At 69.9% G+C, this 54409-nt stretch carries 60 protein-coding genes and 1 tRNA gene (2 of these 61 cut by a window edge); 35 read left to right on the top strand and 26 right to left on the bottom strand.

All coding sequences use genetic code 11. The features are described from left to right. Positions 1 to 344 carry the end of an FAD:protein FMN transferase gene (locus HT134_RS38210; protein ID WP_312888739.1) on the top strand. It extends 475 nt beyond the left edge of the window, so 344 of the gene's 819 nt are visible here — the last part of the coding sequence; its start codon lies off the left edge, out of view; its stop codon occupies positions 342 to 344. Here HT134_RS38210 and HT134_RS38205 read toward each other — a convergent pair. The 5 genes from HT134_RS38205 to HT134_RS38185 all read right to left on the bottom strand — a co-directional run bounded on the left by HT134_RS38205 (position 310) and on the right by HT134_RS38185 (position 6142). After that, complete coding sequence (locus HT134_RS38205; protein WP_175605361.1) at positions 310 to 1080, bottom strand: alpha/beta fold hydrolase; 771 nt, start codon at positions 1078 to 1080, stop codon at positions 310 to 312. The two genes, HT134_RS38210 and HT134_RS38205, sit on opposite strands and share 35 nt — an antisense overlap. A gap of 67 nt (positions 1081 to 1147) precedes the next feature. Beyond that, the gene (locus HT134_RS38200) at positions 1148 to 1630 is read right to left on the bottom strand and encodes a hypothetical protein (RefSeq protein ID WP_175605360.1); all 483 of its coding nucleotides are present in this window, start codon (positions 1628 to 1630) and stop codon (positions 1148 to 1150) included. Then, a complete protein-coding gene (locus HT134_RS38195) occupies positions 1627 to 4110 on the bottom strand; it encodes a molybdopterin oxidoreductase family protein (protein WP_175605359.1) in 2484 nt (827 codons plus the stop codon). Before HT134_RS38195 ends, HT134_RS38200 begins: the two co-directional genes overlap by 4 nt. A gap of 35 nt (positions 4111 to 4145) precedes the next feature. Next, on the bottom strand, positions 4146 to 5750 hold the full coding sequence (locus HT134_RS46410; protein ID WP_175605358.1) for a serine/threonine-protein kinase: 1605 nt from the start codon (positions 5748 to 5750) through the stop codon (positions 4146 to 4148). Beyond that, entirely contained in the window at positions 5750 to 6142 is a 393-nt protein-coding gene (locus tag HT134_RS38185; protein WP_175605357.1) for a MerR family transcriptional regulator, read from the bottom strand. The genes HT134_RS46410 and HT134_RS38185 overlap by 1 nt, the downstream gene beginning before the upstream one ends. Before the next feature lie 65 nt (positions 6143 to 6207). Between HT134_RS38185 and HT134_RS38180 the strand changes: the two genes are divergently transcribed. Continuing rightward, positions 6208 to 7416, top strand: coding sequence for an MFS transporter (locus tag HT134_RS38180; protein ID WP_175605356.1), 1209 nt, complete (start codon positions 6208 to 6210; stop codon positions 7414 to 7416). A 7-nt stretch (positions 7417 to 7423) separates the two neighbouring features. On the opposite strand, the gene HT134_RS38175 is transcribed toward HT134_RS38180, so the two are convergent. Continuing rightward, positions 7424 to 8497 carry a MerR family transcriptional regulator gene (locus HT134_RS38175; protein WP_175605355.1) on the bottom strand — a complete coding sequence of 358 codons (1074 nt, stop codon included), beginning with the start codon at positions 8495 to 8497 and terminating at the stop codon, positions 7424 to 7426. Positions 8498 to 8531: 34 nt separating this feature from the next. Further along, positions 8532 to 8804: a hypothetical protein gene (locus HT134_RS38170; protein ID WP_175605354.1), complete on the bottom strand. Its 273-nt coding sequence runs from the start codon at positions 8802 to 8804 to the stop codon at positions 8532 to 8534. Positions 8805 to 8928: 124 nt separating this feature from the next. Between HT134_RS38170 and HT134_RS38165 the strand changes: the two genes are divergently transcribed. Then, complete coding sequence (locus tag HT134_RS38165) at positions 8929 to 9417, top strand: GNAT family N-acetyltransferase (RefSeq protein ID WP_175605353.1); 489 nt, start codon at positions 8929 to 8931, stop codon at positions 9415 to 9417. A gap of 3 nt (positions 9418 to 9420) precedes the next feature. Here HT134_RS38165 and HT134_RS38160 read toward each other — a convergent pair whose 3' ends face one another. From HT134_RS38160 to HT134_RS38150, 3 genes are all read right to left on the bottom strand, one after another. Continuing rightward, a complete protein-coding gene (locus tag HT134_RS38160; protein WP_175605352.1) occupies positions 9421 to 10059 on the bottom strand; it encodes a GOLPH3/VPS74 family protein in 639 nt (212 codons plus the stop codon). Further along, on the bottom strand, positions 10056 to 11438 hold the full coding sequence (locus tag HT134_RS38155; protein WP_312888737.1) for an APC family permease: 1383 nt from the start codon (positions 11436 to 11438) through the stop codon (positions 10056 to 10058). Before HT134_RS38155 ends, HT134_RS38160 begins: the two co-directional genes overlap by 4 nt. Before the next feature lie 231 nt (positions 11439 to 11669). Beyond that, a complete protein-coding gene (locus HT134_RS38150) occupies positions 11670 to 12191 on the bottom strand; it encodes a GNAT family N-acetyltransferase (protein WP_312888736.1) in 522 nt (173 codons plus the stop codon). Between the two features lie 186 nt (positions 12192 to 12377). Here HT134_RS38150 and HT134_RS38145 point away from each other — a divergent pair, with 186 nt between their 5' ends. After that, on the top strand, positions 12378 to 12917 hold the full coding sequence (locus tag HT134_RS38145) for a DinB family protein (protein ID WP_175605350.1): 540 nt from the start codon (positions 12378 to 12380) through the stop codon (positions 12915 to 12917). A 27-nt stretch (positions 12918 to 12944) separates the two neighbouring features. Further along, positions 12945 to 13496: a GNAT family N-acetyltransferase gene (locus HT134_RS38140; RefSeq protein ID WP_175605349.1), complete on the top strand. Its 552-nt coding sequence runs from the start codon at positions 12945 to 12947 to the stop codon at positions 13494 to 13496. A 253-nt stretch (positions 13497 to 13749) separates the two neighbouring features. Here the strand turns inward: HT134_RS38140 and HT134_RS38135 are convergent, their stop codons facing one another. Continuing rightward, positions 13750 to 14454 carry a hypothetical protein gene (locus HT134_RS38135; protein WP_175605348.1) on the bottom strand — a complete coding sequence of 235 codons (705 nt, stop codon included), beginning with the start codon at positions 14452 to 14454 and terminating at the stop codon, positions 13750 to 13752. A gap of 112 nt (positions 14455 to 14566) precedes the next feature. Between HT134_RS38135 and HT134_RS38130 the strand changes: the two genes are divergently transcribed. Continuing rightward, a complete protein-coding gene (locus HT134_RS38130) occupies positions 14567 to 15037 on the top strand; it encodes a GNAT family N-acetyltransferase (protein ID WP_175605347.1) in 471 nt (156 codons plus the stop codon). 2 nt (positions 15038 to 15039) lie between these two features. Beyond that, entirely contained in the window at positions 15040 to 15468 is a 429-nt protein-coding gene (locus HT134_RS38125) for a VOC family protein (protein WP_175605346.1), read from the top strand. Between the two features lie 136 nt (positions 15469 to 15604). Here HT134_RS38125 and HT134_RS38120 read toward each other — a convergent pair whose 3' ends face one another. From HT134_RS38120 to HT134_RS38110, 3 genes are all read right to left on the bottom strand, one after another. Further along, positions 15605 to 16003, bottom strand: coding sequence for a hypothetical protein (locus HT134_RS38120; protein WP_175605345.1), 399 nt, complete (start codon positions 16001 to 16003; stop codon positions 15605 to 15607). Between the two features lie 58 nt (positions 16004 to 16061). Then, positions 16062 to 16610 (bottom strand): hypothetical protein, encoded by a 549-nt coding sequence (locus HT134_RS38115; RefSeq protein ID WP_175605344.1) that lies wholly within the window; start codon positions 16608 to 16610, stop codon positions 16062 to 16064. A 146-nt stretch (positions 16611 to 16756) separates the two neighbouring features. Further along, the gene (locus tag HT134_RS38110; protein WP_175605343.1) at positions 16757 to 17434 is read right to left on the bottom strand and encodes a macro domain-containing protein; all 678 of its coding nucleotides are present in this window, start codon (positions 17432 to 17434) and stop codon (positions 16757 to 16759) included. A 340-nt stretch (positions 17435 to 17774) separates the two neighbouring features. Here HT134_RS38110 and HT134_RS38105 point away from each other — a divergent pair, with 340 nt between their 5' ends. Then, on the top strand, positions 17775 to 19391 hold the full coding sequence (locus HT134_RS38105; RefSeq protein ID WP_175605342.1) for an ADP-ribosyltransferase domain-containing protein: 1617 nt from the start codon (positions 17775 to 17777) through the stop codon (positions 19389 to 19391). Positions 19392 to 19814: 423 nt separating this feature from the next. Further along, a complete protein-coding gene (locus HT134_RS38100; RefSeq protein ID WP_175605341.1) occupies positions 19815 to 21032 on the top strand; it encodes an MOSC domain-containing protein in 1218 nt (405 codons plus the stop codon). A gap of 112 nt (positions 21033 to 21144) precedes the next feature. Here the strand turns inward: HT134_RS38100 and HT134_RS38095 are convergent, their stop codons facing one another. Next, positions 21145 to 22527, bottom strand: coding sequence for an alpha/beta fold hydrolase (locus tag HT134_RS38095; protein WP_175605340.1), 1383 nt, complete (start codon positions 22525 to 22527; stop codon positions 21145 to 21147). A gap of 194 nt (positions 22528 to 22721) precedes the next feature. On the opposite strand from HT134_RS38095, the gene HT134_RS38090 reads away from it, so the two are divergent. The 5 genes from HT134_RS38090 to nadE all read left to right on the top strand — a co-directional run bounded on the left by HT134_RS38090 (position 22722) and on the right by nadE (position 26118). Then, positions 22722 to 23492, top strand: a complete 771-nt coding sequence (locus HT134_RS38090; RefSeq protein ID WP_175605339.1) for an alpha/beta fold hydrolase — start codon at positions 22722 to 22724, stop codon at positions 23490 to 23492. 71 nt (positions 23493 to 23563) lie between these two features. Then, on the top strand, positions 23564 to 24265 hold the full coding sequence (locus tag HT134_RS38085) for a helix-turn-helix domain-containing protein (protein ID WP_175605338.1): 702 nt from the start codon (positions 23564 to 23566) through the stop codon (positions 24263 to 24265). A 55-nt stretch (positions 24266 to 24320) separates the two neighbouring features. Further along, a complete protein-coding gene (locus HT134_RS38080) occupies positions 24321 to 24866 on the top strand; it encodes a dihydrofolate reductase family protein (RefSeq protein WP_175605337.1) in 546 nt (181 codons plus the stop codon). A gap of 72 nt (positions 24867 to 24938) precedes the next feature. Further along, positions 24939 to 25187 (top strand): hypothetical protein, encoded by a 249-nt coding sequence (locus HT134_RS38075; protein WP_175605336.1) that lies wholly within the window; start codon positions 24939 to 24941, stop codon positions 25185 to 25187. A gap of 91 nt (positions 25188 to 25278) precedes the next feature. Further along, positions 25279 to 26118, top strand: coding sequence for an NAD(+) synthase (gene nadE, locus HT134_RS38070; RefSeq protein WP_175605335.1), 840 nt, complete (start codon positions 25279 to 25281; stop codon positions 26116 to 26118). A 56-nt stretch (positions 26119 to 26174) separates the two neighbouring features. Here nadE and HT134_RS38065 read toward each other — a convergent pair whose 3' ends face one another. Beyond that, positions 26175 to 26921 carry a TetR/AcrR family transcriptional regulator gene (locus HT134_RS38065; RefSeq protein ID WP_175605334.1) on the bottom strand — a complete coding sequence of 249 codons (747 nt, stop codon included), beginning with the start codon at positions 26919 to 26921 and terminating at the stop codon, positions 26175 to 26177. Between the two features lie 105 nt (positions 26922 to 27026). Here HT134_RS38065 and HT134_RS38060 point away from each other — a divergent pair, with 105 nt between their 5' ends. The 4 genes from HT134_RS38060 to HT134_RS38045 all read left to right on the top strand — a co-directional run bounded on the left by HT134_RS38060 (position 27027) and on the right by HT134_RS38045 (position 30358). Then, positions 27027 to 28025: a zinc-dependent alcohol dehydrogenase family protein gene (locus HT134_RS38060; protein ID WP_175605333.1), complete on the top strand. Its 999-nt coding sequence runs from the start codon at positions 27027 to 27029 to the stop codon at positions 28023 to 28025. Positions 28026 to 28038: 13 nt separating this feature from the next. Then, positions 28039 to 28398: a nuclear transport factor 2 family protein gene (locus HT134_RS38055; protein WP_175605332.1), complete on the top strand. Its 360-nt coding sequence runs from the start codon at positions 28039 to 28041 to the stop codon at positions 28396 to 28398. Between the two features lie 23 nt (positions 28399 to 28421). Further along, positions 28422 to 29747, top strand: coding sequence for an SGNH/GDSL hydrolase family protein (locus HT134_RS38050; RefSeq protein WP_175605331.1), 1326 nt, complete (start codon positions 28422 to 28424; stop codon positions 29745 to 29747). A 119-nt stretch (positions 29748 to 29866) separates the two neighbouring features. Further along, entirely contained in the window at positions 29867 to 30358 is a 492-nt protein-coding gene (locus HT134_RS38045; RefSeq protein WP_175605330.1) for a pyridoxamine 5'-phosphate oxidase family protein, read from the top strand. A gap of 33 nt (positions 30359 to 30391) precedes the next feature. On the opposite strand, the gene HT134_RS38040 is transcribed toward HT134_RS38045, so the two are convergent. Beyond that, positions 30392 to 30964, bottom strand: coding sequence for a hypothetical protein (locus HT134_RS38040; RefSeq protein WP_217708829.1), 573 nt, complete (start codon positions 30962 to 30964; stop codon positions 30392 to 30394). 124 nt (positions 30965 to 31088) lie between these two features. Here HT134_RS38040 and HT134_RS38035 point away from each other — a divergent pair, with 124 nt between their 5' ends. Both HT134_RS38035 and HT134_RS38030 read left to right on the top strand, forming a co-directional pair. Beyond that, entirely contained in the window at positions 31089 to 32174 is a 1086-nt protein-coding gene (locus HT134_RS38035; RefSeq protein ID WP_175605328.1) for a hypothetical protein, read from the top strand. Positions 32175 to 32217: 43 nt separating this feature from the next. Next, positions 32218 to 32766, top strand: a complete 549-nt coding sequence (locus tag HT134_RS38030) for a GNAT family N-acetyltransferase (protein ID WP_175605327.1) — start codon at positions 32218 to 32220, stop codon at positions 32764 to 32766. 44 nt (positions 32767 to 32810) lie between these two features. Here HT134_RS38030 and HT134_RS38025 read toward each other — a convergent pair whose 3' ends face one another. Beyond that, positions 32811 to 33749 (bottom strand): LysR family transcriptional regulator, encoded by a 939-nt coding sequence (locus HT134_RS38025; RefSeq protein WP_175605326.1) that lies wholly within the window; start codon positions 33747 to 33749, stop codon positions 32811 to 32813. 124 nt (positions 33750 to 33873) lie between these two features. Here HT134_RS38025 and HT134_RS38020 point away from each other — a divergent pair, with 124 nt between their 5' ends. Continuing rightward, complete coding sequence (locus HT134_RS38020; protein ID WP_175605325.1) at positions 33874 to 35121, top strand: MFS transporter; 1248 nt, start codon at positions 33874 to 33876, stop codon at positions 35119 to 35121. Positions 35122 to 35140: 19 nt separating this feature from the next. Here the strand turns inward: HT134_RS38020 and HT134_RS38015 are convergent, their stop codons facing one another. After that, complete coding sequence (locus HT134_RS38015) at positions 35141 to 35836, bottom strand: class I SAM-dependent methyltransferase (protein WP_175605324.1); 696 nt, start codon at positions 35834 to 35836, stop codon at positions 35141 to 35143. A 221-nt stretch (positions 35837 to 36057) separates the two neighbouring features. On the opposite strand from HT134_RS38015, the gene HT134_RS38010 reads away from it, so the two are divergent. From HT134_RS38010 to HT134_RS37990, 5 genes are all read left to right on the top strand, one after another. Continuing rightward, the gene (locus HT134_RS38010) at positions 36058 to 36834 is read left to right on the top strand and encodes an SDR family NAD(P)-dependent oxidoreductase (RefSeq protein WP_217708828.1); all 777 of its coding nucleotides are present in this window, start codon (positions 36058 to 36060) and stop codon (positions 36832 to 36834) included. 9 nt (positions 36835 to 36843) lie between these two features. After that, positions 36844 to 37257, top strand: a complete 414-nt coding sequence (locus HT134_RS38005) for a MerR family transcriptional regulator (protein ID WP_175605323.1) — start codon at positions 36844 to 36846, stop codon at positions 37255 to 37257. Positions 37258 to 37434: 177 nt separating this feature from the next. Further along, positions 37435 to 38556 (top strand): helix-turn-helix domain-containing protein, encoded by a 1122-nt coding sequence (locus HT134_RS38000; RefSeq protein WP_175605322.1) that lies wholly within the window; start codon positions 37435 to 37437, stop codon positions 38554 to 38556. Continuing rightward, on the top strand, positions 38553 to 39101 hold the full coding sequence (locus tag HT134_RS37995) for a PIN domain-containing protein (RefSeq protein ID WP_175605321.1): 549 nt from the start codon (positions 38553 to 38555) through the stop codon (positions 39099 to 39101). Before HT134_RS38000 ends, HT134_RS37995 begins: the two co-directional genes overlap by 4 nt. A 347-nt stretch (positions 39102 to 39448) precedes the next feature. Continuing rightward, positions 39449 to 39901: a hypothetical protein gene (locus HT134_RS37990; RefSeq protein WP_175605320.1), complete on the top strand. Its 453-nt coding sequence runs from the start codon at positions 39449 to 39451 to the stop codon at positions 39899 to 39901. A 256-nt stretch (positions 39902 to 40157) separates the two neighbouring features. On the opposite strand, the gene HT134_RS37985 is transcribed toward HT134_RS37990, so the two are convergent. Continuing rightward, complete coding sequence (locus HT134_RS37985) at positions 40158 to 40496, bottom strand: hypothetical protein (RefSeq protein ID WP_175605319.1); 339 nt, start codon at positions 40494 to 40496, stop codon at positions 40158 to 40160. Positions 40497 to 40946: 450 nt separating this feature from the next. On the opposite strand from HT134_RS37985, the gene HT134_RS37980 reads away from it, so the two are divergent. After that, positions 40947 to 41609: a tetratricopeptide repeat protein gene (locus tag HT134_RS37980; protein ID WP_175605318.1), complete on the top strand. Its 663-nt coding sequence runs from the start codon at positions 40947 to 40949 to the stop codon at positions 41607 to 41609. 433 nt (positions 41610 to 42042) lie between these two features. On the opposite strand, the gene HT134_RS37975 is transcribed toward HT134_RS37980, so the two are convergent. Next, entirely contained in the window at positions 42043 to 43212 is a 1170-nt protein-coding gene (locus HT134_RS37975; RefSeq protein WP_175605317.1) for a hypothetical protein, read from the bottom strand. Positions 43213 to 44520: 1308 nt separating this feature from the next. On the opposite strand from HT134_RS37975, the gene HT134_RS37970 reads away from it, so the two are divergent. Beyond that, positions 44521 to 44760, top strand: a complete 240-nt coding sequence (locus HT134_RS37970) for a site-specific integrase (protein ID WP_175605316.1) — start codon at positions 44521 to 44523, stop codon at positions 44758 to 44760. A gap of 435 nt (positions 44761 to 45195) precedes the next feature. On the opposite strand, the gene HT134_RS37965 is transcribed toward HT134_RS37970, so the two are convergent. Beyond that, entirely contained in the window at positions 45196 to 45471 is a 276-nt protein-coding gene (locus HT134_RS37965; RefSeq protein WP_175605315.1) for a hypothetical protein, read from the bottom strand. Positions 45472 to 45750: 279 nt separating this feature from the next. Beyond that, positions 45751 to 46269, bottom strand: coding sequence for an SLATT domain-containing protein (locus HT134_RS37960; RefSeq protein ID WP_175605314.1), 519 nt, complete (start codon positions 46267 to 46269; stop codon positions 45751 to 45753). A 496-nt stretch (positions 46270 to 46765) separates the two neighbouring features. On the opposite strand from HT134_RS37960, the gene HT134_RS44960 reads away from it, so the two are divergent. Further along, positions 46766 to 47197 (top strand): tyrosine-type recombinase/integrase, encoded by a 432-nt coding sequence (locus HT134_RS44960; RefSeq protein WP_217708827.1) that lies wholly within the window; start codon positions 46766 to 46768, stop codon positions 47195 to 47197. Positions 47198 to 47280: 83 nt separating this feature from the next. Here the strand turns inward: HT134_RS44960 and HT134_RS37950 are convergent. Beyond that, positions 47281 to 47351, bottom strand: a tRNA-Gly gene (locus HT134_RS37950). Between the two features lie 77 nt (positions 47352 to 47428). On the opposite strand from HT134_RS37950, the gene dcd reads away from it, so the two are divergent. From dcd to HT134_RS37935, 3 genes are all read left to right on the top strand, one after another. Beyond that, entirely contained in the window at positions 47429 to 48004 is a 576-nt protein-coding gene (gene dcd, locus HT134_RS37945) for a dCTP deaminase (protein ID WP_175605452.1), read from the top strand. Between the two features lie 606 nt (positions 48005 to 48610). Next, on the top strand, positions 48611 to 49228 hold the full coding sequence (locus tag HT134_RS37940; protein ID WP_175595614.1) for a DUF47 domain-containing protein: 618 nt from the start codon (positions 48611 to 48613) through the stop codon (positions 49226 to 49228). A gap of 5 nt (positions 49229 to 49233) precedes the next feature. After that, on the top strand, positions 49234 to 50238 hold the full coding sequence (locus HT134_RS37935; RefSeq protein WP_175605312.1) for an inorganic phosphate transporter: 1005 nt from the start codon (positions 49234 to 49236) through the stop codon (positions 50236 to 50238). A 4-nt stretch (positions 50239 to 50242) separates the two neighbouring features. Here the strand turns inward: HT134_RS37935 and mshD are convergent, their stop codons facing one another. Beyond that, the gene (gene mshD, locus HT134_RS37930; RefSeq protein ID WP_312888735.1) at positions 50243 to 51154 is read right to left on the bottom strand and encodes a mycothiol synthase; all 912 of its coding nucleotides are present in this window, start codon (positions 51152 to 51154) and stop codon (positions 50243 to 50245) included. A gap of 108 nt (positions 51155 to 51262) precedes the next feature. Here mshD and HT134_RS37925 point away from each other — a divergent pair, with 108 nt between their 5' ends. Continuing rightward, the gene (locus tag HT134_RS37925; protein WP_175605310.1) at positions 51263 to 53044 is read left to right on the top strand and encodes a bifunctional metallophosphatase/5'-nucleotidase; all 1782 of its coding nucleotides are present in this window, start codon (positions 51263 to 51265) and stop codon (positions 53042 to 53044) included. Positions 53045 to 53091: 47 nt separating this feature from the next. Here HT134_RS37925 and HT134_RS37920 read toward each other — a convergent pair whose 3' ends face one another. Further along, the gene (locus HT134_RS37920) at positions 53092 to 53784 is read right to left on the bottom strand and encodes a response regulator transcription factor (protein ID WP_175605309.1); all 693 of its coding nucleotides are present in this window, start codon (positions 53782 to 53784) and stop codon (positions 53092 to 53094) included. 175 nt (positions 53785 to 53959) lie between these two features. Here HT134_RS37920 and HT134_RS37915 point away from each other — a divergent pair, with 175 nt between their 5' ends. Both HT134_RS37915 and HT134_RS37910 read left to right on the top strand, forming a co-directional pair. Beyond that, the gene (locus HT134_RS37915; protein ID WP_175605308.1) at positions 53960 to 54211 is read left to right on the top strand and encodes a MoaD/ThiS family protein; all 252 of its coding nucleotides are present in this window, start codon (positions 53960 to 53962) and stop codon (positions 54209 to 54211) included. A gap of 86 nt (positions 54212 to 54297) precedes the next feature. Continuing rightward, positions 54298 to 54409, top strand: the beginning of a protein-coding gene (locus HT134_RS37910; RefSeq protein WP_175605307.1) for an LmeA family phospholipid-binding protein. 572 nt of this gene lie beyond the right edge of the window; only the first 112 of its 684 coding nucleotides appear in the window; it begins with the start codon at positions 54298 to 54300; its stop codon lies off the right edge, out of view.

Below are 54409 nucleotides of genomic sequence, written 5' to 3'. Positions count from 1 at the left end.
GTCCGGCGGCTGACGCGCTGGCGACCGTGGTCGCCGGATCCGACCTGGCGGTCGCCACCTCGGGCACGGCCGAGCGCGGTCACCACATCGTGGACCCGCACACCGGCCGCCCCGCCACCGCCCTCGCCTCCGTCACCCTCGTCGGCCCCCGCCTCACGACCGTGGACGCCTACGCGACCGCCGCCTTCGCCATGGGGCAGGCGGCCCGCGACTGGGTGGAGGACATGGACGACCTGGAGGCGCTGGCGGTCACGGCCACGGGGGAGACGTGGCGGACCAGCGGCTTCCACCGCCATGTGCCGCCGGAACTCAGAGGATTCCTGCCCGCTTGGCCGCCCCGCTGATGAGCGCGGCCGTCAGCCCGCCGTGCTGGTACGGGAAGGCGTGCGACCCCGGCACGGTCACCGACCGCCCGTCGGCGGCCGCCGCGGCCAGCCGGTCCGCCCACGGCTGGGGCGAGAACGCGTCGTGGACGCCCCGGGCGACGACCATCGGGCACGCCACGGCCGGCACCAGCTTCTCCGGCTCGTCCTCCTGCGCCGTGCGCACGAAACGGGCCAGCGCCTTCAGCCCCGCCCTCCGGTAGTACGGCATCGTCGCCTTGAGCAGGCCCGCCGGCTCGTGCCCGGTCGTGCGGACGTACGGCAGCAGCAGGCCGGAGCCGGTGCGCAGGCTGGGCGGGAACGTCGGCCCGAGCAGGACCAGCGCCCGCACCAGTTCAGGCCGCTCGGCGGCGATCCGGAGCGCGACCTGCGCCCCGGTCGAGTGCCCGGCCAGCACCACCGGCCCGGCCGGCACGCTCTCCAGCCACCGCGTGACCAGCTCCGTCACGGCGGGCAGCTCGGGCGGGCACGACCACGGCGGGCGCCGCCCGAACCCGGGCACGTCCAGCAGGAACGAGCGCGCCCACGGGCCGCACCCGGCCAGCGTGTCGAACAGGTAGCCGAGGGCTCCCAGCCCGGGGACGACGACCACGGTCCGGCGGTCGGGGTTCTCCCGTCCCGTCTCGAGACTGCGCACCCGCGACCCTCCGGCCCCGTCCCAGCGCTCGTCCACGTGCACCCGTCCCAAGTCCGTCACCCACTCGTCCGTGTCCCGCCTTTCCCCGTCCCAACGTCGCGGACGGCCCGCCCGTTCCGCGGCCGGCTCAGCTCACCAGGGCCTGGGTGGCCGACTCCTTCAGCCGGGCGTTGGCCCAGCGCACCTGGCGCAGCGTCTGCGGATGGCACCGCTCGGCCAGCTCCAGCAGCTCCTTCTGCCGCGCGCCCTGCGCCCCCTGGGCCAGCAGCTCCCAGTCCAGCGACACCCCCGACGCGACCCGGTACAGGTGGCGCAGGTCCGCCAGCAGGAGCAGCCCCGGCTCCTTGCGGCGGCCCAGCCACTCGGCGGCCTTCTCCCGGACCCGCTCGGCCACCGTGGACTCACCCGCCGGCTCCGCGTCCAGCTTCACGCCGTAGTCCGCGCCGATCCGCGCCAGCTCCCGCACGTGGTCGTGGCACCACCGGACGAGGTCGCGGGCCACGTGGTAGGTCTCGTGGTCGGCCTTGTGCCGCTCCGAGAGCCGCAGCAGGACGTGGGCCAGCTCGTTCTCGGAGCGGTGCAGCTCCTTGATCACCAGGTCCAGCTTCATCGCGCGCCTCCCGACGCCGCCACGGACTCCTCCGCCTCCGCCTCGGCCCCGCCGAGCGTGGCGGGCACCGCGTCCTCCGGCCCGGCCGGCCGGGACGCGGTGGTCGTCGGCGCCGGCGCGGGCATTCCCCGGCCGCGCTCGACCAGCGAGACGCGCGCCGCCGAGGTCTTGAACAGCGGCTGCTTGGAGACGGGGTCCCAGTCGGTGACGGTGGCCTCGTTCGCCGCCCGCCCCATGCCCTTGTCGGGGCCCTTCTCCGGGTCGTAGGCATCCGGCCGGTCCCAGTAGCCGTAGTGGAACGGCAGGAACAGCACGCCGTCGCGGATCCCGCCGACCCGCAGCCGCGCCTGGACGGCGCCCCGCCGCGTCGCCACCTCCAGCAGGTCGCCCTCGGCGAAGCCGAGCCGCTTGGCGTCGGCCGCCGACATCTCCACCCACACCTCGGGAGCCGCCCGCTGGAGCTGCGGGGCGCGCGCCGTCTTGGTGCGGGTGTGGAAGTGGTAGAGCGTGCGCCCCGTCGTCAGGGCGAACGGGAACTCCTCGTCCGGCGGCTCGTGCGGCGGGATGTACTCGGCCGCCTTGATGATCGCCTTGCCCTCCGGGTTGAGCGCCTTGTACTCCGTCGGGGACAGCGGCGCGCCCGTGACCAGGTCGCGGCCGTAGTCCTCGCAGACCTCCGGCGCGCTCCAGAACGCGCCGTCCGCGTAGAGCCGCTCGGTGCCGTCGGGGTGGGCGTCGTCGCACGGCCACGGCACGCCGCTGCCGTCGCGCAGCTTCTCGTACGACAGGCCGCTGTAGTCGCACGGCCGCCCGCGCGAGCACTCCTTCCACCCCTCGAACGCGCCCTCCGGGTCGCTCCACTTCACCAGCGGCGCCCCGTCCTTGTCGCGCAGGTCGAGGCGGCGCGCGAAGTCGAGGAAGATGTCCAGGTCGGGACGGGCCTCACCGGGCGGGTCCACGGCCTTCTCCGACAGGTGGACGGTGCGGTCGGCGTTGGTGAACGTGCCGGTCTTCTCGCCCCACGTCGCGGCCGGGAGCACCACGTCGGCCAGCTCGGCCGTCTCCGACAGGAAGATGTCCTGCACCACCAGGAACAGCCGCTCCTGGGCCAGGATCGAGCGGATCCGGTGCAGCTCCGGCAGCGACACGGCCGGGTTCGTGCCGGAGACGTACAGGAACCGGATCGACCCCTCCTCCATGTAGCGGAACATCTGCATGGCGTGGGTGGGCGGCGAGTAGTGCGGGATGGCGAGCTGGTCGACGTTCCAGATCCGCGCCAGCTCCGCCACGTGCGCGTCGTTGGACCAGTTGCGGAAGCCCGGCAGGTCGCCGTCGGCGCCGCACTCGCGGGTGTTCTGGGCCGTGGGCTGGCCGTTCATCTGCAGCAGGCCGCAGCCGGGCCGGCCCAGCATGCCGCGTACCAGGTGGACGTTGTTGACCTGCACCGATGCGGCGGTGGCCTGGTGCGACTGGTAGAAGCCCTGCAGGACGGTGGACAGCAGGCGGTCGGCGGTGCCGATCAGCCGGGCGGCCTCGCGCAGCCTGCCGGCCGGCACGTCGCAGATCCGCGCCGCCTCCTCGGCGGGGTAGTCCGCCACCCGCTCGCGCAGCTCCTCGAAGCCGACCACGTGCTCGCGCAGGTAGTCCTCGTCGATCCAGCCGTTGGCGATGATCTCGTGCAGCAGGCCGTTCATCAGCGCGACGTTCGTGCCGGGGCGGTTGGCCAGGTGCACGGTCGCGGCCCGGGCGGCGGGCGTCTCGCGCGGGTCGACGCAGATCAGCGCGGGCGGGTTCGGCCCGGCGAGCCGGTCGAGGATCCGCGCCCACAGCACGGTCTGGGTCTCGGCCACGTTGTGGCCGTACAGCGCGATCACGTCGGCGTGGTCCACGTCGGCGTACGAGCCGGGCTGCCCGTCGCTGCCGAACGACTCCTTCAGCGCGGCCGCCGCCGTGGCCGTGCACAGCCGGGTGTTGCCGTCCACGTGATTCGTGCCGATGCCGCCGTGCGCGATGAGGCCGAGCGTGTAGTACTCCTCCAGGAAGAGCTGGCCGGTGGTGTAGAAGGCGAGCGCGCTCGGGCCCTGCTCGTCGAGCAGCTCCTTGGCCCGGCCCGCGACGCGTTCCATCGCGGTGTCCCAGTCCGCCTCGACCAGCCGGCCGCCCTCGCGCACGAGGGGCCTGGTCAGCCGGTCCGGCGAGTGGTTGGCCTGCCAGCCGTACAGGTCCTTGGGCCCCAGCCGGCCGCGGTTGACCCGGTCGGCGGCGCGGCCCCGGACCCCCACGATGCGGCCGTCCCTGACCGCGATGTCCAGGGCGTCGCCGTTGCTGTGCAGGATCGACGCGCTCTGCACCCAGCGCTCCACGTCCTGCTCGCCGACTCCCTCCTGGAGGAAGCGGTCCACGCGCACCGGCCACTCGTTCCCGGCCCCGTACGGCGTGCGCGTGCCCCACGGCTCGGCGATCCTGTCGACTCTCGGCATGCCGCCCCGCTACCCCGTAGCCGAGGGGACACGCGTCACGTGGGGAAATGCAGGACCACGTACTCGTACTCGCCCTCGCCGGCCCGCTTGAACGTCCCGTCGCCGTCGAGGTCGCGGAACACGGTCAGGTACACGTCCTGCCGCTGGTCCGCCACCGCCGTGTCCACCTTGTCGCGGAAGAAGCGGGAGACGAAGACCTTGTCCTGGGTGTCCGACTGGTGGGAGACGCGGGTGCCGACCAGGTAGTTGTGGCCCTCGTTGTTCAGGTACAGCCGTCCGGAGCCGTACTCGTAGTCGGCGATCCCGGTGCCCGGCCGGAAGCAGGGGTGGTCGGCGACCTTGCCGCCGTCGGTGATCGAGAAGACCGAGTCGTCGGTCCACGCGCAGACCTGGAGCGCCTCGTCCTTCTTCAGCGTGGGGAAGCGCAGCTCGAACGGGCTGCGCCTCATGGCGACGGTGGTGACCGGCCGGTCCAGGTCGGACAGGCTCATCGGGCTCGCGGCGCCGTCCTGCCACACCTCCAGCCCGAGGCGCGGGGTGCGGCTGAGCTGGCCGGCGGCCGAAGCGGTGGGCGTGGGGATGGGCTTGGGGCCGGGGCCTCGTCCGAGGTTCGTGGTGACGAAGACCGCCCCCGCCACCAGGGCGGCGGCGGCTCCGACGACGGCGGCCGACCGCACGACGGCCCGCGCCCGAGCCTGGCCGGGCCGGGTCGTGTCCTTCCGTGGGGGCGGCGGGGTGTTCGCGGCGTGAGGTCGCGGCGGCGCCATCAGGTGCGGGGACGGCGTGCTGGGCCGCGGAGGCGTCATCAGGTACGGGGAGTCGGCCCCGCCCGGCCGGTCCTCCATCAGGCCCAGCAGCACCTGCTGCGCGCTCGGCCGCCGCGCCGGGTCCTTGGCCAGGCAGGCGGCCACGTACTCCCGTAACCTCCCGGCCAGCGCGCCGAGGTCGGGCTCGGCGTGCATGATGCGGTAGATGACGGCCGGGAGCTGCTCGTGCCCGAACGGCGGCCGGCCGTTGGCGGCGAACGCGAGCGTGCAACCCCAGGCGAACATGTCCATCGGCGGCCCAGCCGGATCGCCCGACAGCTGCTCGGGCGCCATGTACGCGGGCGTGCCGACGGCGCCGCTGACGGTGGCGGAGGAGGCGTCGAGCGGCCGGGCGATGCCGAAGTCGATCACCCGCGGGCCGTCGGCGGCGAGCAGCACGTTCGCGGGCTTGAAGTCGCGGTGCACCACCCCGGCCGCGTGGACGGCGCCCAGCGCCGTGGCCGTGGCGATGGCCAGCCGGTCCAGGTCGGCGCCCGTCAGCACGCCCCGCTCCCGCACGGCCTGCAGCAGCGACGGCCCCTCGACGTACTCGCTGACCACGTACGGCGGGTCGGCGCCGGGGTCGGCCGCCAGGACGCGGGCCGTGCAGAACGGCGCCACCCGCTGGAGCGCCGCGAGCTCCCGCTCGAAGAAGCGCCGCAGGTCGGAGCCGGACCCGAACCCGTCGTGCAGCAGCTTGACGGCCACCTTCACCCCGTCCGGCGACGTGCCGAAGAACACGGTCCCCTGCCCGCCCTCGCCGAGCCGGCCGTGCAGCACGTACCCGGCGATCTCCCGGGGATCCGTGGAGCGGAGCGGTCGCAGCGGCGGCATCAGCGGCCGCCGGGCGCGGACGGCTCAGGCGCCTTGCTCCGCCGCACGACCTCCAGGTACTCCTCGATCGCGTCGCGGTTGCGGGTCAGGCAGGCGATGCGGTGGTTCATGCGGTCCAGCTCCCCCTCCAGGGTGGCGAGCATCTCCGGCGTGGCGTCCTTGAAGTGGATGACACGAGGTTTGTCCAGGCAGGGCAGGATCTGCTTGATGATCCGCGTGGGCAGCCCGGCGTCGAGCAGCCCGCGGATCTGCACGACCCGGTCCACGAACCTCTCGTCGTAGTCGCGGTAGCCGTTCGCGCACCGCGTGGGCATGATCAGCTCCTGCTCCTCGTAGTATCGCAGCAGGCGCCGCGGCGTGCCGGTGCGCTCCGCCAACTCTCCGATCCGCACGTGACCGACCTCACATGTCGTCGCTTTGACCTTCACATCTATGTGATGGTTCGAGCATACGCAGCATGAGCGACCGCATCACGCGGCCCGCCCCGCCCAGCACCGCGATCCCCGGGGAACGCCTGCCCCTGGGCGCGCTGCTGGCGCTGGCCACGGCCGCCTTCATCACCGTACTCACCGAGACCCTGCCCGCCGGCGTCCTGCCCGCCATGAGCGCCGGCCTGGGCGTGAGCGAGTCCGCGACCGGACAGCTCGTGACCGTCTACGCGATCGGCACCGCCGTCTCCGCCATCCCGCTGTCCATCGCCACGGCGGGCTGGCCGCGCAAGCGCCTGCTGCTGAGCGGCGTGGCGGGGTTCGCCATGGCCAACACCGTCACCGCCGTCTCGGCGACCTTCCCGCCGGCGCTGGTGGCCCGCTTCGTCGCCGGGGTGGCCGCGGGGGTCGTCTGGGCGCTGCTCGCCGGGTACGCCCGCCGCCTGGCCCCCGTCCACCTGCAGGGCAAGGCCATGGCGATCGTCATGGCGGGCATACCGGCGGCGCTGTCGCTGGGGGTGCCGGCGGGCACCTTCGCGGGCGCGGCGCTGGGGTGGCGAGTGACGTTCTGGGCGATGACGGTGATCGCCGTCGTGCTGCTCGCCTGGATCGCCGCGCTCGTCCCCGACCACCCCGGCCAGCGGGGAGGCGGCCGTCCCGCGCTCCTGCGCACCCTCACCGTGCCGGGCGTCGCGCCGGTGCTGCTGGTGACTCTGCTGTTCGTGCTGGCGCACACGATCCTCTACACGTACGTCGCGACGCTCCTGAGCGCCAACGGCCTCGGCGGCGCCGTGGACCTCGTCCTGCTGATCTTCGGTGTCGCCTCGCTGGTGAGCATCTGGCTCGTCGGGGCGCACATCGACCGCCGCCTGCGCCCGCTGACCGTCGGCGCCGTGATCCTGGTCGCCGTGGCGGCCTTCGTGCTGGCCATCGCCGCCCGCGACCACGCGCTGGTGTACGTGGCGGCGGCGCTGTGGGGGCTCGGGTGGGGCGGCGCCCCCACGCTGCTCCAGACGGCGGCCGGCGACGCGGGCGGCGAGGCGGCCGACACGGCGCAGGCGGCGCTGGTCACGCTGTGGAACGCCGCCATGGCGGCCGGAGGCGCGGTGGGCGGGGTGCTGCTGGACCTGTTCGGGACGGGCGCGTTCGCGTGGAGCACCCTGGTCCTGCTGGTTCCCACCCTGGCCGCCGTTCTCCTGGCCCGCCGCCACGCCTTCCCGCCCAGCCGCCTCACGTGACGCGTGGTCAGCCGGCGATCCGGGCGCGCAGAGCGCGTACGGTCCAGTCGAGCGGCGGTGCCAGGCTCTCGGGCGGCGGCCAGTCGTTGACGACGGCCAGCAGCCGCAGGTAGCGCTCACGGCGCGGGTCGTTCACCGCCTCCAGGTGGCCGAGCAGCCGCCTCCGGAGCCCCTCGTCGTCTCCCGCGGCCGGACCGGCCTCGCCGGGCGGCGTGGACTGCAGGGCGTACCGGGTCAGGATCGCGGTGACGACCGCGCCGGCCTCCTCGGACGCCGGATCGAGGCCGGCCGCCACCGCGGGCCGCGCCTTCTCGCGGACCACCGCCACCGCGTCCGGCCCGGGCACGGCGCCGGGCGCGGTCAGGGCCGCGCACTCCTCGGCGACACGGCGCATCACGGCGCGGAAGCCGGGGTCGCGGGAGAGCTCGGCCAGCTCCACCCACGCCTCCACCTGCTCCGGCTCGGGGTCGTCGGGCAGCTCGGGCGTCATCGAACACCTGATCCCGGCGAACGGGCCCACAGCGGCCCGGGCACCAGTGCCGGTCCCCGTCGCGGTCCTGGCCGCGGTCCGCGTCGCGGTCCCGGCCTCGGTCCCGGTCTCGGTCTCGGTCTCGGTCGCGGTCCTGGTTGCGTCCGTCTCGCCGAGGCCGCCGAACACGGCGTCGAGGAAGTCCTCGACCAGCCGCCGCCGCTCGTCCTCCGAAAGCCTGGCCAGTGCGTGCATGAGCTCCATCTCCTCAGGGGTGGCCCCGCGCCTGGCCACCGCCGTCAGCACCGCGCGCCGCAGCCGCAGCGTCCGGATCCGCACGGCCAGCGCCTCCGCGTGCGCGGCGGCCACCTCGGGCAGCGCGACCTCCCGGTCCACGACCCGGCGCACCGTGGGCAGGTCCAGCCCCAGCTCGCGCAACGTCCGTACGAGATCCAGCCGCGCGACGGCGTCCACGCCGTACAGGCGGTAACCGGCCGGGGAACGGCCGATCGGCGGCACGATGCCCTGATCGGAGTAGAACCTGATGGTCTTGACCGTCAGCCCGGTCCGCCGGGCCAGGTCGCCGATCGAGTAGCGCGCGTCGCCCTCCATGCCCCCCACCCTGCCGTCTCCCCTCACTGGAGACTCAAGGGCGCTGCCACGGCTTCAGCGGGGGCGGCGCGTCGGCGTCCTCCAGGTACCGCTTCGCCCCGTCCACGCATTCAGGGCAGACCGGCTTCTCGACCGCGCGGGCCACGGCCTCCGGGCTCGGCTCGCGGACCGAGCCCAAGGCGGTCATCCCGGGCGGGAAGCCGGTCTCGGGATCGACGGCGAACATCGTGGCGGTCGCGGGGTCGTAGGCGAACGTGCGGCCACAGCCGTAGCAGCGGCCTATCGTCGTAGGCTGCTTGTCCGTCATCAGCTCGTCCGTCCCGTCTGTCGTCCGGCGTGCTCATGGTCGTCCGGCGTGCTCATGGTCGCACGGCCGGCCGTGGCCGCCCAGTCCACAGCCTGTGGACCACCGATCACGAGAGGTGCCACCGTTGAGAATCCGCCGGGCAGTTCCCGAGGACGCCGCCCTCCTGGCCCGACTCAACCCGTACGTCCACTCGCTGCACGTCGAGAGCCGGCCCGACATCTTCCAGGAGACCCCTGACGTCGAGCGGCTCACGGCGCGCTTCGCCGAGCGACTCCGCCAGGACACCGCACGGATCTTCGTCGCCGAGCTCCAGGAGGGCGAGCTTCCGGACGGCGAGGCCGCGGGGTACGCGGGCGCGACCGTGCACCACCGTCCCGCCGACGTCCTGCTGAACGCCGACTCCTTCATCGCCCTCGACCAGATCGTCGTCGTGCCCGCGGCCAAGCGGCTCGGGGTGGCGGGCGCGCTGCTGGAGGCCGTGCGGGAGGCGGGCAGGCAGGAGGGCTGCCGGCGCATGGTCACCGACGTCTGGGACTTCAACGAGGGGGCCCGCTCGTTCTACGAGGCGGTCGGCTTCCGGCCCATGAAGCGCCTCCTGGAGCAGCCGCTCTGACGCTCAGCGGTAGATGGCGACCGCGGCCTCGGCCACCAGCGTGTCCACGAGGTCCACGACCTGCTTGGCCTCGGGCGAGTCCGCGTCGGCGATGGCGCGCAGCCGTTCGATGAGCTTGCCGGCCGGCTGGTTGAGGTAGAGCTCCGCCTCCACCCGCAGCACCGACACCAGGCCGCACAGCACGGCGCAGCGCGTGTCGGCCTCCTTCCAGCTCTCCGCGGCGGCCCGCACCCCCGACGACGCGCGTACGGCCCAGGTGATGTCGGTGAGCTGGTAGCGGAGGTACGGCAGCATGCCCATGCGGCGCTTGGTCACCGGGGCGAGCACGCCCTTGGCGACCAGGTCGTCGCGGGTGCGCTCGTAGATGTCCTTCGCCGCCGTCTTGATCCAGAACTTGACGTCCTCGTGGTCCCGGTCCCGCGGGATCAGGCCGACCATGGCGTCGGCGATCGGGTCACCGGTACGGCCGCGCTCGAAGACGGTGACCCGGCCCTGGACGACGGCGACGCGGTCGTCCAGGATCAGCTCGGCCAGCACCGCCCCGGCCAGCCCCAGCGCCAGCGACGACTGGTGGGTCAGGAGCTTGCCGGCCTCGGTGTGGGCGATGAGGTAGAGGTCCTGGTGGAGCGGCAGCCGGTTCACACCGGCTCCTTCCCGCCGAGGCCGCGCAGGACGGGCCGGCGTCCCGTGGCGTACATGCCGGCCAGGAAGACCGCGCCGACGACGAGCCAGACGAAGCCGGTCACCTGCGCGAGGACGTGGGCGTTGATGACGACGAGGATGAGGATCGCCATCCCGATCAGCGGTGAGATCAGGTGCGCCCACAGGTTGTCCGAGCGACGCCGGATCATGTAGTGCACGATCACCGACACGTGCAGCATGATGAACGCGACCAGCGCGCCCATGTTGATCAGGCTGCCGAGCACGTCGACGCCGTCCTCGCGGGAGGCCATGTACAGGCCGAGCCCGACGGACAGCGCGGAGACGAGCAGGATGGCGTTGGTCGGCACCGAGTTCTTGACCGACACCTTGGACAGGAACGCCGGGAGCTGGCGGTCGCGCGCCATCGCGTACAGCAGGCGCGACACGGCCACCTGGGCGACCAGCGTGTTGGCCACGCCCCAGGAGATGGCGGTGGCGTTCGAGGTGAGCTCGCGCAGCCATTCGCCGCCCGCGACGGCCGCCGCGTCCTGGAAGGCCGTGCCGGTGTCGTGGTTCAGCAGCGTGGCCGGGTCGGGCACGAGCAGGGCGGCCACCCACACCTGGACCATGAACAGCACGCCGGCCAGCACCAGCGCGAACCGCATGGCCTTGCTCACCTGCGCCGACCCGCCGGTGGACTCCTCGACCAGCATGCTGATCCCGTCGAAGCCGAGGAACGACAGCACGGCGACCGACACTGCGGCGAAGATCACCGGCCACGAGAAGGTGTCCGGGTTGAACAGCGGCGAGAGGCTGAACCCGTGGCCCGCGCCCTGGAGCAGGGCCCAGACGCCGGCCCCGAGGAACAGCACCAGCACGACCAGCTCGGCGGCGATCATGATGCGCGTGAGCCGGATCGTCATGCGGACGCCGCGCAGGTTGATCACCGTGTTGACGGCCACGAAGATGATCAGCCAGCCCCACACCGGCACCTGCGGCACGGTCTCGTTCATGGCCAGGGACGCGACGAGGTAGAGCAGGCTCGGCAGGAGCAGGTAGTCGAGCAGGATCGCCCAGCCCGTCATGAACCCGACGGGCGGGCTGATGCCGCGGCTGGCGTAGTTGTAGACCGATCCGGACAGCGGGAACGCCTTGACCATCTGGGCGTACGAGGCCGCCGTGAACAGCAGGGCGACCATGCCGACCAGGTACGCCAGGACCGGCATGCCGCCCGACCGGTAGTACACGAGCCCGAAGATCGCGAAGGGGGCGATCGGCACCATGAAGTTGAGGCCGTAGAACACGAGGTCGGCCGGCCCGACGCCGCGCCGCAGCTCCTGCCGGTAGCCGAACTGCTCGATCTGCTCTTGTGGCTGCACGACAGTCTCTCCATGTCGTCATGCACCGGTGTGCGGGGGGTGGCCGCCGGTCCGGAACGGATCACGGACATCGCGGTATTTCAACGGGTGATCCTCCCGTAGCGGAGGGTCGCGTCGCAAGGGGCGGAAGGGGCAAACGGGCATTGAGCGCCTGTTGTGGCCGCAAGGTGACCCTAGGGTGACCAAAATCCAAGCCGAAACCCCGCGCCGGCCTCACGGGCCCGGCGCGCCTCAGGCGGGGTCGTCGGTGAAGCCGAGGCGCCGGTTCATCGCGATCGCTGATGCGTTGCGCGGGTGGTGGAACGTCCTGAGCAGCCCGTACCCGGACGAGCGGACGAAACGGATCGCCAGCAGCTTCAGCGCCAGCGACAGCCCCTTGCCCCGGTACGGCGCGAGCACGCCGGTCATCTCGCTGAACGCGTACCCCTCGGCCGGGTGCAGGGAGGTCGCGGACATCCCGACCCACGCGCCGTCGTGGACCGCCAGGACGACGCCGCCGGGATGGAAACCGGGCGACTCGAAACGCCTCTCGACGAACTCCTCGTACGCGAAGAACTCGCCCCGCTCGGGGATGTCGGCCGAGCACGTCTTGTTGAGCTCGTAGAGGGCGCGCCGGTGGTCCTCCGTGTCGCCGCCCAGCTCGGCCATGGTCGTCAACCCGATGCCCGCCTCGTGCGCGCGCCGCAGGTACGGCTCGAAGGCCGCGTCGTCGAACCCGTCCACGTCCAGCCGCAGCCGCACCCACTCCACCACGAACCTGATCTTAGTCGTCGGGCACCGGCCTCCCCTCATGGCCCGGGGGCGAGAACTCCTCGTGCGCGGCCATGTCCAGCAAGACCGTCGCGTCGTAGGCGGAAGTGCCCGGCTCGGTGTGGTGGACGACCAGGCGGTGGCCTGCGGCGCGGAGGGGGTGGGTGCCCTGCCGGTATGATCACCCCCATGCCCACCCTCGACGACCAGGGCCGCCCGGAGCCCCCTCTCGCGGGCGACGAGATCGCCACCGTCCTGGGCTTCCTGGAGTTCCTGCGGGCGACCCTGGAGTGGAAGTGCGCCGGACTGGACGCCGACGGGCTCAGGGCCACCACCGGCGCCTCCTCGATGACCCTGGGCGGGATGCTCAAGCACCTCGCGTACGTCGAGGACGAATGGTCCGCGTACTGGCTGCACGGGCGGGACCGCCAGCCCCCGTGGGACGCGGTGGCCTGGAAGGCCGACCCCGACTGGGACTGGCACTCGGCCGCCGACGACACCCCCGAGCAGCTCCGCGCCATCTGGCGGGAGGCGGTGGACCGCTCGCGCTCCCTGGTGGCGCAGGCGCTCGCCGACGGCGGCCCCGACCAGCTCGCCCGCCGCACCTTGCCCGACGGCCGCGCCCCGAGCCTGCGCTGGATCCTGGTGCACCTGGTGGAGGAGTACGCCCGGCACAACGGCCACGCCGACCTGATCCGCGAGTCGGTGGACGGGCTGACGGGGGAGTGAGCCCGTGACAACCCTGGAGAGGCTTCGATGACGAATGACGCGGCGGTGCGGCTGCGGCCGGTGACCGAGGACGACCTCGACATGTTCCGGCGCTTCGCCACGGAACCGGGCCTCATCGGGCTCGACTGGACCGGGTTCCGCGACGCCCAGGCCCCCGCCCGGCGCTTCGCCACCGACGGCTACCTCGGCAAGGAGCACGGCCGGCTCATGGTGGCCGTGGACGGCAGCCAGAGCGCGGCGGGCTTCGTGGACTGGCACGAGACCGTCGTCGGCGTCGCGACGTACTGGGAGATCGGCATCGCGCTGCTGCCCGAATGGCGGGGACGCGGCATCGGCTGGCGCGCGCAGACGCTGCTGTGCGACTACCTGTTCACGCACACGCCGGTCGAGCGGATCGAGGCCCGCACGCACCCGGAGAACATCGCGGAGCAGAAGTCGCTGGAGAAGGCGGGATTCCGGCTGGAGGGCGTGCTGCGCGCCATCGAGTTCCGCGACGGGCAGTGGCGCGACGGCTGGGTCTACAGCAGGCTGCGCAGCGACCCCGCACCATCCCACCCCGGCCCCGCGGACGCCGCCTGATCTCGTCCAGGACAGTTCGCCGGATTGTCCTCGCGCATGTCAGCAGCAGTACCCGTTCGCGCCGGCGGGGGCGGCCGTGGCCGCGGTGATGGCGGCTCCCGGCCCGAGCGAACTGAGCCCCGTGAGATCGGACGGCCTCCAACAACCCCAGTGCGACGATCGAGCCCGGATGAGCCTCCACGGCGCGCCGCACGGCGTGTCCGTCATCCGGCCGTTCTGGGGGCGGTCATGCCCCTCTGGGAGGGCGCCGACGTCACCACCACCTGGACGTCGCGCCGCGAACCTGCGGCAGGCCGCGCAGCATCCGTACCCCCAGCGGCGCCAGAGCCACGCAGAGCAGAACGGTCACCAGCACGTCCGGGACCGAGGCGCTCTTCAGCACCCCCATCCAGGTGCCGCCCGCCAGCAGCAGCATCACCGCGCGGGCGACACCGAACAGGCACGAACGCCATGCGGCGACAGCCAGCAGCAGGGACCCCGCGTACTGGCCGACCGACGCCCAGACCGGTATCCGCCACGGCCCGTACGAGATGTCGACGTACTCCTTCATGATCGCGTCCGTCGCCCGGTCCAGCCCGAGGGCCTCGGTGAGCTGGAAGGCGGTCTGGTCGGCGCCGGCGAAGTACAGACGGGCGAACAGCCCGGCGACCAGCAGCGTGCCGCCCCAGAAGGCGAGACGGCCCCCCACCTGCTGCGCCAGGGCGACGAAGGCGGGGAAGAGCAGCAACGCCCCCAGCGCGAACACCGCGTACGCGAGGGTGAACAGCGCGGGCTCCGAGGTGTAGGCGAGGAGCTGGCCGTACGCGGCGAACGGCCGCGTCTCCGCCCACGCCTGCTGCTGAGGGGTGAGGGCGACGGCCGAGCTCAGCCGGCGCAGCAGATATCCGGCTGCCATGACGACCGGTCCGAGCACGAGGGCGACGCCGCCGAGCCGGCGTCCGGGGAAGTACGCGTCCATGACGGCGAACATGTCACCGGCGGCCCGGACGGATCATCCGCCGATCGTCAACCGCCACTCCTGTCGAAAGTCATGTCCATGCCCGTCCGGGATCTTCCCTATCGTTCTCGTCATGACGACAAGCCTCCGGCTCGTGCCCATCACGCCCGCCAACATCGACGCCGCCCTCGCGGTGAAGGTCCGTCCCGACCAGGAGCGGTTCGTCTCGCCGGTGGCGAAGTCGCTGGCCGAGGCATACGTCCACCCGCAGGTGGCCTGGCCGCGCCTCATCCTGGACGGTGAGAGCGCCGTGGGCTTCCTCATGGCGTTCCTCGACATCGACTGGGACGGCAGGGGAGTCGACTTCCGGTCCGGCCTGTGGCGCCTCAACGTGACGCCGGACGCGCAGGGGCGCGGAGTCGGCCGCTTCGCCGTCGCATCGGTCGCCGCCGAGGTCAGGCGTCGTGGCGGCAGGCAGATGTACGTCACGTGGGAGCCGGCGGAGGACGGGCCGGAAGGCTTCTACCGGAAACTGGGGTTCCAGCTCACCGGGGAGACGAGCGGCGGCCAGACGGTCGGCGTCCTCGACCTGACGAACCGCTGATCGTGAGCGGGAGGACGACGAACGGCGGGCCCGTCACCGGAACGCTGCACCACGTCGAGATCTGGGTCCCCGACCTGAGCCGGGCCGTCGCCGGCTGGCGATGGTTGCTGGCGGCGCTCGGCTACACCGAGTTCCAGCACTGGAGCGACGGACGCAGCTGGCGTCTGGGTGACACCTATCTGGTCCTGGAGCAGTCGCCCGCGCTCACCTCCGACCGGCATGACCGCCGCCGCCCCGGACTGAACCACCTGGCCTTCCATGTGGAGAGCCGAGCCCTGCTCGATGCCCTGGTCGAGCAGGCGCCGGCGCACGGCTGGACGTTGATGTTCGCCGATCGGCATCCGTTCGCCGGTGGGGAGCAGCACTATGCCGCCTACCTGGAGGACCGGGACGGTTTCGAGGTGGAGCTGGTCGCTTCCGACGCATCCTGATCCGCCGGCCTCCGGTCCCTGGTCGCCGGTCGGACGGAGCGCCGTCAGGCCGCGCACATGACACGTTTCTCAGATGTCGATTCTCAGCCGTCGAGTCCGTTCGGCAGACGCCATCGTCCTTGCGGCGGCACGACCATCAGAGAAGGACCGCGGAAACGCCCAGCAACACCGCTTGAAGAACAATGACACTGACGGCGATGCGGAGCGCCGTCAATTTCCAGAGAAGTGCCAGCAGGACCCGCTGCGCGGCCCATTGCCCGACCGACTCACGGTCGACCGCACGCACGCTGAGCAGTGACGGCTTCGCGCCAGGCCGTCGCCAGAGTCCCACGACCAGGACGACCGCGGCACCCACCCCGCACGCCTGCGAGAACAGGCCCGCCAATACCGACAGGGGGCCATCGACCACCGTCTCGCGACTCACCAACAATAACATTCCGGTACCGGCGAGCAGGAAGACCCCGGCGGTGTCCGCCCATGAAATCGTACGACGATGACGAGCGGTATCCGAGATGGACAGCGTCGAATCCGTCACACCTCAGACCGTAGCCCGATTCAAGAACGACGCAATACCTTGAGGGCAGGCGCGACGATCAAGCTCGTGATCTCAGCCGTCGCCACCAGGAAGGCTTGATGACGCGAGCAGCGCTCCCGCGAGGCGCCTCCCCGGTGGCGGCATACTGGAAGAACGCCTCAAGGTCATGCACGGTCCCCTCGCGGATCCGCTTGGCGACCTTGTTGTGCGGGTAGCCGCGCACTCCGCCGGGGCTCTCCACGGCGGCGGCCTTCTCGTCGGCGCAGTACACCCATCGCCATCCGCAATTGCGGACGATCATCTCGCCCAGGTACGCGCCCGCACTCAAGATCATGCTGTGCGTGACCTCGGGCGGCGGCTCGGCGGCGGCGAACTCGGCGCAGTAGTTGTCGAGGTGGCGAAGGAACGCGGGGTCCCAGTCGAAGGAGTGGCCGTCCGCGCGCGAATGCTCCATGAACAGCTCGGCCAGGTCGCTCATGTGTGCGGCAGTTTCGGCGTCGCTCGGCGGTGGGTCCTGCTGTGCCTTCGCGCGCATCGTCGCCTCCTCGATGTTGATTCGGATCAGCGCCAGGTCAGAGCCGCCGCGGCAGAGCCGCCGCGGCTCCACCTGCCGGGCGCATCCTGGCGCACCCGGGCGCATCCGGCCGCTCCGCTGACGTCGGACCGATCGAGTGAGCCCCGACGACGGCTCGGGTGAGGTCCGACCGGCTCAGGTGACCTTCAACCGGCTTACGTGACTCTGGGCCAGGATGTTCAGCCACGCGCCCCGGACGACTCCGGCGGCGTGATCCGCACCCGCGTCTCCTCGGAGTGGGTCTCAAGGTCGTCGAGCTGCTCGTTGATCGTCTTCCGCAGGTCGTCGTAGTCGCGGAACGAGAAGTCGTTGAACAACGTGTAGCCCGTCCACATCAGGTTCGCGCACACCCGCGCGGGCACCCGGCCAGTCGCCGCGCCCATGCCGACCAACGCCACCGACGTGATGCTGCCCGGCTCCTTCTCGTTCTGCATGTGGATGGCCTGGAACGCGGCGGCGCACGCCAGCGCCACGTTGAGCGTCTCGCTGACGTTCTGCGCCGACTGCACCATCGTCGGGGTCGAGATCAGGAACTTCGGGTTCACCGCCCCGGACGGCACGCACACGGCGCTGCCCACCGGCAGCGCTCCTCCGAACTGGTCACGGATCGCCCGCTGGACGCGCAACTGGATCCCTGCCCCGAGGTGCCGCTTGATGACGGCATCGACCCCGCCGTCCATCCGGCCGCGCGAGTTGGTCGGGTTGACCCAGGCGTCGACGTGCTGGTCGAGGATCGAGCCGTGGTGGATCTCGATGTCGGGGGTGTCGGCGAACGCCGCCCGCCATGACTGCACCACCTCCGCGTTGACGTCCGCCAGCACTACCTTGAGCTGCGGCTTCACACGGTCGACGATCATGGCTCACTCCGGTCGCGGGGGATGGGGGTTTCCGACGTCGATGAAGATACCGCCGCCCCCCGACAAAACAGATCTTGGCAGTGGGAGAGGGAGCGACGCCCACGCTCGTGGACGCCCACCCCGTACGCCGCAGTCTCGAACACCCTCGCGCTGACGGCACCTCATGTTGTGTCCCGGCTCCGAACGGACCCGCGGACCAGGCCGTACACCCCATCCACGCCTCCCGTAGGAACGAGGCGGCGGCTCCGAGATCGCGTAGAGGATCTTCACGCGGCACAATTCCTCCACCCCCAAGTCCCCCGTGCCTCGCAGCGGCACGGCTCGCCATACGGAGCCCATGATGAGAGACGACAGCGCCTCCACTCCTCCCGCCCCCCACGACCCCCTCGCCCTCACCGACCTCTTCAACGGTGGCGGCGAGCCGTGGTTGCCGCTGTTGAAGCCGGTCATCGAGGCGCAGCCGGCCGCGGCGACCTTCATCGGCCCGGGACGCAGCCCGATGGTCGTTCCCGTACGGGAGTTGACCTTCCAGGCGCTCAAGCCCAACCCGCCGCACAAATGGAAGGTCGTCGTCTTCGGCCAGAACCCGTATCCCCGGGCTGAGAGCGCCACGGGCATCGCCATGTTCGACAACACCTTCCACGACTGGAAGGACAGCCAGTTCGGCAAGGTGGTCAGCATCCGCTGCATCATCAAGGCCGCGGCGATGTGGAAGCACAGCATCCCCAAGAAGACGCCCATCGCCGACATCCGCGCCCTGCTGAAGCAGCACGACACCGTGCAGCCGCCGGAGTGGTTCCAGGCGATGCTCACCCAGGGCGTCCTGCTGCTGAACGCGGCGCTCACCGCCAGCAGCGACGGGGCGATGGCCACCGACCAGCACACCGCGTTCTGGCGGCCGGTCGTCGAGAAGATCGTCGAGGAGATCCTCAGGGCCAAGCAGAACGCCGAGGAGAAGGACCGCGGCGTGGTCTTCGCGTGGTGGGGGGTTCACGCCCGCAGCCTGAAGCAGGTCGTCCTCCGGCTGCAGAAGAAGTACCCCGAGGTGGAGGTGCGGCACATCGACCACCCCAACCCCGCCGCCCAGGGCGACATCTTCTGCGAAGGCGACCACTTCGGCACGGTCAACGAGGCGCTCCGGGCGCTCGGGGCCGACGACATCGACTGGCTGCCCAGCAAGGGGTGGAACAAGCCGACCTCGCAGGACGGCGGACCGGACGCGGACACCGCCGACCGGATGGGGGCGTTCATCGCCTCCACGATGGAGCTGCACAAGCTCTACCTCGAACGACTCGCCAGCGTCAAAGACGAGGGACTGGTCCTTCCCGCGATCACCGGGGTGTTCGACACCCCGCTCATGGACTTCCGCGAGGCCATCCGGCCGGTGGCCAAGCTGCTGTCGGGACTCGACTGGCACGCGGAACAGTCGCACCAGTTCGGTACGAAGCAGGCGGCCGGCGCGCCCGGCGAGCTGACCGCCGACGAGATCGCGGCGCTCTACCTCTACACCTGCGAGTCGGCCTTCTACCGGCAGATCAACGCGACCCTCCGCAATCCCGACCGCGGCCAGGTCGTCCCGTACCTGCCGTACCTGCGGCTCCTGTTCTCGGCCGTGTCGCGTCTGCCGGTCCGTAAGGAGCCGCTGTGGCGCGGGGTGTCGCTGGACCTGCGGGCGCAGTACCCGCTCGGCCGGACCGTGACGTGGTGGGGCGTGTCCTCCTGCACGTCGAAGCTCGGCGTGGCCCAGGCGTTCCTCGGTCGCCGCGGCAAGCGAACCCTCTTCGAGGTGCTGCCGGCGAGGGCCGTGGGCATCCGCAGGTTCTCGGCGTTCACCGGGGAGGAGGAGTACATCCTCGCCCCCGGTACGCAGCTCAAGGTGACGGATGTGAAGGTCGAACGCGGCGGCCTGTGCACGGTGAAGCTGGCGGAGTTGGAGGAGCAGTACCTGGTGGCGTGAGCGTGTCGGGGCGGTCATGGTGCGGGGAGTGCTCCAGGTCGGTTGATACGGCCTGCGTCGGCGGAGTGTGTGGGCTCATGGTCTTTTGAGGCGCGTGCTTGCGAGCGCGGTGCTTGCAAGCACGCGGGGCGTGAGGCCATGAGTCACATGGGGCGATCGGCGATCGGCGATCGGCGATCGGTGATGGGCGATGGGACGGGGCGCTGCTTGCGACTGTGCACGTGAGTCACGGGGAGAAAGGCATGCTCACGGTCGCGTGGCGTCGGGCACGGGCGTGCTCGCGGTCGAGCAGGAGATATGGGCGTGCTGGCGGAGGTGCACTATTCGGGTATATAGGCGCTGATAAAGCTTATCTATGTGGATGTCGGTAAATGCGGCTATTCGCCTATATGAATTGTTTGTCACGTCGCATAAGCTGCGGCCATGTTTCTTGATCAAATCATGATTTATCCGCTCAAGTCCGGTAAGAGTCGCTCTCTGGCGGAGGCGGTCATTCACCCCTGGGGGTTGGAGGGGGACCGCCGGTGGGCGGTCGTCGACGAGCGGGGCGACAACTTGTGGCTGGGCGAGTTCCCGCGGCTGGCTTCCGTCGCCGCGGACCCCACTCCGGACGGTGGGCTACGCCTGGCGGCACGAGGGATGGAGCAACTCATCGTGCCGCCCGCCACGGGAGCGACCACGCCGGTCGGCTTCACCGGCCTGGACCGGGCGGTGCTCGCCGACGGCTCGGCGCACGCCTGGTTCACCGAACTGCTCGGCCGCCCGGCCAGGCTGGTGTGGCTGGACGATCCCCGACGGAGGTCGATCGACCCCGCGCACGGTGGGCTGCCCGGTGAGGTGGTCAGCTTCGCGTGGGACGCGCCGCTCCTGCTCATCTCGGAGTCGTCGGCACGTGTCCTGGACGAGTGGTTGGCCGAGGAGGCGGCCAAGCACGGCGGCGAGGTGGCCGACCACCACGGCGAGGCGGCGACCGACCACGGCGATGCGGCGACCGACCACGGCGAGGCGGCGACCGACCACGGCGATGCGGCGACCGACCACGGCGATGCGGCGACCGACCAGGGCGATGCGGCGACCGATCAGGGTGAGGTGGCGATCGACCAGGGCGAGGCGGCGACCGACCACGGTGAGGATACGCCTGTCCGCGGCGAGTCCGCGCTTGTGCGAGGTGGGTCCGCGCCCTTGCGGGCTGGGTCCCCGCCCCTGCGTGGTGGGCCCGAGCCTCTGCGTGGTGGGTCTGCGCCTCTGCGGGGCGGGTCTGCGCCCTTGCGGGGCGAGGAGATGTCTGTCGTCCGTGGTCAAGGCGGGTCGGTGAGCCGTGGGTCGGTGAGTCAGGTGGGCGTGCCGGGGCGGTTGTCGCGGGTGCGGTTCAGGCCCAGCGTGATCATCGAGGGTGCGGAGGCGTTCGCGGAGGACCGTTGGAGCGAGGTGCGGATCGGCACGGTTCCGTTCCGTGTCTCGGAGCTCTGCGACCGGTGCGCCGTGACCACGATCGATCCGGAGACCCAGGTCAAGGGCAAGGAACCGCTACGAACCCTGGCCAGGCACCGCAAGTGGGACGGCAAGACGTGGTTCGGTATCCGCTTGGTGCCGTTGGAGCTGGGCCGGATCCGGGTGGGTGATCCGGTCAGCGCTCGGTGACCTGCGGCCAGAAGGGCAGCCCCATGGGCTGTGGCGTCGGAGGCGGCAGGGCGCGGATGGCGTGGACGGCGTGGACGGCGCGGACGGCGTGGACGGCGTGGACGGCGTGGGGTCAGCATGTCGTGTTCTTCGGTGGGAGGACCTTGTCGGTGAGATAGCGGTTGATGTGGTCGCGTGCGCAGGGGTTGACGCCGTAGAGGGTGTGGCCGGGGCCGTCATGGATGATCGTGACGCTGCCCGGGACCTGGTCGATCGCTCTGGCGACCGCGTCCGACTCGCCCCAGGCGCCGGCGCCGAGCAGGGGCGGAAGCGTCTTGGGGAGCGGGGCGGGCGGGTTGGTGACGGGTGCCGGCCAGCCGATGCACTGCAGGGTGCCGGTCGCTATGGTGCCGGCCGTGCCGGCGTTGGGGGCGGCCTGTCGCAGGCGCGCGACGGTCGCGTCGAGCTCCTTCCGGTCGGCGGGACGGGGCCAGTCGGTGCATTCGGTCACGCCGGTGGCCTGGTCGGGGTAGCGGGCGCCGCGGGCGGGGACGAAGGCGGAGGCGTCGCCGGCGTGAGCCTTGCGGATGGCCTGGGCCAGCGCCGGCCAGGCGGTCTTGCCCTGCCGGGCCGACGCGATGGCGAAGGCTTGCAGGTCGCGGCCTGTGTAGGCGACGTTCTTCGTGGCGGGGACGGGCGTGCGATCGGCTCTGGCCACCAGGGCCCGCCAGGTGCCGCGGATGCTCTTGCAGCCGTTGGTGGCGCACCAGTCGAAGAAGCGGGTCAGGAACTGTTCGTTGCCCTTGGCCATCTCCTCCAGTTCGTGGTTCCAGTCGGCCGGACTGTGGTTCCAGGTGCCGTCGAGGACCATGGCGCGCACCTGGTCGGGGAAGAGGCGGGCGTAGGCCTGGCCGTAGAAGCCGGCGTAGGAGGCGCCGTAGTAATTGAGCTTGGCGCCGCCGAGGGCCTTCCTGATGGCCTCCACGTCGCGGGCGTGGTCGGCGGAGCTCATGTTGGCGAAGAGCGCGGGATCGGCCTGGCGGCACACCTCCGCCTGGCCGCGGTTGGTGTCGGACAGCCGGCCGAGGTCGGCGTCGTCGCGCGGGAACTCGGGGATCGGGGTGCGGGTCCACAGGCAGGGCAGGCCGGTGCCGAGGCCGCGGAACTGCACGCCGTAACCGCGGGTGTCCCAGGTGACGATGTCCATGCGTTTGCGCAGGTCGGTCCACCAGCTCGACTGCGACTCGGTGAGGGCGACGCCGGGGGCGCCCGGCCCGCCGTAGGCGACGAGGGCGACGCCCTCCGACGTGCCGGTGGCGGCCAGGCGGCCCAGCTTGAGGGTGATCTTGCGACCGCCGGGGTCCTTCCAGTCGACGGGGACCTGGAGGTCGGCGCACGTCATGCCGATCTTGTCGTCGGGGCAGGCGCTCCAGTCGAGGGCGTCGGCGGCGCGCTGGGCGTGCGCCCCGCCTCCGGTGCTCACCAGGACCAGCGCCATCGCGAGTGACTTCAACATGCCGTTCACGATGCTGGAAAGGGCAGGCGTGGCGCGTCGGACCACGGTCTGATATCTCGGGGTGGGGAGTCAGACCTGGGGTTGTCATCCCGATCGCTCCTCGGCGCTGACCCCCATAGCGTGTCACGAAGAGGGCAGCGGAGGGGCGGAGGGTGGGAGTGACGAGGGCGGACGTGGGCGCGGCCCGGAGGCTCGTGATCGGTGACGTGCCGATCGTGGCCGAAGACCACGGCGGGCAGGGCAAGGACGTTCTCCTTCTGCACGGTGGCGGGCGCACGCGCCGGGACTGGGACGTCATGGCGCGGCTGCTGGCCGGCAACGGCTTCCGCCCGGTGTCGATGGACCTTCGCGGCCACGGGGAATCGGGCCAGGCGCCATGGTCATGGCGGGAGGCGCTGGCAGACGTCGCCGCCGTCGCCGAGGAATACGGGCTCCATCGCCCCGTGGTCGTCGGACACTCCCTCGGCGGAATGGTCGCCGCATTGTGGGCCGGAGAACATCCGGAGTGCCCGCTCGCGGTCAATCTCGACGGCCACGGGAATCCGACGCGGCCCGGCCAGTTCTCCGGCCTCGACGACGCCATGGCGGCGCGGGCGTGCCGGGAGATGACCGCGTTCCTGGAGGAGATGGGCCGAGGGCTTCCCGAGTCCTTCCTCCAGGTGATGCGTGAGATAGACGCCCTGGACCTGTTCGCCGCCTATCGTGCCGCGCGTTGCCCGGTCCTCGTCGTCAGCGGTGACGCGACGGCCTTCGCGGCCGTGTTCCCCGACCATCTCGTCCCTGCCTGGAACGCCTACTGCGCCTGGGTGCGACGACAGCTCGAGGAGGTCACCCGAGAGTCGCGGCTGGTACGGGAAGCGCGTCTGCCGACGGGGCACGATCCGCACCTGGAGGACCCCGAGGCCCTGCTGCGGCTTCTTCTCGATCACCTGGGCGACAGTCGCCGGGAGGTGCGCATCCGCTGACCGCAGATGCCCGTTCTCCCGCATCATGGGAACGTCGGCGCAAGCCGGCGGAGCCGAGAGGAAGGACCCGGATGGGCCTGGAGGTCGAGAGCCGACCGTCCGATTCGCCGTACGTCGAACGGGTGTGGCGCAGCACCAGCCACGACGTGAGCAGGATGACGTCGATCGCGGCCGCGCATCTGGACCTGGTCTTCTGGCAGCACCGCGGCAAGGTCAGCGCGGCCGTCATGGGCCCCGAGACGAAGGCGGGCCACGCCCCCGTCCCCGAGGGCGCCACGTTCTTCGGCATCCTCTTCTCGCTCGGCACTTCGATGCCGCATCTTCCGACCAGCCGGCTCGTCGACGGTTCCGCGGAGATCCCGGATGTGACGCCCAGGTCGTTCTGGTTGAAGGGCTCCTCCTGGCGCCTCCCCGACTACGAGAACGCCGAGACCTTCGTACGGCGCATGGTGCGCGAAGGCATCGTGGAACGCGATCCGGTCGTCGCCGCCGCCCTTCACGGTGCGCCGCCGGACGTGTCCGAACGCACCCTCCAGCGGCGGTTCGTGGCCGCGACCGGACTCACCCGCGGCGCCGTCCGCCAGATCGACCGGGCCAGGCGGGCGGCCGTCCTGATCCGGGAAGGCGTGCCGATCCAGGACGTGGTCCACCGGCTCGGGTACTTCGACCAGCCGCATCTGGCTCGGTCGCTGACCCGCTACATCGGCCGCACCGCCACGCGGTTGACGGACCTCGACGCGGCGGAGCCGCTGTCGCTTCTGTACAAGACCTGAGCGTCCGGTCCCGCCTAGCCTCGCACCATCACCTGGACGTTCGAGGAGCGGAGCGATGGCTAAGATCATTTCGAACTTCTTCATTTCTGTGGACGGCGTGGTCGAGTCGCCGGACAAGTGGCACTTCCCGTACTGGAACGACGAGATGGGGGCCGTGGTCGAGGCGGGCATGCAGGGCGCGGCGGCGATGCTCATGGGACGCAGGCTGTACGACGAGTGGGCCGCGTACTGGACGACGACGGAGGCCGACCAGGACATCGCCCGGTCCTTCAACGACATGCGCAAGTACGTCGTGTCGAACACCCTGGAGAAGGCGGACTGGAACAACACCACCGTCGTCAACGGCGACGTCGCGGCCAGGCTGCGCGACCTCAAGAAGCAGACCGACGGCGACATCCAGATGTCCGGGTCGGCGACGACCGTGCGGTGGCTGCTGGCCAACGGGCTGCTCGACGAGCTGAACCTGCTCGTCCACCCGATCGCCGTCGGGCGCGGGCAGCGGCTGTTCGAGGACACTCCCACTCACCCGCTGAAGCTGGTCAGGTCCGAGACGTTCCAGACGGGGGTGCTCAACCTGACCTACGTCCCGGACGCCGGCTGACCGATCGACACCTTTCCCGAACGGACGCGCCCGGCGACCTCCGGCGCGGCGGGACCGTACCGGAGGAGCGACATGAGCACGGACGTGGAGAACGAGGCCGCCGTCGGCCGTTACTTCGCCCGCTTCGGCAGGCGGCGCCACAGGTTGGCACGCGTGTACGGCGGCTGGGTACGGCTCATGGTCGCCGAGCACGGCCCGGAAGTCCTCGACCGGATCGAGATGGGCATCGGGCGCGAATGCTGTGACGAGGAGCAGGCGCGCGTGGAACGGCTGTCATGGACGAAAGCCAGGTACGCGCAGCGGAGGAGAGCCCGCCGGTAAGGGGCCGGGCGGACGTCCCGGTCGGCCCTGCGGAACGATCCGCGCAGGCCCCGCCCCGAACCAGCCGATTTTCGGTCAGTACAGTACCTGGATGGCGAACCTACGGCAGCAGATCCTCGCCGAGCTCGGCGTCAAGGCGACCATCGTCCCCAAAGAGGAGATCCGGCAGCGCGTCGACTTCCTCAAGGACTACCTGCGATCGACCCCGGCCAAGGGTTACGTGCTCGGGATCAGCGGCGGCCAGGACAGCACGCTGACCGGCAGGTTGTGCCAGCTCGCCAGTGAGGAACTGCGCGCCGAGGGGCACGAGGCCGTCTTCGTCGCGGTGCGCCTGCCGTACGGTGTGCAGGCCGACGAGCACGACGCCCAGATCGCGCTGGAGTTCATCCGGCCCGACCGGTCGATCACGGTGAACGTCAAGCCGAGCGCCGACGCCGCCGGCGCCGAGACGGCGCTCGGCCTGCGGGAGCTGCTGGGCGGGGAGCCCCACCTGCGGGACTTCGTGCGCGGCAACATCAAGGCCCGTGAGCGCATGGTGATCCAGTACTCGATCGCCGGGCAGCTCGGTCTGCTCGTCGTGGGCACCGACCACGCGGCGGAGGCGGTGACCGGATTCTTCACCAAGTACGGGGACGGCGGCGCCGACGTCACCCCGCTGACCGGGCTGACCAAGCGCCAAGGCGCCGCCCTGCTGCAGGAGCTGGGCGCTCCGCCGAGCGTCTGGGAGAAGGTGCCGACCGCCGATCTCGAGGACGACCGTCCCGCGCTGCCCGACGAGGTGGCTCTCGGGCTGACGTACGCCCAGATCGACGACTATCTGGAAGGCGCAGGCGTCACGCCGGAGCTGGCGGCGAAGGTGGAGTCGATCTTCCTGGCGACCCGGCACAAGCGGACCGTCCCGGTCACCCCGCTCGACGACTGGTGGCGCTGACCGGCATCTTGCCGTCGCCGTCGGCCATCTTCTTCTGCGGTACGTCGCCCAACGGCTCAGGCCGAGGCTCGCGGCGTCCCCGGGTGGCGCACGTGCTCCACCTGGAGCCCTAGGGATCTGAGCAGGTCGAGCAGCTCAGCGTGGTAGAGCTTGGCGGGATCGCCGGTCTGCGTGCCGAGATGGCCGTAGACCTCCAGGGCGATCAGGCCGTGCATGCGGCCCCACATGCGCAGCGCGAGGGCGACGGCGGCCGGGGGCAGGTCCGGGAAGTGCTCGCGGACCGTGTCGGCCAGTCCCGGCGAGAAGTCCGACCACTGGTGCTCGATGAACGCCTGGGTGGCCTTCGCTCGCGGCCAGGCGGCGGCGGCCAGTTCGGTGAGCCCCAGGCAGGCGCGTTTGGCGGCCTCGGGGGCCGGTCCTCCGGTGGGCGCGTGGTAGCCGGCGACCGGATCGCCGTAGATGAGCCGGAAGCCTTGGGGGTTGGACAGCGACCAGAGGCGTACGGCCTGCCCCCAGGCCACGATACGGCCGGCGATGTCGTCAGGGGGGACGGCGTCGCGGGCGCTCTCCACCTGGTCCAGCAGCGACGTGTAGATGTCGTTGATCAAGGTGGTGATCAACGCGTCGCGGGTGTCGAAGTAGCTGTAGATGGCGCTGCCGCTCATGCCCATCTCGCGGCCGATCGCCCGCAGCGAGACGGCGTCGGGGCCGCCCTCACTGAGGTGCTTGAGCGCGATGGCTTTGATCTCCGCGGTGGTCTGCGCCCGCAACCGTGCCCGGCGGCCCGCTGTCTGCTCTTGCACGCTTGACAGCTTACACCGCTACGTTAGAGTACGGCGCACAAAGTCTGAACGCCGTTCTGAGTTAGAACGGCGCATCATCATCCGTGCGGCAGAGAGAAGTCCGTGATGAAGGCCAGGACGGTCCTGTTCGACGAGCTCGGCGGTCCCGAGGTGCTCTATCTCTCCGACGTGGAGATCGGTGAACCCGGCCCCGGCCAGGTGCGGGTGCGCATCGACGCGTTCGGGCTCAACCGGGGCGAGGTGTTCCTGCGCACCGGCCGGTACTACTACGACGCGGTGCTTCCCGGCTCGCGCCTGGGAACCGAGGCCGCCGGCGTGGTGGAGGCCGTCGGACGCGACGTGACCGGTTACGCCACCGGAGACGCGGTCAGCATCGTGGCCAAGCCGAACGACGAGGGGATGTCCGTCCACGGCGTCCAGGCCGAGCGCGTCGTCGTGGCGGCCGAGCGGCTGATCCGCCGTCCGGAGCACATGGACGCCGTGACCGGCGCGGCCATCTGGGTGCCCGCGTTCACCTCCTACGGCGCGCTGGTCGAGGTCGGCGGACTGCGTCCCGGCGACGATGTGGTCGTCACGGCCGCCTCCAGCAGCGTCGGCCTGGCAGCCGTCCAGATCGCCGCCCATCTGGGCGCCAGGCCCATCGCGGTGACCAGGACCGGCGCCAAGACCGACCGGCTCCTGGCCGCGGGCGCCGCCCACGTGATCGCCGCCGACGACGGTGACGTGGCGAGGCAGGTGCACGCCCTCACCGGGGAGCGAGGCGCGCGGCTGATCCTCGACGGCGTCGCCGGGCCCGGCCTGCCCGACCTGGCACGGGCCGTGGCCCCGGACGGCATGCTGATCGTCTACGGCTCACTGGACGGGCGGCCCACCCCGCTGCCGATGTGGTGGCCGATCAACGTCTACGGCTACGCCGTCTTCCACCTGTTCGCCGATGAGGAACGGGTTCGCCGGGCCGAGACCTTCATCACCGACGGCCTGCGCGCCGGAGCGCTCGCCCCGGTGATCGACCGCACCTTCGACCTGGCCGACATCGCCGAGGCCCACCGCTACATGGAGTCCAACGCCCAGGTCGGCAAGATCGTCGTCACCGTCCAGCACTGACCAGGAGAAACCCATGAACTACACCGACCTCATCCACCGGTTCATCGACGCCGTCAACGACACCGACGCCGTCCGGCGACGCGCCACCATCGAGGAGATCCTCACCCCCGACTGCACCTACACCGACCCGGAGATCGCCGTCGAAGGACACGACGCGCTGGATGCGGCGTTCGCCACCCTGCAGCGGCGTGTTCCACCCGGTTTCCGCTTCAGCCTGACCGCCCCGGTGGACGTGCACCACCATCAGGCTCGCCTCTTCTGGCGGTTCGGCGATCCCGAGGTCGCCGCCCCCGCCGCGACCGGCTCCGACGTCGCCGTCTTCGCCGACGGGCGCATCCGCCACCTGTACGCCTTCTTCGACGCCGCCAACTGACCCGCCACCCGGGGAGAACCATCATGTCCTCCGCGACGCGACGGCTGCTGACCGTCGCGGCCATCACCGTCTGTGCCCTGTTGACCGGCGCCGCCGCCGCATATCCGGACACCGCCCGGCAGCTCCCGGACACCGCCCGGCAGCTCCCGGACACCGCCCGGCAGCTCCCGGACACCGCCGGTCCCGGCTGGAGCGCGACCTGGACCGCCGCGCCACAGCGCCCCGGCGTCAGCTTCGCCCCCAACTGGTCACAGCAGGGCTTCACCCGCCAGACCGTGCGCCAGATCGTCCGGATCAGCGTCGGCGGGAAAGCCGCCCGGATCCGGCTGTCCAACCGCTACGGCACGACCCCGCTCACCATCGACCACGCCACCCTCGCCCGCACCGCCCTCGGAGCCGCCGTCGAACCCGGATCGCTGCGCCGGCTGACCGTCCGCGGCAAGCGCGCCTTCACCGTCCCGGCCGGGGCCGACCTCGCCACCGACCCGGTGCCGCTGCGGCCGGCCGCCCTGGACTCGCTCACCATCACGTTCTTCGCGAACCAGCCGACCGGTCCGGCCACCTACCACGCGCAAGCCCTCGCCACCACGTACCGGGCCGCCGGCGACCACGCAGCCGACGTCGGCGCCGCCGCCTTCACCGACACCACGCAGTCCTGGTACTACCTCACCGGAGTGGACGTGATCCCCACGGCGCGCCACGGCGGCGTGGTCACCTTCGGCGACTCCCTCACAGACGGAGCCGGCAGCAGCGCCGACGCCGACAACCGCTACCCCGACGAACTCGCCGAACTCCTGGCCGCCACCGGCACGCCCCGCGCCGTGCTGAACCAGGGCATCGCCGGAAACCGCGTCACCGTCGACTCGGCGTGGTTCGGGGAGAAGGCCACCGCCCGCTTCCGCCGGGACGTCCTCGGCCAGCCCGGCGTGCGCACCGTCGTCATCCTGGCCGGCGTCAACGACATCGGCATCGGCGAACTGGCGGCGGCGCCTCCCTCCCCGATCTTCGCCCCCTATCCCGACGTCTCCGCCGGTCAGGTCATCGCGGGGCTGGGCGAACTGATCCGGATGGCCCACGCCGAGGGCCTGCGGGTGATCGGCGCGACGATGATGCCGGTCAAGGGATCGGCGTACTACACCGACCGCAGTGAGGCCAAGCGCGAGGCCGTCAACGCCTGGATCCGTGCCTCTGCCGCGTTCGACGCGGTGGTGGATCTCGACCGCGTCACCGCCTCGCCCGCCGACGGCGACCGGCTCGATCCCGCCTACGACTCAGGCGATCACCTTCACCTCAACGACGCCGGGTACCGAGCCGTGGCGGGCGCCATCGACCCGGCCGAGCTCGGCTGAACGTCCGAATCCCGCCTGTCGGCGATCGTGGACGGCGGGGGATCGACCAGACCGTCTTTGTCGGTGCCGTATGACACGCTGGGCCGTCGTCGTCCGAGATCGTCATGGTGGGAGATCGCATGGCCAACTGGCGTGAAGTCACCGAGGCGGAGCCGGAGTTCGCCGCCCGGGTCCGGGAGTCGTTCGAGTCGCACAAGCACAAGACCATCGCGACCCTGCGCAGGGACGGCTCGCCGCGGGTCAGCGGCATCGAGGCGTACATCGTCGGCGACGACCTGTGGTTCGGATCGATGCCTGGCGCCTTGAAGGCCCGCGACCTGCGGCGTGATCCCCGCTTCGCGCTGCACGGGCCTCCGGTCCTCCTGGGCGCCGGCGACTCCGCCCCCTCGCCGGGTGACACGAAGCTGTCCGGGTGCGCGGTCGAGGTCACCGACCGCGACCGGATCGCGCCGATGCTGGCCGCGCGCGGCCACGGTCCCGACGCCTTCCCCGACTCCCACTTCTTCCGGGCGGACATCCGCGAGGTCGTGCTGACGCACATCGAGGGATCCGTCATGGTCATCGACCTGTGGCGCCCCGGCAAGGGCCTCCAGCGCCTCAAGCGGACATAGGCCACGCGGCCCGGCCCCTCCGCGCTCCGCCCGTCAGCGGCTGCGGCGGTCGTCCACCTCGACCGACAACATGCCCCACTGGCCGGCGAACCCGACCAGTTCGCCCGCCAGCCCCTCGCCCGGCTCACCGAGGTGCCCGTCGGGGAGGAAGTGGACGGTCGTCCCCGTGGTGCCGTCATCGCTGATCGGCGTCAGACCGGTCACGGGAACACCGTGCTCGTAGCGCTGGGTCCAGGCCCCGCCTCGGCGACGGTTGGTGTGGACGAGCCAGACGCTGAACGCCGCGACGACGGACATGCCTCGGCGCGGATGACCGTCGGGCAGCAGCGGGGCGTCAGAGTTGTCGAAGAAGCGCAGGTCTTTCGACGCCATGACCGGCTTTTTCACGACTTGCCCCTGATCGTCGACGCGGGTGTCGGTGCCTCGCCCGTCGTCCGCCACGGACATAGAGCCGTCGGGGTGGAGGATGACCACGCAACGCCCGCCGCCGCCGCTCTCCGCTTCGTCGGCCGCGTAGGCGAGGACCTCGAGGACCAGATGACGGACGCCGCCTGGCGCGAGAACGGCCGGGTTCCGCCGGATCTGCGAGAGGTGCTCGGCGTCCACGCCGCTCGCCCAGTCGTGCGTGGTGTTGCGCCAAGAGGCCCTTGGGGTGTTCACCGGAGAAGCCTACGCTCGCCGGACGGCACGGATGTGGCCGCACCGGCGCATGTGCGACGATGCCGGAACCATGTCGCAAGATGCCCTCAACGGGGACTGCGCCCCGTTCGCCGCTCGGCTTCTGGCCGCCGTCCCGCTCGACCCCACCTCGGCGGACGCCCCGCTGGTGCCGCACTGGTCCGGACGCAGGCTGCTGGTGCAGCGCGGGGACACCGAGCTGGTGGTACGCGACCTGGACGGGCCGGAAACGGAGGTCCGCTTCCCCGCGCCCTGGCCGCGCCGATACGGCTCGGTGGCGGTGTCCCCGGCGGGTGACGTCGCCGTGTTCGCCGGCGTTCACGCGTTGCGGGCCGTGGATCGGACCGGCGCCGTGCGGTGGGAGCTCCGGCACGGTTGCTGGTCCGCCGCCGAGTGCGCCGAGGCCCACGCCTCGTTCTCCGAGTACGCCGCCGACGACGACCACGGCCACGCGGACAGCGGCTCGGCGGCCTTCTCCTCGGACGGCAAGCTCCTCTGGGCCCACGTCCGCGGCCACGCGGGGGACGACATCAACGAGGAGTGGCTCATCATCGACCCCGCCGACGGCACGGTGCTGACGCGGGCCGAGACGATGACCGTGGGGTCGGCCTCGGCCCACTTCCCCCATCCGGACCCGGCGTACATGGGGCTGACCGTCGCCGAAGGTGAGGAGGACTCGCCCGTGCTGTGGGGGCACTGGGACGGCGCGACGTTCACCGTCCGGCGGTTCGCCGAGGAGGTCCTCCTCGCCGTGAGCCCGACCGGGGAGCACTTCCTGACCACGGACCCGGGACAGTGGACCCTCTACCTGCACCGGGCGGAGGACGGCACGGAACTGCGGCGTCTGGACGCCGACGAAGCCGTGCCCCCGCCCTCGGGCGCGGCCGACGACCGCGCCCGCTGGGACCACGAGGGGGCGTTCCCGTACGACGAGCTCGCCGTGGTCGGCACCGAGTCCTCCGCGCGGGACCCCCGCCACTGGCTCGTCGATCGACGCACGATGACCGTGCGCGGCCGGATCGTCTACCCCTTCCCCATCTCGGGAGCTCCCCGATCGGCGGGGGAGGGCGCCTGGTACTCGATCTCCGAGGACCGGACCACCCTCCACCTGTGGAGCCTGCCGCAGCCGGAATGCTGAACTGCTCATGAGGCATCCAGGGCATGACCAGTACCGTTCAGGCATGGACACTTCGCTCGTGGTCCCGCAGTTGCCGGCTCGTGAGGGGGTTCTCCTTCGTCCATGGCGGCTCGACGACCTCGCGGTGGTCGAAGAGGCCGCCGGGGATCCGTACATTCCGCTGATCAGCAGCGTGCCGTCGAACTATTCGGACACGGAGGGCGCGGCCTTCATCCGCCGGCAGTGGAGCAGGGCCGCCGACGGGGTGGGGTATTCGTTCGCGATCGCGGACGCCGGAAATGATCGTGCTCTGGGGCAGATCGGGTTGTGGCCGGGACCGCACGGACGCGCTTCGGTGGGTTACTGGGTGGCCGGCTCCGCCCGTGGCAGAGGCATCGCCTGTGCGGCGTTGCGGACGATCTCGTCATGGGGCTTGGAGCATCTGCGGATTCCGCGGCTGGAGCTGCATGTCGAGCCGTGGAACGCGGCGTCGTGGAAGGCGGCGGAGCGGGCGGGCTTCGTCCGCGAAGGGCTGTTGCGCGGCTGGCAGGAGATCGGCGGCGAGCGCCGCGACATGTACGTCTATTCCCAGCTGCTCATGGATCTGGCCTGAGCCCGGCGTGAAGGTGTAGGCGGCCGCGTCTGTTCCGTCGGCCGTCATCGACGGCGCGGCGTCGCCCACGACGGAAGCCAGGCCGTCTCAGGCAATGTCGCCAGACTCCGGAAGTAGTCGATGATCGCCCGAAGTCCGGGGTGCGGATTCGATCGGGGCAAGATGAGCGATTGCGGGTACGCGATCGTCGGATTCACGACCGGGATGCGGCGCAGGTCGTAGCTCGTCGGCCAGACGAGGCGGTCGCGCGAGCCGACGAGAGTGGCCACGTCCGCGGACTCCGCGAGGGTGTCGAGCAGCGCTTCGACGCCGAAGTTCGGGCCCGCCCCGTCGACGCGAAGGTCGAAAGCAGTGGCGAGCTGGTCGTAGAAGTCCGCCCATTCGCTTTTCGGCGCGATACCCGGCACCCAGATCCGATGGCGGCGCAACTGGGATGGTGTCAGCGTTCGCGCGGAGGCGAGCGGATGCCTCGGCCCCACGAGGAGCTCCAGCGGGAAGTCGATGACGTGAACCATGTCGAGGTCGCGTGGCAGCGCGGCCGGGTCGGTGACGGTGCGGAAGGAGGCGTCGACATCGCCGGCTCGAATGGCCGCGACCGCCACGTGCGGATCGGCGGCTTTCAGGGTCACCACGTCGAGGGCGGTCTCGGGATGCGACCGCCAATAGTCGTGGAGGACGACGGCCTGCCCGCTCCGGAACCCGAGGACGTCGATCCGCAGAGCCCGTGAGTCCGGCCTGACCGCGGTGATGGCGCGCTCGACACCCGCGACGATGCTCCGTGCGTGCGGCAGGAACGCCTGGCCGTCGATCGTCAGCTCGACCCCTCGGGCGGTCCGGGTGAACAGGCGGACCTCCAGCTCGCGCTCCAGGGCGGCGATCCGCTTCGAGATCGCCTGCTGGGTCACGCCCAACTCGTCGGCCGCGTGCTGGAACTGCCCGACCTCGGCCGCCAGGACGAACGTTCGCACCGCTTCCGTGTCCATCGCCTCAGCATAAGGACGCCCAACCGATCGTTGTGGCCGGCGGAGAACCGGTTGTTTGATTCTGCTGCCTCGCGGCTGGTGTGATTCGACCCGCCAAACATCCGGTTGTCGCTTAAGGAGTCACGTGCGCGTGAGATTGGGGGCCGGCTTCGGCTGGCTGTGGTCGGCCTACGCCGTCAGCACGTACGGCACGTGGATCGCTTTCGGGGCGTTCCCGCTCATCGCCGTTCAGGTCCTGGAATCGCCGGCATTCGCCGTCTCGCTCCTCGAAGCCGCCGGACTCGCGGTCGCGGCGATCGTCGCCGTCCCGCTCGGACCCTGGGTCGAGCACCGGGCCAAGCGCCCAGTGATGATCGCGATGGACCTGGTCCGCTTCCTCGCCATGGCGAGCGTCCCGATCACGTACCTGCTGGGCCTGCTGTCGTACGGCCAGCTGCTCGTCGTGTCGGTCGTCACGGGAACGGCGGGCATCGCCTTCACCGCCGCCTCCGGGGCGTACCTGAAACACCTCGTGCGCGGCGACCACCTCCTCGTCGCGAACGGCCGGTTCGAGGGCACGGCGTGGGTGGCGACCGCGGTGGGACCGCCTCTGGGCGGGGCGCTCATCGGGTTGCTCGGCCCGATCATCACCGTCGGGGCGGATGCCCTCAGCTACCTGCTGTCCGCGTTCGGAGTGCTGCGCATCCGTGGAGGCGACGTCGCGGCACCTCGCGACCCGGGCACCAGGATGCGTGCGGCCGACCTGCTCGACGGCTGGCGGTTCATCCTCCACGACCGCGTCCTGCGCCGTCTGTTCTTCAACTCCGTGACCGTCAGCGGCCTGATCATGGCCACCCTCCCGCTCCTGTCCGTCCTCCTGCTGGGCCAGTACCACTTCCCGGCCTGGCAGTACGGTCTCGCCTTCGGTCTCCCGGCCGTCGGCGGCTTCGTCGGTGCCCGCCTCTCCGCGCGCCTCGTCGCCCGCCACGGCCGGTACCGTGTCCTGATCGTCTCCGGCTGGCTGCGATCTCTCTTCCCGCTCGGCCTCGCGTTCACCCAACCGGGCATCCCCGGACTCCTCACGGTCATCGTCGTCGAGGCCCTGCTGATCACCTGCATGGGCGTCTTCAACCCCATCCACGCGACGGAACGCCTGCAACGCACCCCCGTGGACCGCACCGCGCGGGTCCTCACCGCATGGAGCATCAGCAGCAAACTCGCGCAGGCCGCGCTCATGCTGATCTGGGGGGTCCTCGCGACACTCACCAGCCCGCTTGCGGCGATCACCGTCTCCGGCGTTCTCCTGCTCGCCACCCCGCTCCTGCTGCCCAAGGCGACGCACATGCCTGATCCCGCGGTTGCCGCGCCGGCCGAAGACGTCCGGTCGGCATGACTCGTCCCATGGACAGCGATCAGGGACGCCGCATTCTCACGGCTAGAAAGGACGGTGCTTCGTGCAACTTGTCGTAGGCGGCGTCGTCGATCTCCCGCAGGTCGGCGATCGGCCGGGGTTCGACCAGCCGCTCCAGGACGAATCCCGCGGCCAACAGCTCGCCCAGGAAGGTCTCCAACGGCATGCGCTGATAATGGATCGAGCGCCCGCTGTCGCCGAGAGGCAGATCTCTCCAGTCGTGGCTGAAGTACGAGCCTCCGAAGTGGCGCCAGTCGGCTGTGGGGTGAGTGATCGACACCAGGAGCCATCCGCCCGGTCGCAGGACGCGGCGCAACTCGCCCAGCAGTCGCATCCGGTTCCTGACGTGCTCGTACACGAGGGCGCAGACCACGCCGTCGAACGACGCGTCGCCGGCGAAGTCGAGCGGCTCTTCCAGATCGTGGAGGAGTAGCTCCGCACGGCCGTCCACGCGTGCCCGCGCGTGGCGCAACAGCGTGACGCTGCCCTCGATGCCGACCACTCGCGCGCCCTGAGCCACGAGTTCGGCCGCATAATGGCCGGCACCGCACCCGACATCCAGAATTCTCGTGCCGGAGACATCGCCCGCGAGTTGCAGCATCGCGGGCCTGTCGGTGTAGGCGTTGTAAGGGCTCGTATCGGCATGCTCGGCGAAAAGGTCGCCGAGCGCGCCATGGTAAGCGGTCGCCTTGCGCATCGGGACATCATGGCGGTGTGCACAAGCGACCGCCATCGAGTTTCCCTTGAAGCGCGCGCGTCGCCATGGACGTCGGCGACGCGGATCTCAGGTGGACGGGAGAAGACGTCCAGGCCCTCCGGGTGGAGCCTCGCGTTTGACCTTGACGCCCAGGTCAGCCTTTAGCGTCCCGTTCACTCACGTGCAGAGCACCTACAGAGCACTTACGGAGAGGGACACTCATGAGCGGCATCTCGGGCAGTTTCGCAGGCAAAGGCGTGGTGATCACCGGAGCCGGCACGGGGATCGGCCGAGCCGCGGCTCACCGGTTCGCCGCGGAGGGCGCGCAGGTGCTCGTCGTCGGTCGCACCGCTGCGCGCCTGGAGGAGGCCGCTGCCGCGCACTCCTCGATCAGCGCCTTCGCCGCCGACGCCGCGGCAGCCGACGGTCCCGAGCGGATCGTCGAGGCGGCGACGCAGCGGCTGGGGCGCATCGACGTCCTGGTCAACAACGCGGCGATCACCCGCCCCGCCGCGCTCGGCGCGATCGACCGCCGTACCGCCGAAGAACAGATCGCCACCAATCTCCTCGCCCCCCTCTTCCTGTCCCAGGCCGCCCTGCCGCACCTGGCCTCGGTGAAGGGGACGATCGTGAACGTGTCCTCCAACCCGCCCTGGGGCGGCTGGCCGGACAACTCGGTCTACGGCTCGACCAAGGTCGCTCTCGACTTCCTGACGGCCACCTGGGCAGTGGAGCTCGCGCCCAAGGGCGTGCGCGTCGTGTCCGTGGCGCCCGGCATCACCGCCACACCCGTGCTGGCCTACGCCGGGTTCACCCCGGAGCAGATCGCCGCCGCAGGCGAGGGACTCGTCGGACGCATCCCGCTCGGCCGCGTCGCCCAGCCGGCCGAGATCGCCTGGTGGATCGTGAACGTGGCGCGCCCCGAGGCCGCGTACCTCACCGGCACGGTGGTCCGCGTCGACGGCGGCCTCTCCGTGGCGGCGGGACAGCAGGCGTAAACTCGGACGGTGCTGATCGGGGAGCTGGCGCGGGCGAGCGGCGTCACCGTCCGGGCCCTGCGGTACTACGAGCAACAGGGCCTGCTGCAGCCGGAACGGGCCGCCAACGGCTACCGGCAGTACGACGGCAGAGCGGTGACCAAGGTCCGCAACATCCAGCTCTTGCTGTCCAACGGCTTCACCGCCCAGGACGTACGGGACTTCCTGCCCTGCCTGGACGACGGCGACGTCTCACTGGTGCCGGCTTGCCCGCCCAGCGTGGAAGCGGTGACGAGAAAGGTCGCGGTCCTGGAGGAGCGGATCGCCGAGCTGGCCGCCGTACGGGACCGGCTCCTGCAGGCCCTGAGCGGCAACCCGACGCCGCAGCAACCCGGCACCGTCGCTCGTCGTCACCCCGCGTACACGCGGACTGCGCGAGGCTAGACCCCTGGGCGGCCCCCGCCGCCTCCCGCTCCGAGAACCGCCAGAACCTCGCCGTCGTCATTGTTGATGAAGCCAGGCGTGGCCTACGTGTGACAGACCGAAGGGGAACGGAGAGGCGGTGGCGGTAGCACAACCGCGTGCGTGCCTCTGGCCTCCATGTGTGCGAAAATCGTACACATGGCTGAGGTGGACGAGAAGACGCTCGGTGCCAGAGTCCGGGAGGCGCGTGAACGGGCCGGCTTGAAGCAGGGCGAACTTGCTCAGCTCGTGGGCCTTGAGCGAACGGCAGTGAACAAAATCGAAAGTGGCATCCGCAAGGTCAGTGCCCTCGAACTGTCGGATATCGCGGCGTCTCTTGGCGTGACCATGTCCTCGTTCTTCTCGGAGCCGATCCCGGCGCTGGTCTCCCATCGCTCGAGTCAGGGCCTGGACACGGTCGACTCGAAGATCGACAAACTGCTGGCGAGTATCGCTGCTGACGTCGAGTTCGTCGATGAACTGGCCCCTGACGAGCTCGCGCTGCCTGGAGATGACTTCGCGCCGTCTCCTCCTCCCAGAACATCATCGGACGCCGAAGCTCTCGCGGCCACCGCGCGGACCATGCTCGGCCTCACTGACACGGAACCCGTGCACGACCTGGTCGCCAAGGCTGCCGCGCTCGGCCTCCTGATCTTCTCCGTCGATCTCGGGGTGGATACAGCCGACGCCGGGACGATCTTGCTGCGACGCGGTGGGGTGAGTCTGGTCAACAGCCACAACAAGGTGGGACGCCGCCGCCTCGCGGCGGCTCACGAGTTGGGCCACTACCTGATCGCCGACGAGTACACCGTCGACTGGAGGGTCGCCGACCGGCAGGGCGGCGACATCGAGACGCGCCTGGACCGGTTCGCGCGGGCGCTGCTGCTGCCCGAGCACGGCGTACGGGCTGCATGGGCCGAGTATGGGTCGCGCGAACTTCGCGAAGCTGCTGTGCTGCTCGCCAGCAGATTCCGGGTCGACATGGCAACGCTCTCCAGAAGGCTGGAAGAGTTGGACCTCGTCAACGGTGAGGGCGCTGCACTGGTTCGCGGTGTCACGACCACTCGTGCTGACATCGTGGAATTCGGGCTGGTTGTCTCAGCCGACCTGGAAGGAACGAGCCTGCCCGTTTCATATCAGAAGGCGATCCTATGTGCCTTCCGTGAAGAGCGGATCAGCCAGGAACGCGCGCTGGAACTCCTCCACGGCACCTTCACCGAATACGACCTGCCCTCGCGCCGGAAGCGCAGGGAGGACGAGATCTGGAAGTTCGTGTCGTGACGCCGCCGTCGGACGCATTAGTCTTCGACACCGGTCCGCTGCGGCACTTCGCTGTGAATGGGTGGTTGGGCGTTCTGAAGTTCCTCGCCGGTGACCGCCCTGTCATCGTCCCGGAGAGCGTCGAACACGAGCTCAAGTACCAGGTCCATGATCACCCTGCCTTGCGCCAGGTCCTCGACGCAGGCTGGATCAGCGTTGACCGCAGCAATGACGTGACGTTCCTGATGGCCTTCGCGGCCTATGAGCAGCGACTGGTCGCCAATGGACGGAACCGCGGCGAATGCGGCGTGCTTGCCCTGGGAAAGACTCGCGGTTTTGAGACGGTGCTCGACGACAGCGTTCCCCGCACCATCGCCGAAGAGGAAGGCATTCGGGTCACCGCGACCCTCCCGCTGCTCTGCAGTGCGATTCGAGAAGGGCAACTGACCGTGCCCATGGTGGAGGCGCTTGCCGATGATCTGATCGCGGGCGAGTACTTTCTCCCCTTCGGCCCAGGCGGTTTCAGGCGGTGGGCGCAGGAGCAGGGGCTCATCGAATATCAATGAGGTATGCCATCCCGATGTCGCGGACGACGACCGGGGAGGCCGCAAGGGGGCATGAGCACGGAGTCCCTCGCAAGACACGACCAGGTCAGCGCCTCAGCCACATATCGTCCCGGCGCGAGACGCGACGATCGCTCCGGGGTCGGAGCTCCTTAAAAGGCGGTGGGCCGTTAGTGACCGTGGCTGACCAACCGCTTACCTGGCCTGCCTTGCGCGCCGAGCACACCTACTCCTCCTTTCCACCTCAGCACCCACGGACCTCGGACCGGCGGGGCGATCATCCTCGAGCCGAAACGCCAGGCCCGGAGGCTGGTCTTGCAGTGTTGACGTGCTCCCACCACAATCGTGGAATGCTGTCGAGAGTGCCCGCTTCGCACAAGGTTGTCTTAGGCGTATGTGGGCTGCTGGGAGTGCTCTATCTGGCAAGGTGGCTCAGCGGCGCCGAGGTATACGTGCGTGGGCCGTTCTTCTGGCTCCTTCTGGCGGTCAAAGTGACCGCGGTTGCTCTGGCGATAGGAGCCTCATTCGAGGGGATTCGACGGTCTCGACGAGGTGAGCATCCCGAGCCCATTTCAGGAGAGGCGGTCGATGATTCCCATCGGCGGCAGCTTCAGGGCTCCGTGGGTATCGGCTTCGTGGCTTTTCCGCTCCTGTCCTCCATCTTCTACATGTTCGCAGCAACTGATGGCGGCTATCCCCACACCGCCGGTCCGCTCGACCTGGCTGCGTATGCCTCCACCGGTGTCATGTTCGTCGCGCTCATCGCGATGCTCACCTGGATGTGGAAGATGGGTATGCGGTAGCAAGACCCACATGGAGATGGCTGGAGGCATCCCGGCCGCTGCGAGAGTCGAGCGCGCCGGCACACCCCGATGAAGCGAGACGGGTCCGTCGCCGACGCCCTCGGGAGACATCGAAGGCAAGCCGCGAAAATCAGCGGCCAGGTCGGGAAGACGTCCCTGACCTGGCTTTTCGCTCTGAGAGCGGGTGACGGGAATCGACAGCGCCCGGCGCGGCGGTCACCCCGGAGCCGGAGCACCCCTGCCGGCGCCGAGACCTCTATTTCCACAGATAGTCATAGCGTGGCGAGGCTGGACGGATGAGGACGTCGCCATCTCGAATCTGCCACTCCTCTTGACCGTTCTTCTCATGGAACGCGAAGAACAGGCCACAAACGCGATCGCCGTCCTCGTCGATGGCCGGCAGGGCAGCGATCTGGCGAAGCGGGGCGAGCACCTCGTCAGCATCGCGGACGCTGCGGGCATAGCAGGCCGCATCAAGCCAGCCACCTTCGGGGAAGGTCCACCCCTTTCCTTCTCCTCGGCGGATGATGTCCTGCGCCTCGGCCCGTTGCCCGTAGAACTCCAGCCAGCCGCGTACGTAGATCCAGGTGCCCATGTCACCATGATCCTTCGTTCGATAGGGGTGTTGAGAAGTGAGCGGCCCGCGAGCTCGAACCGCGTGGCGGCGCGTCGAGGTTGGTGTGACTGCCAGCAGCCGCGAGAGGCTGATCGGGGCGGTTGCCGAGTGCGGGTGGCGACGGCCGTCAAGGCCGGGACATCATCGACGGCGTAGGACTTGTAGGCGTCGCTGCATGCCTGGATGACGGGGTGTCCGCTCTCCTTCGCGGCCAGGGCGGCACAGATGGCCGGTACGGCCATGTCAGCACGAGGTGGCGCAGGACCGCAGCTCCTTCGATCCGCCCGAACCGGCCGCCATCCGCGCGAATGACCTGCGCGTAGCCACGCGGGACAACCCACTCATCGCGACCGTCCACATGGCGATCCCGGACCGGAGTACGGTATGGCCGAACCAGCACGTGGTGGCGATGCCAGGGCGGGGGCAGCGATGAGCGCCGAAGACCGGATCGAACGGGCCAGGACGCTCTACGAACAGGCGGTGTTCAGCGGTGACGCCAGCGTGTTGACCAAGGCCGAACGCGACCTGGACGCGGTGGAGGCCGATATCACGTTGGCCCGTGGGCGGATACTGCACGCGCGGTTCCTCAGCGAGCGCGCCGGCCTCGGCTCGTCGCCCGTCGAGGATCCGGCTGAGCTGCCGTTGTTCGAGCGCGCGATCGAGCTGTACCGGACGCTGGGTGACGTGCGGGGTGAGGCCGAGGCGTTGTTCTGGATCGGCTGCTTACATCAGGTCATCCGGCGTGACAACGAGACCGCGGTCCCGGAGCTGGAGCAATCCTGCCGGTTGGCGGAGCAGGTCGGCGACAAACTGACCAAGTCCGAGGCTCTGCGGCATCTGGGCGTCGCGGCACACATGGCCGGTCGGCTGGATGAAGCGCGCGAGCGGCTGGAGGAGTCGTCGCGGCTGCGCCAGGAGATCGGGGCCCTGCCGGGCGTGGCCGCCAACATGGTCGGGCTGGCCTACATCGCCGCCGCCCAGGGCCGCCGGGCGGACGCGCTCGCGACACTCGACGAGGCGCACGCCATCGCACAGGCGCATGGCGCCCATGCCGTCGTGCGGCAGATCGAGCAGGCGAGAACGGAGATCTAGCCCCCCTCCATCCACGCTGATCGCAGCGCCAGGAACTCCGGCCCGATGGTCTGGCCACCTACGTCGGCAATGAACCAGGCGCTCTGTTCATCCCGGTGGCCAAGGGGCGGCCCGCTCCGTGCGTGAGCCGGGGAAACGCTGGCCTGCGGGGGAGCGCTTCGAGCACGCGTGATTCTCGGCGGGGCGATCGTGCGGGCTGTATCGGACCGGCGGTTGGTCGAGATCGGATGAACACGGGCAGTACGCACTCTCGCTCAGAGGGCCGCTGCGTGCACCACGGGCAGCGGCTTTCAAAGACGGACAGCTCGAATCTTTCGAATGTCCGTCGGGGCCTCTGACCCATGGAGCGCGGGAGACCTGAGCTCCCACCGACGGTGTGGCCACCAAACCGCATCAGCCCAATGGGCGAGCGTATCTCGCGCAGTTCATAACCTCAGGAGCCCACTATGGCCGACAAAGACGCATGATCGGCAGGAAATCCTACGAGAGCGAGAGAAATACCCAGTTCCTGTGACGCTTCCCCAGGCGCCGACTCCCAGAGGCTACTGTTATCGAGAAGAGCTCGGAGGAAAGTTCGCTGCTCATTGTCGAGCGAATCGCCTGGCGAGAACGCCTCCGGAAAGGCCCTCTCCAGGAGAAGTTCCAGATCCTTGATAGTTGTGGGGTGGAGCGGCGTGGTTGCCACTACGACGGCGGTGGGCAAGAGTTCGGCGAAGTTCGTCACCCGGCGGACCGCCTGGTGAAGCAGATGGTTCGGCCAACCTATGGTTGCGGGCAGCATGAGCGAATCGGCGTACCACGCTGCGGCCTGCTCGGCGGTGGTCACCGCGTGCCACACAGCCGACGAGCTGTCAGGATCGTGTGCGAGGCTTGAGGAGAACGCCGCGACGAGCCGAACGCCGGGATGCCGATCGAAGAGGAATGACCTGCTCACACCGCCGAAATGGTCGAGCGTCTCCAGCGCCTCGGCGCGCTCGTGGAAAGTAGCGGCGTTGCGAGCACGATCTTCGATAAGGGTAACGATCTCGGAGCGCCGGCTCGAAACCGTGGGCACCTGGCACAGCGCCGCCGCTGCGGATATCGCCGCAACACGCGTGCGTGGATCGCCGTCGGACAAGCATCGCAGGACCGGACCCACCAGGGCGGGAGCGATGCTCCTGCACTCCATGACGGCGTCGTATGCCCAGGCGGGCGTTTCGATGTCCCATGGGTCATCCGGGTCTCTCTGCCGACGATTGTGGTACATCGACCAGAGCTCACTATCACTTCGATCCGGCTCGGTGCTCTCGGCCACAGCTGCGAGAAAGTCGAGGAGGTGTGCGCGAACAGGCCGCTGTGGCTCCTGCCAACCGTATGAGAGGGGACGATCGAACCTCGGCTCCTGAAGCAACCCGGCGACCACGGTCGCGACCGGGGCCGTGGCGGGATAGACGGAGCCCTGGTGAGTGACCGCTGTGTGAAGGTGGACGATCGTGTCCTCCCACGCCGGGTCATCATCACGCACAAGCCGCCGAAGATGGTCGGGAGTATCGGTGGCCTGGCCATAGGCGTGAACCAAGCAAGACCAGTCGTAATTCTCCAGAGCATCCAACCCAAAGAGCATGGGGCATTCTCCCGCACAGATCACCTGCAGAAGACCTGCAGCCACGTTCCCGGTGAGTCAGGGCCGACGAATGAGCCTTGGCTCGTCGATCGTTTCAAGCCGTCTTTGGCGGCGGCCATGACGTGGCGATAGTGACGGCTGTATTTGTACCGCGGCGTGGCAACCCCGGTCGGAGCGTCCGGTCGGTGCGGAGGGCGGAGGGTTCGGGGGCACCGCGGCGCTGCGCGCCGCGGCAAACGGCGTGGGCTGAGTTCATCGAGGTAACCGCGAGCAGCAGTGACGTCGCTGCCAGGTTGGCTGCGGCGGCTCAGGTGGCCGACGAGATCGCCTCGCGGTAGTGGTGGTGGCGAGGCGAGATCAACGAGGCCGATAAGTGACTGGTGTTGATGAAGACCACCATGGAGCGCTTCGAGGACCTGACCGTGAGGGTGCGAGAGCTGCACTCCTAAGAGGTGCCCCAGATCGTGGCTGTGCCCCTGGCGACAAGCACGGGCGGCTATCTGGAGTGGATCAGGCAGGAGACCGCCCCGCGTCCCGGCGGGTAGCGATGAGGTCGCCGAGGTGTTCTCGCAACTGAACGCGGATTGGAGCGGCGCATCGACTCGGGCGAATACGCGCCTGGGTCTCCTTCCCGAGTGAGCACCAGCCTCATGGTGAATTCAGGATGGCGCGGCCGACCGCCGTCAAGACCGCCCATCAAGGCAGCCGACTGCTCGCGGCCGGAGAGGTAGAGGCGCCGAACCGAATTTCCGCCCATCCCGCTCACCCGCGTCTGGACGGCGGCGCTCAAGAGGGCGTGTCTCTCTCAGTTCCGCGTTCATGATCTATATGACACCGGCAACACGCTCGCCGCCTAGTCCGGGGCCACGCTCCGCGACCTTGATGACCCATATGGGCGGAGCGCGACCGAGCCATCGCTAACGCCCTGAAGAGGCAAGATCCAGACGGTTCGGGCACGTAGCGGGCGGGCGCGGGAGATCGAAGGCAAGCTCGTGAAATCAAAGTCGAGGTCGGAAGGCGTTTCTGACCTGGCTTTGCGCTCCGAGAGCGGGACGGGAATCGAAAGGGGAACTGCACCGATCACGCTGATCCGAAGCTGGAGTATCCGCCGGAGGGAGTTCCTCAGGGATGATGTGTACTGTGCCTGACCTCTTGTGGGATGACGCGAAGTGCATTTGATGCGAACAACTCACGGGCCGCATTTGACGGAATCGCATCGAAGTGGAAAAAACGGCGCGCGAGCGTCCTATTCGGAGTCCCAGCTCTCTCGATCGCATCTCCCCGGTCTGCTTGACCGGCCAAGCGAGCATGGTGGTAAGAAGGGAACACCTGGCCGTCTACGCCAAGGACGATCCCGGCATCCTCGTCTTCCCCGCGCCCAAGGGCGGCCCGCTGCGGCGGAGCGGTTACAACGAGCTCGCGGCGTGGCCGTGCGCCGTCCAGGCCATCGGCGTGGACGGGCTCCACGTTCACCATCTCCGGCACACCGGAAACATGATCGCGGCCGAGTCTGGGGCCGGGCTCAAGGGCCTGATGGCTCGGATGTGACACGACAACGTCCGGGCCGCGATGATCTACCAGTACGCCGTAAGAGAAAGCGACAAAGCGATCACCGATGCGATCGAGCGGCACATCAACAGGACCGACGACGAGGCGACAACGGCTCGGCGGGTGCGCTCGCTCCGGTGGGCTAGTTGCACGCCGGTTGCACGGAAGATCGGAAAGGCTCCGGAAACAATCAAGGCCCGGGTTGGGATCTTTCCCTGACCTGGGCCTTGGCTCTGAGAGCGGGTGGCGGGAATCGAACCCGCGCTGTCAGCTTGGGAAGTCTTTCAACGCCACTAGCCTGATCTGCGAAAACGGTGACCTGCACGCATGCCGGCCGAGTGCCCGTGAGTGCCCGTGAGTGCCCGTGAGTGCCCGTGATTCCCTGCTGATTGCCGACCGTACGGGCGCGCAACGGGCACGCGCCACAGCTCGATGTCAAAACGGAACCTCAACTCCGGCGTGACGCAATCTGGCAATCGCGATAGAAAGGCACTGCTCGGCACTGACCCCATCAGCCCGCATTCCTAGGCTCAACGGGCCGCCATAAGCAGAGAACGTCCAAGCTGGCCGCCCCTCAGTCAACCTTTCCGGGTCAACCCTGATCATGGCGCTGATGCCTTGCTCAGCCAGCCACTCCAAGATGAGCAGCGCGGCATCTTCGATGCCGCTTCTTGGACCAACCTTCGGCCATCGGTCCTTATGCGCCTTCATGGCACGACCCTACCGACAGGGCCTGTTCCGCCCTGACGGCCTGCTTGCAAATCGGCCCACTCACCAGGCGCAACGGCCCCGACCTGGGGAGCCGCCCGCGAGCGGGCGTGAGTACCCCCTGATGACCGCCCTTAATGGCACGCCAATGGCACGACGATCACATCACGACCTGCCCGGGCAGAGGGTCGGCGCACGACCCGCCTCCTGGTCCGCCCCCGTCCTCCTCGTAGCTGCCGACCCCCAGGACGGAACTGGGAGGGCCGTCGATGTCGCAACGGCTCAGGTAGTGCTGGTTTCCTCTCCCGGTCGAGCCTCGCGTTCGATCGCCCGTTGGACGGCACGGCGCACCAACTCGCCGGCGACCGGGGCCGACTTGTTGATCGCGTGCACGCGCTCGGTCAACTGCAGGAGCTCGGCCCGAATGTCGTCGATAGGCAGCCGCGGCAGATCGAAAAGCCGGACGTGCCGGATCGCGTCGCGGACCTCGATGTACGCATTGCCCGCCGCCGCACTCGCTGCCCCCTTCCTCTCAGCGCCCGCCGCTGTCGCCACGGCGGCCAATCCGGCGGCGGCCAGCGCAAGGATGCCGGATAGAAGGGTGCCTGCCACCTCGGCCAGTGTGCTCACCCCAGCCAGGCCGGCAAGCAACGCCGTCAAGACGTTCAGCAGCGTTCCGGAACCATCCCACCGCCTGGCTCTCAAAAACTGGACCCGCGCGGAAGCATCGACGTTGCGCTGGAGGCGCTCTAACTCCTCGGCGAACGAACCGCGTAAGGCATGCTCATCGCTGATTGCCACTCTGGCACCGTATCGGGCGTGCCCTTGCGAGAGCATGGTCAACGGGGCGTGGCGTATCCCAGACTCCGGCATCTGCGTCCGCCCTTGTTCCGCCGCGAGGCCGAGGGCTCACAAGATCACTCGCGAGGACTCGGACACTCGCAAGGTACTCGCAGATACGACAATTCGCCCCCGCAGTTCCGTCCGGGATTGCCACCTACCGTCTGGTGATCACTACCCGCACACCGGCATACGGTGGTCCAGGGCTGAGAAACGAAGCCCTGGACCGTCGATCGCCCCAAGCACATGTCGCGGCCAGCCATGCAGTGGCGATCGTAAGGGCTCCATTTGTGCGGCGGCGCGGCAACCCCGATCGGAGCGTTCGATGGGCACGGTGCGACCGGCGTGCGGTGGCCGGCCCGGTGTCCCGCCGCCGTCCGGGACCGGCCCCCAGGCCGCACGCCCGGACGGCGGGCGGGCGAAGGGCCGGGAGTACGGCGGCGCGCCGCGCCGCCGCTTGATCACCATCGGGCCGCCCAAGTCGGAGGCGGGCAAGCGCGTGGTCAGCGTGCCGGCCATGCTCCTTCCGTACCTGCGAGAGCACATGGAGACCTACGCCGAGCAGACCGGCGACGGACACGTCTTCGTCGGTCCCAAGGGTGCCCGGCTCCGACGGGCGAACTTCACCCGCGTCTGGACGGCGGCGCTCAGGAAGGCGGGCCTCTCCGGCTTTCACTTCCATGATCTCCGTCATACCGGCAACACCCTCGCCGCCCAGTCCGGGGCGACGCTCCGTGACCTGATGACCCGCATGAGCCACTCCACGACCCGCGCCGCGTTGATCTACCAGCACACCGCGATGGAGCGCGACAGAGCCATCGCCGACGCCCTCGGAAGGCTCGCTGAGGAAGCCCTGAAGAAGCAAGATCCAGACGGATCGGGCACGTAACGGGCACGGAAGATCGAAGGCAAGCCCGTGAAAATCAAAGGCCAGGTCGGGAAGGCGTCCCTGACCTGGCTTTTCGCTGTGAGAGCGGGTGACGGGAATCGAACCCGCGCTGTCAGCTTGGGAAGCTGATGTTCTGCCATTGAACTACACCCGCATCGGCCGGAGCCGCGCTCCCACTGTAGCGGAAACCCAGCCCACTTCAGCAAGCCCGCACACGGTAGGTTGCTCCACGTGCTGCTCTCTGACCGTGACATCCTGAGCGAGATCGACTCGGGACGGCTGGCGCTCGATCCGTTCGATCGGGAGATGCTCCAGCCCTCCAGTATCGACGTGCGGCTCGATCGGTACTTCCGGGTCTTCGAGAACCACAAGTACCCGCACATCGACCCGTCCGTCGAGCAACCCGATCTGACGCGCATGGTGGAGCCGGACGGGGATGAACCGTTCATCCTCCACCCCGGCGAGTTCGTCCTGGCCTCGACGTACGAGGTCATCACGCTTCCCGACAATCTGGCGTCCAGGTTGGAGGGGAAGAGCTCGCTGGGGCGCCTGGGGCTTTTGACGCATTCGACGGCCGGCTTCATCGACCCGGGCTTCAGCGGGCACGTGACGCTGGAGCTGTCGAACGTGGCAACCCTGCCCATCAAGCTGTGGCCGGGGATGAAGATCGGGCAACTGTGCGTGTTCCGGCTCAGCTCGCCGGCGGAGCACCCGTACGGGTCCGCGAAGTACGGGTCGCGGTACCAGGGGCAGCGGGGGCCGACGCCGTCCCGGTCCTTCCGCGACTTCCATCGCACCGTGATCTGACAGCCGGCCGGCCGGTCCTCCTCCATCGCCTGGCCCCGCCGTTCGGGGAACGCGACTGAGCGTCCACGCGCTCGGGTGTTCACGCGCTCGGGTGTCCACGCGCTCGGGCGTTCACGCGCTCGGGCGTTCACGCGCTCCAGCGTCCACGCGCTCGGGCAAGGCGTTCCGGGTTTCCCGGGGGCGTCGACCGGGTCCCGTTCCCGGTTGCCCGGGGGCGTCGACCGGGTCCCGTTCCCGGTTGCCCGGGGGCGCCGATCTGGCCGCGTTCCCGGCTTCCCGAGGGCCCCGACCGGACCGCCCCGCTGGCAAGGGGCGCGCCCGCGACGGCCCCTCCCCGCGCCCCTCCTGTGATCCTCCCCCCGTTCCGGGGAAGGTGAAGCTCCAGTTACGACACCTGACCAGGCTGGCGGTCCGGAGGGAAACTCACGAAGATGGTGACCGTAAGGCAGAACAAGTCCCCAGCGAGTGTGCCCCGGACCGACAGGTGCCCCGGTGTCGCAGAACATACGGAGGGTAGCGACCAGGAGAAGGGGACATGAAGTTCGCATTTCGCCTGGTAAGCCGTACTCTCTTCCACGGACCATCCCCGCACATCTGGAGAACGACGTGCGCCTGCGTCTCACGCCACGTGAGGACAGCTACTACGACCTGTTCGCCGACTCGGCGAACAACCTGGTCACTGCTTCCCGCCTGCTGGTGGAGATCATCAGCGACGGGTCGGACAGGGAAGCCCTGGCCGAGAAGATGCGCGCCTGCGAGCACGCGGGCGACGACCGCACCCATGCGATCATGAACCGGCTCAATGAGAGCTTCATCACGCCGTTCGACCGCGAGGACATCTACCGTCTCGCCTCGAACCTCGACGATGTGATGGACGCCATGGAGGCGGCCTCCGACCTCATCGTGCTCTACCAGCTCGACCACCTGCCCAAGGACGTGGTGCGCCAGGTCGAGGTGCTGGAGCGGGCGGCCGAGCTGACCGCGGAGGCGATGCCGCGCCTGCGCTCGATGAAGAACCTCAACGAGTACTGGATCGAGGTCAACCGCCTGGAGAACCAGGGTGACCAGGTCTACCGCCGGCTGCTGGCCAAGCTGTTCAGCGGCGAGTACGACGCGTTGACGGTCATGAAGATGAAGGAGGTCATCGACGCCCTCGAGGAGGCGGCCGACGCCTTCGAGCACGTGGCCAACACCGTCGAGTCGATCGCGGTCAAGGAAAGCTAAGCCCCGTGGACCTCACGCTCGCCCTCGTCATCGGCGTGGTCGTCGTGGCGCTGGCCTTCGACTACACCAATGGCTTCCACGACGCGGCGAACGCCATCGCGACCTCGGTCTCCACACGCGCCCTGACCCCCAGGGCCGCGCTGTTCATGGCCGCGGCGATGAACTTCATCGGCGCCCACCTCGGCACCCAGGTGGCGCAGACCGTCGGCAAGGGCATCATCGACGCCCCACAGGGCACACACGGCCTGGTCATCGTGGCCGCCGCCCTGGTCGGTGCCATCGCCTGGAACCTCATCACGTGGTACTTCGGACTTCCCTCCTCCTCCAGCCACGCCCTGATCGGCGGCCTCGTGGGCTCGGCGCTGGCCTCGGCCAGCCTCGTGCACTGGGACGGCGTGGTGGAGAAGGTCGTCATCCCCATGATCCTCTCGCCGGTGCTCGGCTTCACGATCGCCGCCGCGATCATGATCGCCATCTACTGGATCTTCCGCCGCGCCCAGCCGGGCAAGACCAACCGCGGCTTCCGGTACGCCCAGACGGTCTCGGCCGCCGCCATGGCCCTCGGCCACGGCCTGCAGGACGCGCAGAAGACGATGGGTGTGATCTTCCTGGCCCTCGTCGTCGGCGGCTACGCCTCGCCGCAGGACCCCATCCCGCAGTGGGTCATCATCTCCGCCGCCGGCGCCATCTCGCTCGGCACGTACGCCGGAGGCTGGCGCATCATGCGCACGCTCGGGCGGCGCATCATCGCCCTCGACCCGCCACAGGGCTTCGCCGCGGAGTCCGCGGCGGCGACGGTCCTGTACACCGCGGCGATCGGCTTCGGCGCTCCCATCTCCACCACCCACACCATCACCAGCGCCATCATGGGCGTCGGCTCCACCAAGCGGCTCTCGGCCGTGCGCTGGGGCGTGGCGGGCAACATCGTGACCGCCTGGATCCTCACGATCCCGGCGGCGGCGCTGGTGGCCGCCCTGACCTACTTCGCCCTCCACTGGATGGTCGAGTAAGCCCTCACGACACGGTGGTGGCGTACATGACGTCGGCGTCCCACCGGGCGAAGCCGAGCGACTCGTACAGCCGGATCGCCGCCGTGTTCGTCCCGTCCACGTAGAGCATCGCCTGCGCGAGCCCGCGCGAGCGCAGGTGGCTCAGCCCGGCCAGGGTCAGCGCCTTGCCCAGGCCGGTGCCCTGCTGGGAGGGGTCGACGCCCACGACGTACACCTCGCCGAGCGGCTCGTGCCCGTGCTCCGACGATCCATGGATCTTCGTCCAGTGGAACCCCACGAGCCGCTCGCCGCGTACGGCCAGGAAGAACCCCGCCGGGTCGAACCACGGCTCCCCCTCCCGCCTGAGCAGGTCGTCCAGGGTCCACGCGCCCTGCTCGGGGTGGTGGGCGAAGGCGGCGGCGTTGACCTTGAGCCACTCCTCCTCGTCCCGGCCGGGCTCGAAGGTCCGCAGCCGCACCCCGTCGGGCAGCGTGTACGGCGCCAGCGGCGCGAACAGCGACCGGCGCATCTGCCACAGCGAGCGCACCCGCTGCAGCCCCAGGGAGGCGGCCAGCGCCCCGGCCCCGTCGTTGTCGCCGTGCGCCCACAGCCGCAGCCGCCCGCCGGTCTCGTCGAGCACCGCCCGCAGCAGCCGCCGGCCGTGCCCCTGGCGCCGGTACGCCGGGTGGATGACCAGCTCCCCGCTCGGACCCTCGACCTCGTCGGTGGGGTCCACGTGCGCGTACCCGGCCAGCGCGTCGCCGGCGTGGAGCAGCAGCGAGCGGGCGCGCGGGTCGCCGCCGTAGCGCAGGTGGAGCATGACGTGCTCGTTCAGCGGCCGGACGCCGTCGGCCTCCGTCGCCGCCTCGACGAGCGCGAGCACGTCGGTGATTTCCTGGTCATCGAGCCGTTGTCTGACTTCCACGCGTGCCGTCACAGGTCGAACTCTAGGCGTACGACTGGCAAAACACGCCATGGCGGCGGCTGGCGAATCGTTACCTTTGCGACATTGGCTGCAAAGCTTCGCGCCGTAACGTCTTGGGCCATGACGTCTCGTTCCCTCCTCCGGCTCGCCGTGGCCGGAGCCGTCGCCACCACCACGGCCCTGCTGGCCGTGGCCCCGGCGGACGCGCAGCAGGCCCCCCGGACGGTCCCCGTCCGCCTGCTCGCCCTCAACGACTTCCACGGCAACCTCGAACCCCCCACGGGCTCGTCCGGCCGCATGGTCGACGAGCACGGCGCCACCGTGGAGGCGGGCGGAGCCGCCTACATCGCCACCCACATGAAGGCCCACACCGACGCGAACACCATCGCCGTGGCCCAGGGCGACCTCATCGGCGCCACCCCGCTGATCTCCGCGGCCTACCACGACGAGCCGTCCGTCGAGTTCCTCGGCAAGCTCGGGCTGAAGGTCGCCGCGGTCGGCAACCACGAGTTCGACGAGGGCTACGCCGAACTGCGCCGGATCATGAAGGGCGGCTGCCACCCGGTCGACGGCTGCTCGCCCGCCGGCGAGTGGAAGGGCGCCCCGTACGACTACGTGGGCGCGAACGTGCTGTTCAAGAACCCGAGCGAGAAGTCCGACGCGCTCGCGGCGCTGGGCAGCCAGCCCGCGGTCAAGGACCTGCTGTCCGACTGGGGCGTGCCCGCGCTGCCGCCCGTCAGCGTCAAGTGGATGAACGGCGTGCCGGTCGGCTTCATCGGCCTGGTCACGCAGACCACCCCGGGCATCGTCACGGCGGAGGGCATCAAGGACCTCAAGTTCGTGGACGAGGTCAAGGCCGCGAACGTGGCCTCCAAGGTGCTCAAGCTCCTCGGCGTGAAGGCCCAGGTCGTGCTCGTCCACGAGGGCGACCAGGCCGCCCTGGGGCAGTCGCCGGACGCGTGCAGCGCCGTCCCGGGCGCGGGCAACCGCATCGCCACCCAGGTGGACCCCGAGATCGACATGGTGCTCAGCGGCCACTCCCACCAGGCGTACCTGTGCAAGGTCAAGGACCCGGCCGGCCACGACCGCCTCTACTCGCAGGGCGGCTCGTTCGGCCGCGTCATCACGCAGGTGGACCTGCAGGTGGACGTCCGCACGCGGGACGTCGTGCGCTCCTCGGTCGTGGCGGACAACCACGTCGTGACCCGCACGGTCGACCCGGACCCCGAGATCTCCGACTTCGTGAAGACCTGGAAGGACCGGGTCGCGCCGGTCTCCAACAAGCCCGTGGGCCGCATCACGGCCGAGATCCCGAACACGGGCGGGCCGAGCGGGGAGACGCCGCTGGGCGACCTCATCGCCGACGCGCAGCTCGCCGCCACCAAGGCCGGCGGGAACGCGCAGATCGCGCTCATGAACCCGGGCGGCGTCCGCATGCCCCTGACCTACGCCGGCTCCCCGGCCGGTGAGGGCGACGGCGTCGTCACCTACGGCGAGGCGTTCGCCGTCCAGCCGTTCAACAACCTCATGCAGGTGGTCACGCTGACGGGCGCGCAGCTCAAGACGGTGCTGGAGCAGCAGTTCACCGGCGGGCCCAACAGCCAGCCGTTCACCAAGATCCTGCAGCCCTCGGCGAACCTGACCTACACCTACAGCACCTCGGCCGCGTGGGGCTCGAAGGTGTCCGACATCCGCATCGACGGCACCCCGGTCACGGACACGCAGCAGATCCGCGTCGCGGCCAACAACTTCCTGGTCGGCGGAGGGGACGCGTTCCTCGCCTTCAAGGAGGGCACCGACCTCTGGAGCGGGCCGCTGGACATCGACGCGTTCGTCGACCACCTGGGCAAGAACAGCCCGATCGCCCCGCCCGCCACCAACCGCATCACCGTGACGAGCTGATCACGGCGAAACCGTAGAGGCCCGCCTCCCGAGTTCGGGGGCGGGCCTCAGACGTCGGCCGTCTCGGCGCGATCAGGGACGAAGCGGTAGCCGACGTTGCGCACCGTGCCGATCAGCGACTCGTACTCGGTGCCCAGCTTGGCCCGCAGCCGCCGTACGTGGACGTCGACCGTCCGGGTGCCGCCGAAGTAGTCGTAGCCCCACACCTCCTGCAGGAGCTGCGCCCGCGTGAAGACCCGGCCGGGGTGCTGGGCGAGGTACTTGAGCAGCTCGAACTCCTTGAAGGTGAGGTCGAGCACCCGCCCGCGCAGCCGGGCCGTGTAGGTGGCCTCGTCGATGGCCAGGTCGCCGCTGCGGATCTCGTCGGGCACGTCCTCGCCGCCGGCCTGCGAGATGCGGCCGGTCGCCATGCGCAGCCGCGCCTCGACCTCGGCCGGGCCGGCGCCGTCGAGCAGCACGTCGTCCACGCCCCATTCGGCGGTCATCGCGGCGAGCCCGCCCTCGGTCACGATGACGATGAGCGGGCAGTCGACGCCGGTGGTGCGGATCAGCCGGCAGAGGCTCTTGGCGTGGGCGAGCTCCTTGCGGGCGTCGACCAGCACGGCGTCCACGGGCGGCGCGTCGATGAGGGCGGACGCCTCGGCGGGGGAGACTCGGACCGAGTGGAGCAGCAGCCCCAGCGCCGGCAGCACCTCGGAGGACGGCTCGAGGGCGTTGGTCAGCAGGAGCAGGTTGCTCATTTCGGCCTCCTCAAACACGCAAGGACCCGGGGGCTACATCGCCCAGGTCCTGTAGGGGAGGATAACCCACGCGAATGTCGCGTCCATGGGGCGTCCGACAGATGAACAGCGTTTTACCTGCGGCGACAATGTTAAGGAAGTCGCACTACGACGCTTTTGCGAGTATGAGGTTGCCATGGCTACTGGAAAAGTGCGGTATTGGGCCGCGGCCCGGCAAGCGGCCGGTGTCGCCGAGGAGTCGTTCGAGGCGGCGACCCTTGCCGAACTCATGACGAAAATCACACATGATCGCGCCGAGCTGGCGCGGGTGGTGAGCCGTTCGTCGTTCCTCGTCGACGGCTCGCCGGTCGGAAAGCGCGCCCACGACACCGTGGTGCTCGCCGACGGGGCGACGGTCGAGGTCCTGCCCCCCTTCGCGGGCGGCTAGCCGGCTCCCGGTGAGCGGGCGGCCCTGCGGGGAAGGGGCATTCCTGTCGATAAGCTCATGATCCATGGCCTGAGACAGGGAGCCCGATGCGCAAGCTGCTCGTTTTCCTGATCGTGCTGGGAGTCCTCCTCGCCGTCGTGGACCGCGTCGCGGTCGCGGGCGTGGAGCGGGACCTGTCCACCCGGATCGCGGCCTCCG

The organism is Nonomuraea rhodomycinica (assembly GCF_013363995.1).
GTDB classification, from domain to species: Bacteria; Actinomycetota; Actinomycetes; order Streptosporangiales; family Streptosporangiaceae; genus Nonomuraea; species Nonomuraea rhodomycinica.
Note: the sequence above shows the minus strand (reverse complement) of the source record. Positions and strands in the feature narration are given on the sequence as shown.

Excerpts from the sequence above, each read along its gene's own strand:
- HT134_RS38200 (WP_175605360.1), bottom strand. The coding sequence starts at position 1,630 with ATGAAGCTGGACCTGGTGATCAAGGAGCTGCACCGCTCCGAGAACGAG.
- HT134_RS38195 (WP_175605359.1), bottom strand. The coding sequence starts at position 4,110 with ATGCCGAGAGTCGACAGGATCGCCGAGCCGTGGGGCACGCGCACGCCG.
- HT134_RS46410 (WP_175605358.1), bottom strand. The coding sequence starts at position 5,750 with ATGCCGCCGCTGCGACCGCTCCGCTCCACGGATCCCCGGGAGATCGCC.
- HT134_RS38180 (WP_175605356.1), top strand. The coding sequence starts at position 6,208 with ATGAGCGACCGCATCACGCGGCCCGCCCCGCCCAGCACCGCGATCCCC.
- HT134_RS38175 (WP_175605355.1), bottom strand. The coding sequence starts at position 8,497 with ATGGAGGGCGACGCGCGCTACTCGATCGGCGACCTGGCCCGGCGGACC.
- HT134_RS38170 (WP_175605354.1), bottom strand. The coding sequence starts at position 8,804 with ATGACGGACAAGCAGCCTACGACGATAGGCCGCTGCTACGGCTGTGGC.
- HT134_RS38145 (WP_175605350.1), top strand. The coding sequence starts at position 12,378 with ATGCCCACCCTCGACGACCAGGGCCGCCCGGAGCCCCCTCTCGCGGGC.
- HT134_RS38140 (WP_175605349.1), top strand. The coding sequence starts at position 12,945 with ATGACGAATGACGCGGCGGTGCGGCTGCGGCCGGTGACCGAGGACGAC.
- HT134_RS38135 (WP_175605348.1), bottom strand. The coding sequence starts at position 14,454 with ATGGACGCGTACTTCCCCGGACGCCGGCTCGGCGGCGTCGCCCTCGTG.
- HT134_RS38130 (WP_175605347.1), top strand. The coding sequence starts at position 14,567 with ATGACGACAAGCCTCCGGCTCGTGCCCATCACGCCCGCCAACATCGAC.
- HT134_RS38110 (WP_175605343.1), bottom strand. The coding sequence starts at position 17,434 with ATGATCGTCGACCGTGTGAAGCCGCAGCTCAAGGTAGTGCTGGCGGAC.
- HT134_RS38105 (WP_175605342.1), top strand. The coding sequence starts at position 17,775 with ATGAGAGACGACAGCGCCTCCACTCCTCCCGCCCCCCACGACCCCCTC.
- HT134_RS38100 (WP_175605341.1), top strand. The coding sequence starts at position 19,815 with ATGTTTCTTGATCAAATCATGATTTATCCGCTCAAGTCCGGTAAGAGT.
- HT134_RS38095 (WP_175605340.1), bottom strand. The coding sequence starts at position 22,527 with ATGTTGAAGTCACTCGCGATGGCGCTGGTCCTGGTGAGCACCGGAGGC.
- HT134_RS38085 (WP_175605338.1), top strand. The coding sequence starts at position 23,564 with ATGGGCCTGGAGGTCGAGAGCCGACCGTCCGATTCGCCGTACGTCGAA.
- HT134_RS38080 (WP_175605337.1), top strand. The coding sequence starts at position 24,321 with ATGGCTAAGATCATTTCGAACTTCTTCATTTCTGTGGACGGCGTGGTC.
- HT134_RS38075 (WP_175605336.1), top strand. The coding sequence starts at position 24,939 with ATGAGCACGGACGTGGAGAACGAGGCCGCCGTCGGCCGTTACTTCGCC.
- nadE (WP_175605335.1), top strand. The coding sequence starts at position 25,279 with ATGGCGAACCTACGGCAGCAGATCCTCGCCGAGCTCGGCGTCAAGGCG.
- HT134_RS38060 (WP_175605333.1), top strand. The coding sequence starts at position 27,027 with ATGAAGGCCAGGACGGTCCTGTTCGACGAGCTCGGCGGTCCCGAGGTG.
- HT134_RS38055 (WP_175605332.1), top strand. The coding sequence starts at position 28,039 with ATGAACTACACCGACCTCATCCACCGGTTCATCGACGCCGTCAACGAC.
- HT134_RS38050 (WP_175605331.1), top strand. The coding sequence starts at position 28,422 with ATGTCCTCCGCGACGCGACGGCTGCTGACCGTCGCGGCCATCACCGTC.
- HT134_RS38045 (WP_175605330.1), top strand. The coding sequence starts at position 29,867 with ATGGCCAACTGGCGTGAAGTCACCGAGGCGGAGCCGGAGTTCGCCGCC.
- HT134_RS38035 (WP_175605328.1), top strand. The coding sequence starts at position 31,089 with ATGTCGCAAGATGCCCTCAACGGGGACTGCGCCCCGTTCGCCGCTCGG.
- HT134_RS38030 (WP_175605327.1), top strand. The coding sequence starts at position 32,218 with ATGGACACTTCGCTCGTGGTCCCGCAGTTGCCGGCTCGTGAGGGGGTT.
- HT134_RS38025 (WP_175605326.1), bottom strand. The coding sequence starts at position 33,749 with ATGGACACGGAAGCGGTGCGAACGTTCGTCCTGGCGGCCGAGGTCGGG.
- HT134_RS38015 (WP_175605324.1), bottom strand. The coding sequence starts at position 35,836 with ATGCGCAAGGCGACCGCTTACCATGGCGCGCTCGGCGACCTTTTCGCC.
- HT134_RS38010 (WP_217708828.1), top strand. The coding sequence starts at position 36,058 with ATGAGCGGCATCTCGGGCAGTTTCGCAGGCAAAGGCGTGGTGATCACC.
- HT134_RS38000 (WP_175605322.1), top strand. The coding sequence starts at position 37,435 with ATGGCTGAGGTGGACGAGAAGACGCTCGGTGCCAGAGTCCGGGAGGCG.
- HT134_RS37990 (WP_175605320.1), top strand. The coding sequence starts at position 39,449 with ATGCTGTCGAGAGTGCCCGCTTCGCACAAGGTTGTCTTAGGCGTATGT.
- HT134_RS37985 (WP_175605319.1), bottom strand. The coding sequence starts at position 40,496 with ATGGGCACCTGGATCTACGTACGCGGCTGGCTGGAGTTCTACGGGCAA.
- HT134_RS37980 (WP_175605318.1), top strand. The coding sequence starts at position 40,947 with ATGAGCGCCGAAGACCGGATCGAACGGGCCAGGACGCTCTACGAACAG.
- HT134_RS37975 (WP_175605317.1), bottom strand. The coding sequence starts at position 43,212 with ATGCTCTTTGGGTTGGATGCTCTGGAGAATTACGACTGGTCTTGCTTG.
- HT134_RS37970 (WP_175605316.1), top strand. The coding sequence starts at position 44,521 with ATGGTGGTAAGAAGGGAACACCTGGCCGTCTACGCCAAGGACGATCCC.
- HT134_RS37965 (WP_175605315.1), bottom strand. The coding sequence starts at position 45,471 with ATGAAGGCGCATAAGGACCGATGGCCGAAGGTTGGTCCAAGAAGCGGC.
- HT134_RS37925 (WP_175605310.1), top strand. The coding sequence starts at position 51,263 with ATGACGTCTCGTTCCCTCCTCCGGCTCGCCGTGGCCGGAGCCGTCGCC.
- HT134_RS37920 (WP_175605309.1), bottom strand. The coding sequence starts at position 53,784 with ATGAGCAACCTGCTCCTGCTGACCAACGCCCTCGAGCCGTCCTCCGAG.
- HT134_RS37915 (WP_175605308.1), top strand. The coding sequence starts at position 53,960 with ATGGCTACTGGAAAAGTGCGGTATTGGGCCGCGGCCCGGCAAGCGGCC.